At 65.8% G+C, this 57671-nt stretch carries 50 protein-coding genes, 2 tRNA genes and 1 pseudogene (2 of these 53 running past the window's edge); 18 read left to right on the top strand and 35 right to left on the bottom strand.

Translation table 11 applies throughout. The features are described from left to right. The 4 genes from OSB52_RS08725 to OSB52_RS08710 all read left to right on the top strand — a co-directional run. A protein-coding gene (locus tag OSB52_RS08725) for a hypothetical protein (RefSeq protein ID WP_266061296.1) crosses the window boundary here: on the top strand, positions 1-1248 show its 3' portion. 18 nt of this gene lie to the left of the window's left edge; the window shows 1248 of its 1266 coding nt (coding positions 19-1266); the start codon falls outside the window, past its left edge; it ends in the stop codon at positions 1246-1248. A 552-nt stretch (positions 1249-1800) separates the two neighbouring features. Beyond that, entirely contained in the window at positions 1801-4494 is a 2694-nt protein-coding gene (locus OSB52_RS08720) for a DNA methyltransferase (protein WP_266061295.1), read from the top strand. Next, complete coding sequence (locus OSB52_RS08715; protein WP_266061293.1) at positions 4491-6464, top strand: DEAD/DEAH box helicase; 1974 nt, start codon at positions 4491-4493, stop codon at positions 6462-6464. The genes OSB52_RS08720 and OSB52_RS08715 overlap by 4 nt, the downstream gene beginning before the upstream one ends. Further along, positions 6461-7663 (top strand): GIY-YIG nuclease family protein, encoded by a 1203-nt coding sequence (locus OSB52_RS08710; protein ID WP_266061292.1) that lies wholly within the window; start codon positions 6461-6463, stop codon positions 7661-7663. The genes OSB52_RS08715 and OSB52_RS08710 overlap by 4 nt, the downstream gene beginning before the upstream one ends. Before the next feature lie 58 nt (positions 7664-7721). Here OSB52_RS08710 and mutM read toward each other — a convergent pair whose 3' ends face one another. The 7 genes from mutM to rsmD all read right to left on the bottom strand — a co-directional run bounded on the left by mutM (position 7722) and on the right by rsmD (position 13261). Beyond that, complete coding sequence (mutM, locus tag OSB52_RS08705; protein ID WP_266061291.1) at positions 7722-8594, bottom strand: bifunctional DNA-formamidopyrimidine glycosylase/DNA-(apurinic or apyrimidinic site) lyase; 873 nt, start codon at positions 8592-8594, stop codon at positions 7722-7724. Between the two features lie 12 nt (positions 8595-8606). Then, positions 8607-9290, bottom strand: coding sequence for a ribonuclease III (gene rnc / locus OSB52_RS08700; RefSeq protein WP_235722389.1), 684 nt, complete (start codon positions 9288-9290; stop codon positions 8607-8609). A gap of 85 nt (positions 9291-9375) precedes the next feature. Next, positions 9376-10002, bottom strand: a complete 627-nt coding sequence (locus OSB52_RS08695; protein ID WP_235722390.1) for a YceD family protein — start codon at positions 10000-10002, stop codon at positions 9376-9378. Between the two features lie 68 nt (positions 10003-10070). Then, on the bottom strand, positions 10071-10895 hold the full coding sequence (locus tag OSB52_RS08690; RefSeq protein WP_235722304.1) for a DivIVA domain-containing protein: 825 nt from the start codon (positions 10893-10895) through the stop codon (positions 10071-10073). 116 nt (positions 10896-11011) lie between these two features. Further along, positions 11012-11500: a pantetheine-phosphate adenylyltransferase gene (gene coaD / locus OSB52_RS08685; protein ID WP_266061289.1), complete on the bottom strand. Its 489-nt coding sequence runs from the start codon at positions 11498-11500 to the stop codon at positions 11012-11014. A 44-nt stretch (positions 11501-11544) separates the two neighbouring features. Next, positions 11545-12654, bottom strand: a complete 1110-nt coding sequence (locus OSB52_RS08680; RefSeq protein WP_266061287.1) for an NAD(P)H-dependent flavin oxidoreductase — start codon at positions 12652-12654, stop codon at positions 11545-11547. Further along, positions 12635-13261, bottom strand: a complete 627-nt coding sequence (gene rsmD / locus OSB52_RS08675; protein WP_266061284.1) for a 16S rRNA (guanine(966)-N(2))-methyltransferase RsmD — start codon at positions 13259-13261, stop codon at positions 12635-12637. The genes OSB52_RS08680 and rsmD overlap by 20 nt, the downstream gene beginning before the upstream one ends. Positions 13262-13448: 187 nt before the next feature. Between rsmD and ectA the strand changes: the two genes are divergently transcribed. From ectA to OSB52_RS08655, 4 genes are all read left to right on the top strand, one after another. Beyond that, positions 13449-13976 (top strand): diaminobutyrate acetyltransferase, encoded by a 528-nt coding sequence (gene ectA, locus OSB52_RS08670; RefSeq protein WP_235722308.1) that lies wholly within the window; start codon positions 13449-13451, stop codon positions 13974-13976. 159 nt (positions 13977-14135) lie between these two features. Continuing rightward, positions 14136-15407, top strand: coding sequence for a diaminobutyrate--2-oxoglutarate transaminase (gene ectB, locus OSB52_RS08665; protein WP_235722309.1), 1272 nt, complete (start codon positions 14136-14138; stop codon positions 15405-15407). Next, entirely contained in the window at positions 15404-15841 is a 438-nt protein-coding gene (locus OSB52_RS08660; RefSeq protein ID WP_235722310.1) for an ectoine synthase, read from the top strand. The genes ectB and OSB52_RS08660 overlap by 4 nt, the downstream gene beginning before the upstream one ends. A gap of 90 nt (positions 15842-15931) precedes the next feature. Beyond that, positions 15932-16807 (top strand): Sir2 family NAD-dependent protein deacetylase, encoded by an 876-nt coding sequence (locus OSB52_RS08655; protein ID WP_235722311.1) that lies wholly within the window; start codon positions 15932-15934, stop codon positions 16805-16807. A gap of 13 nt (positions 16808-16820) precedes the next feature. On the opposite strand, the gene proB is transcribed toward OSB52_RS08655, so the two are convergent. The 11 genes from proB to mobA form a co-directional block, all read right to left on the bottom strand. Beyond that, positions 16821-17936, bottom strand: a complete 1116-nt coding sequence (gene proB, locus OSB52_RS08650; protein ID WP_235722312.1) for a glutamate 5-kinase — start codon at positions 17934-17936, stop codon at positions 16821-16823. After that, positions 17933-19405: a GTPase ObgE gene (gene obgE / locus OSB52_RS08645; RefSeq protein ID WP_235722313.1), complete on the bottom strand. Its 1473-nt coding sequence runs from the start codon at positions 19403-19405 to the stop codon at positions 17933-17935. The genes proB and obgE overlap by 4 nt, the downstream gene beginning before the upstream one ends. A 102-nt stretch (positions 19406-19507) precedes the next feature. Continuing rightward, positions 19508-19771: a 50S ribosomal protein L27 gene (gene rpmA, locus OSB52_RS08640; RefSeq protein WP_235722314.1), complete on the bottom strand. Its 264-nt coding sequence runs from the start codon at positions 19769-19771 to the stop codon at positions 19508-19510. A 36-nt stretch (positions 19772-19807) separates the two neighbouring features. Then, positions 19808-20119 (bottom strand): 50S ribosomal protein L21, encoded by a 312-nt coding sequence (gene rplU, locus OSB52_RS08635; protein ID WP_235722315.1) that lies wholly within the window; start codon positions 20117-20119, stop codon positions 19808-19810. Between the two features lie 307 nt (positions 20120-20426). Continuing rightward, on the bottom strand, positions 20427-23849 hold the full coding sequence (locus OSB52_RS08630) for a translation initiation factor IF-2 N-terminal domain-containing protein (protein ID WP_266061280.1): 3423 nt from the start codon (positions 23847-23849) through the stop codon (positions 20427-20429). A gap of 379 nt (positions 23850-24228) precedes the next feature. Next, positions 24229-24645, bottom strand: a complete 417-nt coding sequence (gene ndk / locus OSB52_RS08625) for a nucleoside-diphosphate kinase (protein WP_235722317.1) — start codon at positions 24643-24645, stop codon at positions 24229-24231. A gap of 48 nt (positions 24646-24693) precedes the next feature. Then, the gene (locus OSB52_RS08620) at positions 24694-25110 is read right to left on the bottom strand and encodes a hypothetical protein (RefSeq protein WP_308191656.1); all 417 of its coding nucleotides are present in this window, start codon (positions 25108-25110) and stop codon (positions 24694-24696) included. A gap of 181 nt (positions 25111-25291) precedes the next feature. Next, positions 25292-25693: a DUF4233 domain-containing protein gene (locus OSB52_RS08615; RefSeq protein WP_235722318.1), complete on the bottom strand. Its 402-nt coding sequence runs from the start codon at positions 25691-25693 to the stop codon at positions 25292-25294. Beyond that, positions 25690-27084 (bottom strand): bifunctional tetrahydrofolate synthase/dihydrofolate synthase, encoded by a 1395-nt coding sequence (folC, locus tag OSB52_RS08610; RefSeq protein ID WP_235722392.1) that lies wholly within the window; start codon positions 27082-27084, stop codon positions 25690-25692. The genes OSB52_RS08615 and folC overlap by 4 nt, the downstream gene beginning before the upstream one ends. Before the next feature lie 272 nt (positions 27085-27356). After that, the gene (locus tag OSB52_RS08605) at positions 27357-30005 is read right to left on the bottom strand and encodes a valine--tRNA ligase (protein ID WP_266061277.1); all 2649 of its coding nucleotides are present in this window, start codon (positions 30003-30005) and stop codon (positions 27357-27359) included. A gap of 26 nt (positions 30006-30031) precedes the next feature. Next, positions 30032-30637, bottom strand: a complete 606-nt coding sequence (gene mobA, locus OSB52_RS08600; protein ID WP_266061275.1) for a molybdenum cofactor guanylyltransferase — start codon at positions 30635-30637, stop codon at positions 30032-30034. Positions 30638-30684: 47 nt separating this feature from the next. Between mobA and OSB52_RS08595 the strand changes: the two genes are divergently transcribed. Further along, on the top strand, positions 30685-33006 hold the full coding sequence (locus tag OSB52_RS08595) for an FdhF/YdeP family oxidoreductase (protein WP_235722321.1): 2322 nt from the start codon (positions 30685-30687) through the stop codon (positions 33004-33006). A 78-nt stretch (positions 33007-33084) separates the two neighbouring features. On the opposite strand, the gene clpX is transcribed toward OSB52_RS08595, so the two are convergent. From clpX to OSB52_RS08570, 5 genes are all read right to left on the bottom strand, one after another. Next, a complete protein-coding gene (gene clpX / locus OSB52_RS08590; protein ID WP_235722322.1) occupies positions 33085-34365 on the bottom strand; it encodes an ATP-dependent Clp protease ATP-binding subunit ClpX in 1281 nt (426 codons plus the stop codon). Between the two features lie 339 nt (positions 34366-34704). Then, entirely contained in the window at positions 34705-35403 is a 699-nt protein-coding gene (locus OSB52_RS08585; protein WP_235722323.1) for an ATP-dependent Clp protease proteolytic subunit, read from the bottom strand. 53 nt (positions 35404-35456) lie between these two features. Then, entirely contained in the window at positions 35457-36068 is a 612-nt protein-coding gene (locus tag OSB52_RS08580) for an ATP-dependent Clp protease proteolytic subunit (RefSeq protein WP_235722324.1), read from the bottom strand. 265 nt (positions 36069-36333) lie between these two features. Then, the gene (gene tig / locus OSB52_RS08575) at positions 36334-37731 is read right to left on the bottom strand and encodes a trigger factor (RefSeq protein ID WP_235722325.1); all 1398 of its coding nucleotides are present in this window, start codon (positions 37729-37731) and stop codon (positions 36334-36336) included. An 81-nt stretch (positions 37732-37812) separates the two neighbouring features. Further along, positions 37813-37886 (bottom strand) — tRNA-Pro (locus OSB52_RS08570). 227 nt (positions 37887-38113) lie between these two features. Between OSB52_RS08570 and OSB52_RS08565 the strand changes: the two genes are divergently transcribed. The 4 genes from OSB52_RS08565 to OSB52_RS08550 all read left to right on the top strand — a co-directional run bounded on the left by OSB52_RS08565 (position 38114) and on the right by OSB52_RS08550 (position 40867). Further along, positions 38114-38187, top strand: a tRNA-Gly gene (locus tag OSB52_RS08565). 103 nt (positions 38188-38290) lie between these two features. Then, positions 38291-38476, top strand: coding sequence for a hypothetical protein (locus OSB52_RS08560; RefSeq protein ID WP_235722326.1), 186 nt, complete (start codon positions 38291-38293; stop codon positions 38474-38476). A gap of 169 nt (positions 38477-38645) precedes the next feature. Then, positions 38646-39914, top strand: coding sequence for a lipase family protein (locus OSB52_RS08555; protein ID WP_266061271.1), 1269 nt, complete (start codon positions 38646-38648; stop codon positions 39912-39914). A gap of 245 nt (positions 39915-40159) precedes the next feature. Beyond that, entirely contained in the window at positions 40160-40867 is a 708-nt protein-coding gene (locus OSB52_RS08550; RefSeq protein ID WP_266061269.1) for a L,D-transpeptidase, read from the top strand. An 83-nt stretch (positions 40868-40950) separates the two neighbouring features. Here the strand turns inward: OSB52_RS08550 and sthA are convergent, their stop codons facing one another. Beyond that, positions 40951-42402, bottom strand: coding sequence for a Si-specific NAD(P)(+) transhydrogenase (gene sthA / locus OSB52_RS08545; RefSeq protein ID WP_235722393.1), 1452 nt, complete (start codon positions 42400-42402; stop codon positions 40951-40953). A gap of 173 nt (positions 42403-42575) precedes the next feature. Then, positions 42576-43511: a PE-PPE domain-containing protein gene (locus OSB52_RS08540; protein WP_235722328.1), complete on the bottom strand. Its 936-nt coding sequence runs from the start codon at positions 43509-43511 to the stop codon at positions 42576-42578. Between the two features lie 168 nt (positions 43512-43679). Between OSB52_RS08540 and OSB52_RS08535 the strand changes: the two genes are divergently transcribed. Further along, a complete protein-coding gene (locus OSB52_RS08535) occupies positions 43680-43814 on the top strand; it encodes a hypothetical protein (protein ID WP_266061267.1) in 135 nt (44 codons plus the stop codon). A gap of 30 nt (positions 43815-43844) precedes the next feature. On the opposite strand, the gene OSB52_RS08530 is transcribed toward OSB52_RS08535, so the two are convergent. Beyond that, entirely contained in the window at positions 43845-44663 is an 819-nt protein-coding gene (locus OSB52_RS08530; protein ID WP_235722329.1) for an Fpg/Nei family DNA glycosylase, read from the bottom strand. A gap of 27 nt (positions 44664-44690) precedes the next feature. Continuing rightward, a complete protein-coding gene (locus OSB52_RS08525) occupies positions 44691-45167 on the bottom strand; it encodes a ribose-5-phosphate isomerase (protein ID WP_235722330.1) in 477 nt (158 codons plus the stop codon). 22 nt (positions 45168-45189) lie between these two features. On the opposite strand from OSB52_RS08525, the gene OSB52_RS08520 reads away from it, so the two are divergent. Continuing rightward, on the top strand, positions 45190-46233 hold the full coding sequence (locus OSB52_RS08520; RefSeq protein ID WP_372474961.1) for a M48 family metallopeptidase: 1044 nt from the start codon (positions 45190-45192) through the stop codon (positions 46231-46233). A gap of 22 nt (positions 46234-46255) precedes the next feature. On the opposite strand, the pseudogene OSB52_RS08515 reads toward OSB52_RS08520, so the two are convergent. Beyond that, positions 46256-46887, bottom strand: a pseudogene (locus OSB52_RS08515) (mycothiol-dependent nitroreductase Rv2466c family protein). 120 nt (positions 46888-47007) lie between these two features. Between OSB52_RS08515 and pepN the strand changes: the two are divergent. Then, positions 47008-49617 (top strand): aminopeptidase N, encoded by a 2610-nt coding sequence (gene pepN, locus OSB52_RS08510; protein WP_266061265.1) that lies wholly within the window; start codon positions 47008-47010, stop codon positions 49615-49617. Positions 49618-49763: 146 nt separating this feature from the next. On the opposite strand, the gene OSB52_RS08505 is transcribed toward pepN, so the two are convergent. From OSB52_RS08505 to OSB52_RS08495, 3 genes are all read right to left on the bottom strand, one after another. Then, the gene (locus tag OSB52_RS08505; RefSeq protein ID WP_266061264.1) at positions 49764-50261 is read right to left on the bottom strand and encodes a DUF5130 family protein; all 498 of its coding nucleotides are present in this window, start codon (positions 50259-50261) and stop codon (positions 49764-49766) included. Further along, on the bottom strand, positions 50248-50496 hold the full coding sequence (gene ctaJ / locus OSB52_RS08500) for an aa3-type cytochrome oxidase subunit CtaJ (RefSeq protein ID WP_235722334.1): 249 nt from the start codon (positions 50494-50496) through the stop codon (positions 50248-50250). The genes OSB52_RS08505 and ctaJ overlap by 14 nt, the downstream gene beginning before the upstream one ends. Positions 50497-50635: 139 nt before the next feature. After that, entirely contained in the window at positions 50636-51301 is a 666-nt protein-coding gene (locus OSB52_RS08495; RefSeq protein ID WP_266061263.1) for an HNH endonuclease, read from the bottom strand. Between the two features lie 160 nt (positions 51302-51461). On the opposite strand from OSB52_RS08495, the gene OSB52_RS08490 reads away from it, so the two are divergent. Together OSB52_RS08490 and OSB52_RS08485 are read left to right on the top strand one after the other, a co-directional pair. Further along, positions 51462-51902 carry a globin gene (locus tag OSB52_RS08490; RefSeq protein ID WP_266061262.1) on the top strand — a complete coding sequence of 147 codons (441 nt, stop codon included), beginning with the start codon at positions 51462-51464 and terminating at the stop codon, positions 51900-51902. A 68-nt stretch (positions 51903-51970) separates the two neighbouring features. Beyond that, positions 51971-54037 (top strand): glycoside hydrolase family 13 protein, encoded by a 2067-nt coding sequence (locus OSB52_RS08485; protein ID WP_266061261.1) that lies wholly within the window; start codon positions 51971-51973, stop codon positions 54035-54037. A gap of 9 nt (positions 54038-54046) precedes the next feature. Here OSB52_RS08485 and OSB52_RS08480 read toward each other — a convergent pair whose 3' ends face one another. The 4 genes from OSB52_RS08480 to OSB52_RS08465 all read right to left on the bottom strand — a co-directional run. Then, complete coding sequence (locus OSB52_RS08480; protein WP_266061260.1) at positions 54047-54742, bottom strand: DUF8010 domain-containing protein; 696 nt, start codon at positions 54740-54742, stop codon at positions 54047-54049. Continuing rightward, complete coding sequence (locus tag OSB52_RS08475; protein WP_235722339.1) at positions 54739-55200, bottom strand: acyl-CoA thioesterase; 462 nt, start codon at positions 55198-55200, stop codon at positions 54739-54741. Before OSB52_RS08475 ends, OSB52_RS08480 begins: the two co-directional genes overlap by 4 nt. Positions 55201-55331: 131 nt before the next feature. Then, on the bottom strand, positions 55332-57560 hold the full coding sequence (locus OSB52_RS08470; protein ID WP_266061259.1) for a molybdopterin-dependent oxidoreductase: 2229 nt from the start codon (positions 57558-57560) through the stop codon (positions 55332-55334). Positions 57561-57627: 67 nt separating this feature from the next. After that, positions 57628-57671, bottom strand: partial view of an NAD-glutamate dehydrogenase gene (locus OSB52_RS08465; RefSeq protein WP_266061257.1) — the end only. The gene runs 4786 nt beyond the window's last position; only the last 44 of its 4830 coding nucleotides appear in the window; its start codon lies beyond the right edge, outside the window; it ends in the stop codon at positions 57628-57630.

The raw sequence follows: 57671 nt of genomic DNA, 5'->3' as shown, positions 1-57671 counted from the left end.
CACTGGAGGTTGAGGCGTACGGTCAATGACCGGCTTGCGAACACCGCCCAGTGGCACACGGGGCGCACGATGCCAAGCCATAGAATTTCGTCGGTGACCACGAACCTCGCCTGGCTCCCCGACCACCACCTTCCCGTTGCTGCGACGCTCGCGCACGCCGACGACCTCATCGGGCAGGTCGGTGAACTGCTGTTCGCGTGCCAGTCCGAGTCCGACGGCCTGTTCGAACTGCGCGAGGAGTCCGACGGAGTCGTCAATAGGGCCGTCGTGGCGTCGCTGACGCCGATCCCGAGGAAGCTGCCAATGCTGGTGGCCGACGCGCTGGTGGCTCTGCGCGGTGCCCTGGAGCACACCTTGTTCGCCGAGATCGTGCACCGCGACGGCGCGTTGGGCGAACGCGTGGCCAAGCTCGTGGAGATGCCAGCCAGATCCACTCGCGCAGACTTCGACGAGTGGAAGGAGAGGCGGGACCGCAAGGGGCCGCCGTCGCTGTCGGCCAGTGGCGACCTGATGTGCTCGATCGAGTCGCTGCAGCCGTTCCAGCGGGTGAAGTCGCCCGCCGACCACCCGCTGGCGCGGCTGGCGTCGTACACCAACCACGCCAAGCACCGCACGCCCGCGGTCGCCGCGGTCATGCTGCCCGTGGTCTACCGAGAGGACCAGTTGCCGAAGTCGTTCGCCGACCTGCCGCAGCGCGACGAGCGGCCGCTGCACATCGGCGAGGTGGTCTTCGAGTCGCCGGTCGGCGATATCGTGCCACTGACGCTGCACCCAACGGTCGGACTCAACCGGCCGGGCACCGATCTGTGGCCAGTCCTGATGCACGAGCTGCGCGACATCGCCGAATGGGTGCGCATGCAGGCGGTCCCGCGCCTGATCACCGGCGGCGACCCACCCACCGACGCGCTGCCAGCGAGCTTCGACATATCGGTGGGCCACGACGACGAGCGCCGCGCTATCGCAGAGGGCTCGCACACCACGGGGTTCGATCGCCAGTTGACCCACCTGACAGCGGCGAAGACAGCGCGCCCGGGCCTCATTGAGATCGTCGGAATGACCCCCGGGGCACCGAGTCTGGATCTGGTCCGACGCTGGGCCGATCATCTGACGGACGAGCAGGCCGTCGAGAAGGCCGAGCGGCTGGAGGCGTTCAGGAACATTGCGACGGCCGCGGACCAGGCGCGCGCAATGGGCGTGGTGGACGGACTGCTGAGAGAGGCCCAGGAGTTCGTCGATGAGGAGGCGTAGAAGAGAAAGGACCCCGGCACCGGATCTCGGTGCAGGGGGTGCTCGTCGCGGTGCTGCCCGGTTACGGAGGATCGGTGTCGTCGTCGAGATGGGGTGCGATCGTGTTCGCCAGGTCGGTGAGCCTGTCTGCGACGTCCCACACCGACATGTCATCACTCGGCCGGGTAGGAGTCCATTGTGGAGTACTCCAGCAGCTTCGCTGCTGTCGCTGACCGTTCGCGCTCGCCGGAGAAGCTACTGAGTCACGGGCGGCGGCGAGGGAGCGGGATGACACTTCGGGCAGTAATACGAACTGCGGCTCATGAACACCACCCACTGATTGGCATACCGCACTGCTTGCACGGCAGACCTTCCGGCCCATATGAATACTCCGAAGCCTCAGCCCGAACCGCGACGCTTCGGCCGCAGCGCTTCCGCGTGCAGATTTATGACCTCCGGCGTAGATCACCGACCCACAGGGCTTGCTGCATCACCACGTCGCGCAGATGAAATGATCAGGAGACCGTCGGCAGCTGACAGCCGAACCTATGTGACCTGCGAGAGGTAGCGTTCGTGGCCAGATTGAACCTAAAGGCAGTCGAGGAGCGCGTCACTCCCCTAGCCCGGCGTGAGACGTACGACCGTGAGTTCATCTTCGACCTGCTGCTGGCCTACGGGAAGCCGAAGGGCAACGTCACCCGGTTGCGCAACGGCTCATTGAACGTCGCAGCCGAACCTGATCGCGAAGTCGCGCAGAAGAATGTTGTCTATTTCCGGGAGACCGACCGACAGCCGTTGGCAGGTGTCGAGGAGCTGCGTACCTCCCCGGACGTGGTTCGTTACAACCCTCGGTTCGTGATTGCCACTGACTATGACGAGCTGGTCGCTGTCGATATGAAAACCGGGGAGAACAAGGTCTTCCCGATCCGTGACATCGACAAGCACTTTACGTTCTTCCTTCCCTGGGCCGGGATGGAGAAAGCGCAGTACACGTCTGAGGCGCATGCGGACGTCAAAGCCGCCGAGCGCATGGGCAAGCTGTTCGACGAACTGCTCCAGGCAAATCCGGAACTCATCGACGAGCAGCACGGCCGACATGCGTTGAACGTGTTCTTCACGCGGCTGCTGTTCTGCTTTTTCGCCGAGGACACCGGGATCTTCGACGATGGCCAGTTCACCACCGCGGTAGGTTCGCACACGCAGTCCGACGGTTCCGACGTGCAGGAGTTCCTGACCGACCTATTCGACGCTCTAGACGCCGAGAAGCCAGAAGACAAGGCAAGCTATCTGTCGGCGTTCCCGTACGTCAACGGTCGACTGTTCGAGGTCACCAGCCAGCACTTGGTGCCGGCGTTCACCAAGAGCGCCCGTGGGCTGCTGCTCGACCTCGGAGCGCTGGACTGGAGCGAGATCAACCCTGACATCTTCGGGTCGATGTTCCAAGCGATCGTCACCCCCGGAAACCGATCGGACCTCGGGCAGCACTACACATCGGTGCCGAACATCCTCAAGACGATCGAGCCACTGTTCCTCGACGAGCTGAAGGAGCAGTTCGACGCCGGATTCAACAGCGTCGGCAGGCTGGAGAAGCTGCTGGAGCGGATAGGAGCGATCAAGGTCTTCGACCCGGCGTGTGGGTCGGGGAACTTCCTGGTCATCGCCTATAAGGAGTTGCGGCGCCTGGAGCATGCGATTCTCGAACGACTCGCCGATTTGAGCCCTAAGCACCAGGTGCTGTATGCAGTATCGAAGATCGATGTCGAAAACTTCTATGGCTTAGAAATTGATGATTTCGCGGTCGAGGTAGCGGTTTTATCCCTGTGGCTAGCAAAGCATCAGATGAATGCTGAGTACAAAGAAAAATTCAAAGTTTCCATCCCCCTCATCCCACTACGCGAGTCTGGTCAGATAAATCAAGGAAATTCTTTAATGGCCGACTGGGCTGAAACCTGCCCAAATGGCGGCAATGAGGAGATTTACGTACTTGGAAATCCCCCGTACCTTGGCAGCAGAAATCAGACGGCAAAACACAAACGAGACCTGGCTTCAATTACGGCCAACTATAAGAGTCTCGACTATGTGTCAGGTTGGGTCATAAAGGGTGCCGACTACATACGTGGAACAATAGCTAGGCTCGCATTTGTTACAACCAATTCTATTACACAGGGAGAGCAGGTGGCCCTCCTCTGGCCGAGAGTGTTGGGGGCTGAACTAGAAATTTCATATGCCTACACATCATTCCCGTGGTCGAACAAGGCTCGCAATTCGGCGGGAGTGACATGCGTCGTGGTATCGCTGAGAAATAAGTCTTCGGAAGTAAGATACTTGTACACGAATGAGTTTCGCCTTCAGGTTAATAGTATAAATGCATACCTCGCCGCCGGCCCAATGGTATGGCTGGTGCGGCGACGAAACCCTCTGAGCCCCCAGATGCCGCGTCTCGGGTACGGTTCGATGCCCAACGATGGCGGAAACCTGATCCTCACGGACAGTGAAAAGGACCAGTTGGTGGAGCGCCGCCCTCAGGTCAGACAATACATCAAGGGATACTGCGGGTCCGATGAGTTCGTGAAAGGTAAAACTAGATGGTGTCTCCTTATAGCGGATGAGCAACTAGAGCAAGCTTACAAGATCCCGGAGCTCGCAGATCGCCTCGATCGAGTAAAGGAACACCGGCTAAAGAGTACAGAAAAGTCGACGAATGCGCTGGCATCAACTCCGAATAGATTCTACTACTTTGCCCATGCCGATTCGGATTCGTTGATTGTACCCAGTATTTCCTCAGAGCGGCGAGTGTACATTCCCATCGGTTACGTTGGGTCAGATGTGATCGGATCCAATAAAGCCTTAGTTATGACCGAGACGAACTTCTGGGCTTTTGCATTAACGACTTCGTTGATGCATATGGTATGGATGCGATCGGTCTCTGGTCGCCTCGAGAGTCGGTACCAATACTCGAACACTATTGTTTATAACAATTTTCCCGTCCCAGAACTTTCTGGACCAACAATGGAGCAATTGACTGTGGCGGCACTGCGGGTGCTGGATGTGCGTGAGTATCACTGCGAGAAGACTCTTGCAGAGCTCTACGATCCGGACAAGATGCCTGACGATCTACGGGCCGCACATTCTGATGTTGACGCGTTGGTGGATTCGATCTACTCCAAGCGTGGGTATGAGACCGATGAGGAGCGTCTGTCGGACCTTTTCGCTATGTATGAGGAGATGACTGCAGCGGAGCGGGCGGCAAAGAGGAGCAAGAAGTGAGTAGCACGGTGAACGTCGTTGACGTGACGTACGCGCAGACGGGCGAATCGGTGAACACCGACGCATTGGGGATGCGGGAGATGCAGCAGCGGGTGTTCGCCAAGCGGGACGCACAGCATCTGTTGATCAAAGCTCCACCGGCTTCCGGGAAGTCGCGGGCGTTGATGTTCGTGGGTCTGGACAAGTTGTACAACCAGGGCCGCAAGAAGGTGATCGTCGCGGTGCCGGAGCGTTCGATCGGGGCATCATTCTCGACCACGCGGCTGACCTCGCACGGTTTCTTCGCCGACTGGGAAGTCACGCCGGAACGGAATCTGTGCACGCCCGGTTCGTCAGCGGGCAAGGTCGACGCATTCATCGACTTCCTCCGCAGCAGTGATCCGATTCTGGTGTGCACGCATGCGACGTTGCGGTTCGCGTTTGAGCGGCTGGCACCGGACGAATTCACTGGCACGGTGCTGGCTATCGACGAGTTTCACCACGTGTCAGCTGACACTGAGAACTCCCGCCTGGGTGCACTGTTGAAGGAGGTGATGGCCGGTTCGGACGTCCACATCGTGGCGATGACCGGATCGTACTTCCGCGGCGACTCGGTGCCGGTGCTGTCGTCTGAGGACGAGGCGCAGTTCACCCCGGTGACGTTCAACTACTACGACCAGCTCAACGGCTACCAGTACCTGAAGTCGCTGGGGATCGGGCACCACTTCTATCAGGGCCGGTACACCGAGGCGATCGGTGAGGTGCTGGATCTAGACAAGAAGACGATCGTCCACATCCCGAACGTGAACTCGGGAGAGTCGACGAAGGACAAGATCGAAGAGGTCGGGTTCATCATCGACACGATCGGCGACGTGATCGACACCGAGCCGGACACCGGAATCATCCGCATTCGACGCTCCGACACCGGCGAGGTGCTGCGGGTGGCCGATCTGGTCGACGACGCCGATCAGAAGAAGCGCGCCGACACGCTGCATTACCTGTCGACAGTTGCGGCGAAGGACCGCGACGGCGTGGACATCATCCTCGCGCTGGGGATGGCGAAGGAAGGCTTCGACTGGCCGTTCGCCGAGCATGCCCTGACAGTTGGGTACAGGGCGTCACTGACCGAGATCATCCAGATCATCGGCCGCGTCACCCGCGACAGCCCCGGTAAGCCGCACGCGCAGTTCACAAACCTGCTGGCTGAGCCGGACGCTGAGCGGGGCGAGGTGACGGTGTCGGTGAACAACATGCTCAAGGCCATCACGGCGTCGCTACTGATGGAGCAGGTGCTGGCGCCGAACTTCAACTTCAAGGCGAAACACGGCAACGACGACGCACCCGAGCCGGGAACGATCAAGATCAAGGGGTTCAAGGAGCCGTCGAGCGAACGGGTCAAGCAGATCGTAGAGACGGACCTGAACGACCTGAAGGCCAACATCTTGCAGGACGAGACGTTCGCGAAGGCTGCGGCCGGCAGCGTGGATCCCGAGACCACGAACAAGGTTCTGATCCCGAAGATCATCCGGGATCGCTACCCGGACTTGACCGATGAGCAGGTCGAGGAGGTGCGCCAGCAGGTCGTGGTGGACTCTGTGATCAAGAACGGCGAGGTCCGCGAGGTCGGTGACAAGCGGTTCATCAAGATGGCCGACACGTTTGTGAACATCGACGAGGTCAGCATCAACCTGATCGACACGATCAACCCGTTCCAACGGGCGTTCGAGGTGATGTCGAAGTCGGTGACCCCGTCGGTGCTCAAGATCATCTCCGACGCGATTACCAGCACGCGCGTGGAGATCAGCGAGGACGAGGCGCTCGCCCTGTTCCCGAAGATTCAGAATTGGGTCAAGGTCAACGGGCGACACCCTGACGTGCGCTCGGACGACCCCACGGAGAAGCGCTATGCCGAGGCGCTGCTGTTCTTGCGGCGGCTCAAGCAGCAGCGCGAGGCGCAGAAGCAAGCGAGCGAGATCGGGACGGATCAATGACGACCGCGGACTCTTCAACCTCGGAGAGCGGTAACGCCGCTGGAGCAGACGCGTTTCAGCAGTTGCTCGATTCAGATGTCGACGGTCTCCTGGACATGCCGGAGAAGCCGAAGAAGGTCACGTCCAGTGACCGGCTGGAGCGAGCATTCCTGGAGATCGTGGAGTTTCGCCGGACGCACGGCCGACTCCCGAGCCCGACCACGAGGGAGATCTCCGAACGTAAACTCGGCGCACGCCTGGACGGCATACTCGCCGATGACAGCAAGATCGAAGCACTCAAACACCTCGACGAGTTCGGTCTCCTTAACGTACCTGAAGCCCCTGGCTCGATCGACGAGCTGCTGGAGCATGACCCGCTCGACCTGTTGGGAGACGACACCGGCATCCTGGACGTCTCAAGCCTTCCGATCCGCAAGCAGCGCTTCGAAACTGAGGAGGTAGCGCGCCGTCGGCCTGCTCAAGACTTCGCCGAGTTCGCTCCGCTGTTCGAGCAGAAGCATGCCGAGTTGCGCGACGGCGCGAGCCAGTTGATGCCGTACTCGGGGATGCAGCACATAGTTCCGGGTGCGTTCTTTGTGCTCAACGGTGTGATGCTCTTTATCGCTGAAGTCGGCGAGACCGAGTACAAGAAATCGACTGTGCGCGAGAACAAACGTGAACGTCTGCGCTGCGTCTTTGAGAACGGCACGGAATCGCGGATGTACAGGCAGTCCCTCGGGATCAGGCTGGCAGATGAAGACGGTCAGATCGTCGTAGCTCGACAGCAACCGGAGATCCTCACCGACGACGAGGTCAGCGGCTACATCTATGTCTTGCGTTCTCGGAGCAACGATCCACAGATCGCCGGCATCGCTGATCTGCATAAGATCGGCTTCTCACGCGGACCGGTCGAGGCCAGGATCAAGAATGCGGACAAGTCGCCCACCTACTTGATGGCGCCGGTCGAGGTGGTTGCCACCTACCGGATATACAACACGCGTGTCTCAGTGTTGGAGAACCTGCTCCATCGAGTCTTCGCCGAGGTGCGTTTGGATCTGACACAGGTCGACAAGACGGGTCGCGACTACGATCCGTCCGAATGGTTCGTCGTTCCACGTGACGTGATCGATCAGACGATCGAGTTGATTATGTCCGGCGGCATCGTCGACTACCGGTATGACGCAAAGTCTCAAAGCCTCGTCGCAGTTGGCGACTCCTGAACGACCCACCTGATCGGTCCGGTGGTGGAGCAACTCACCGAAGCCCGGCCCCGTCGCGTCAACGACGTGGGCTGCGCTGACAACGAGGACAATAGAACGAGCTCCGGTTCATGAAGGCCTCCCGCCTGATCGGTGTGCCGCACCGGTGGCACGGCAAGCCTTCCCGGCCATATGAATGTAGTTCTCTGCTGAAATAGCCCGACTCCCCGTTGACGTTCACATACAGCGAGTCGAATGAGGTTCCGCCGACGACGAGCGCGTCACCCATGACATCGCTGACCGACGCGAGCAGGTCGATCACCTTCGCCCGGCTGAGCCCGTCGGTCAGCCGGGTGCCGTGGACCCGGCTGCGCCACAACGCCTCGTCGGCGTAGATGTTGCCGACGCCGGAGATCACCGTCTGGTCCAGCAGGGCCCGTTTGATCTCGGTGTGCCGCGACCGGATGACGGCGGTCACTCGGGCGGCATCGAAGGTCGGATCGAATGGGTCCGGGGCGATGTGCGCGATCGATTCCGGCAGCCGCCGACCGAGTTCGTCGGGGGTGTCGACGTATTCGTCGACGTGCCAGCCGCCGAAGGTGCGTTGGTCGACGAACCGCAGCTCGTTGCCGTCGTCGAGTGTCGCCCGGATGCGCAGGTGAATGTGGTCCTCGGCACCGGCTGGGCTGATGAGCATCTGACCGCTCATGCCGAGGTGAACGACGAGCGGAAAGCTGTCGGCCGAATCGGCCATGTCGAGCCACAGATACTTTCCGCGGCGATGCACGCCGGCCACCCGCGTACCGGTCAACCGCCCGACCAGGTCCGCACCGCCGCCGACGTGACGTCGGGCCGACCGCGGGTGTAGCACGTCGACCGACGTGATGATTCGGCGCTCGACGTGATCGGCCAGACCGCGCCGCACGGTCTCCACTTCGGGAAGTTCGGGCACGTCCGGATCCGGTCAGTTCGCGGCGGCGCGGTCGGTGAGCGCCTGCCAGGCCAAGGCGGCGGCCTTCTGCTCGGCCTCCTTCTTGGTACGCCCACTCCCCTCACCCAGACTCTCGCCGGCCACCACCGCGACTGCGGTGAACTCTTTGTTGTGGTCGGGACCGGTCGAGGTGATCTGATAGTGCGGCGGACCGTAGCCACCCTCCGCCGAGAGCTCCTGCAGCGATGTCTTCCAGTCCAGACCGGCGCCGAGATGCCCTGCGTGGCCGATGATCTCGTCGAACAATCCGAGAATGATGTCCTTGCACACGGCGAGACCGTGTTCCAGGTACAACGCACCGAAGACCGACTCGAGACCGTCGGCGAGGATGCTGTCTTTGTTGCGGCCACCGGTGAGTTCCTCACCACGCCCGAGGTAGAGGTGACGTCCGAGGCCCCCGTCGCCGAGCCCACGGGCCACTTCGGCGAGCGCGTGCATGTTGACCACGCTGGCCCGGATCTTGGCCAGTTCGCCCTCGGATCGATCCGGGTACCGCAGGTAGAGCCGTTCGGTGATGATCACCCCCAACACCGAGTCACCGAGGAATTCCAAGCGCTCGTTGGTGGGTAGCCCGCCGTTCTCGTAGGCATAGGAACGGTGAGTCAGCGCCAACACCAACAATTCGGTGGACAGTTGCGCGTGCAGCGCCCGGAGCAGATCGGCAAATCGTTCCTGCGCCGGATCATCAGGTGGTGACGCGGGCGTCTGGTCGGTCACGTCGTTGTCGCCGGCCACGTCTGGGTCAGTCACCACCTTGGTCCTTCGGTGTCTCCCGGCCCTGCGGTGAGGCGTCGCCGGGCGCGCCGAACTTGTCGCGCAACGCCGCCCATCGGGGATCGATCTGTTCGTGCGCGTGTCCCGGTTCGGCGACGGCGAGTCGGACGCCGCATTCGGGGCAGAGGCCCTCGCAATCCTCCGAACACAACGGCGACATGGGCAATTCGAGGGCGACGGCGTCGATGATCGACTGCTCGAGGTCGAGCCGGTCATCGACGAGTCGGTGCACGTCGTCGGCGTCGGTGGTCTGTTCGGTCTCGCTGTCGGGGTAGGCGAACAATTCGGTGAGGAACACCGTGACGGTGCCGTCGACCGGCTCCAGACACCGTGAGCACTGACCTTCGGTCTCACCGCTCACCGTGCCGGTGACCAGCACGCCCTCGGTGACCGCCTCCAGCCGCAGATCGAGGTCGACCTCGGAACCGGCGGGAATCGCGATCATGTCCAGTCCGATGCGTTCCGGCGCGACGACGGTCCGATGCACCTCCGACATAGACCCCGCTCGACGTCCCAGCGAACGGACGTCGAGCACGAACGGGTCGGCCTGTTTGCCGCCGGAGTTCGCCCCGTCAGACGCGACACTCCGGCTCATTGCTCGATCTGCCACAGTTGCACGATACGCCCGACCTGCGGACTCTTCGAACGGTCCCGGCCCTACGCTCAGACGGCCAGCGGTGAGCCCTGATTGTCGACGCGATCGTGGGTCTGCGATGCACCGCGCGGCGCAGGCGGTTCGTCGACGCTGCGCGGGTATTCGACGTAGTCGTGCATCCCCGCGCCGGTCCGCAACTGGTGCCGTCCCCGATTGACCGACCGCAAGGTGCCGGTGAGGATCTCCTCGAACTGGGCCAGCTTCTCGTCGACGTAGACGTCGCAGTCCCCGCGGAGCCGGTCGGCCTCAGCATGGGCGGCGTCGATGATCCGCTCGGCCTCCGACTTCGCGGCGGCCACCACTTCCGCCTCGGACACCAGACGCTGCTGCTCGGCGATGCCGTCGGCCACGGACTTGTCGTAGGTGTTGTTCGCGGAGTCGATGGTGCGCTGGGCCTCTGCCCGGGCGCGACCGGTGACCGCTTCGAATTCACGTGCCGCACTCGTCGACAGCCGATGCGCGTCGGCGGTGGCCTCTTCGACCATCTGACGGCCGTGCGCGCCGGCCTCGTCGACCATCCGGTCGGCCTGGGCCTTCGCTTCGGACAGGATGCGGTCTGCCTCCGCGCGTGCATGTGCGATCACCGCCTCGGACTCCGAGTCGGCCTTGCCGATCACGGTCTCGGCGTGCTCGCGGGCGTTGCCGACCAGCGAGTCGCGCTGATCGAGCACATCCTGGGCGTCGTCGAGTTCACCCGGGATCGAATCCTTGATGTCGTCGATGAGCTCGAGGACGTCCCCTCGTGGCACGACGCAACCCGCGGTCATCGGGACGCTTCGCGCTTCCTCGACGATGGCGGCGAGTTCGTCGAGCGCTTCAAAAACCCGGTACACAGCTACCCCAATCCGGCTGGTCGCCTTCGGTTGGCATGAAACAACTGTGACTATTGTGCCGAATGGTGCGTCTGTGATTAGTGAGGCGGGCGGGGCGTGTCGCGCGGGACACTAGGTCAGATCCGCTGCTCCCCCGCCAACCGCGCCTGCAGTCGCTGGTGGATCGCCGGTGACAAGAAGGGCGTGATGTCCCCGCCGAGCTTGGCCACCTCCTTGACCAGCGAGCTCGACACATGCGCGTAGCGCGGATCGGTGAGCAGGAACATGGACTCGACGTCGGCGAGCTCGCGGTTCATCTGCGCCATCGGCACCTCGTAGTCGAAGTCGGTGCCCGAGCGCAGCCCCTTCACTATCGTGTCGATGTTTTCCTGACGCAGGTAGTCGACCAGCAGGCCGGTCCAGCGGTCGACACGCACGTTGGTCAGATCGGCGCAGTCCTCGCGGATCAGGGCGATGCGTTCGTCGACGTCGAACATGCCCTTCTTGTTCGGGTTGACCACCACGGTGACGACCAGCGAGTCGAAGCGGCCGGCGGCACGCTCGACGATGTAGCGGTGACCGACGGTGAACGGGTCGAAGGAGCCGGGGAAGACAGCTGAGGTCATGACCGAAATCTACGCGAGGGTCGACCGGCCGAACTCCTCGACGGTCAGGGGGCGTCGAGGAACTCGGCGGCCAGCCGCGCCATCAGTTCGGCCGCAGGGCCGGCCACCACCGAGCGCCAGCCGGTACCGGCCCACAGGTTGATGTCGTCGGCCGCCCCGGACGCGGCCGCCGCGGCCCGAATCGGCTTGGTCATGTGGTGGACCTGTGGATACACCGCCGGAGCGTTCGGATGCCTATCGGCGAAGCCATTACGTAGCGACCGCGCCGATCGGCCGGAGAAGGCGCGCGTCACGACCGTGTCGAGGTAGGTCTGTTCCAGCAGAGCCCGCCGATGCGCCGAACCCGTACCCGCCTCGTCGGCGCACAGGAAGGCGGTGCCCAACTGCGCCCCGACCGCACCCAGGGCGAGCATCGACCGGACTCCGGCGCCATCGGAAACTCCTCCGGCCGCGACGACCGGCACCTGCGCGGACATGACCGTCATGTCGGCACAGATCGCCCGGACGAGTTCGGCGGTGGGTGTCGCCGGGCCGCCGGCCGGCAGCGCCGGATCGTCGAACCACAGACCACGATGGCCGCCGGCCTCGATGCCCTGCGCGATGAGCGCGTCGGCACCCGAGAGCACCGCTGCGCGAGCCTCGGCCACCGAGGTGACCGTGACCGCGACCGGCGCGCCGATGTCGGTGTGGACCCGCTCGACGAGCGCCGCTTCCGGGTCGCCGAAGGTGACACTCACCAGAGCCGGATGGTGTCGGGACAACACCTCGAGCTTCTCCTCGACCGCCTCGTCGGTGAAACGGGGTTCGCCCACGTCGACACCGTGCCGGCTCGCCTCGACCGCCAATGTCCGGCGATACGCCTCTACCGCCCCTCGCTGCCGGGCACCGTCCGGACCGGCGCAGCGGTCAACCCCGGAGAGGAAGAGATTGACGCCGTAGAGCAACGGGCCACGCGACTCGACATCGGCCACCAGATCCTCGAGGGCCTCGGCGGTGAGGTAGCCCGCCGCGAGCATGCCGAGTCCGCCCGCTCGCCCGACTGCGGCGACAAGAGCGGGCGTGGTGGGGCCACCCGCCATGGGTGCACAGATGATGGGCAGCGCGGTCTCCAGCGCACCGATGCGCATCGCCGGGTCAGCGCTCGCCGGTCTCATCTCGGCACTCCTCGCAGCCACCCCCGGCGTCGTCACACTCTTCTCGTCCGGATCGGTCAAGAACCGCCACCTCCACACGTGTGTCGCCATAGCTCTTGTGCACCAGCACTGTGAACTCGTCGGGCCAGTGTGTCTGGGGCGCACGGACGGCACGTTCGATGACCACGATGCCGCCCACCACCATCCAGTGTGCGCTCAGCGCGGCGAGGTCACCGGACATGGCCTCGTTGTCGAGGTCGTACGGCGGGTCGAGGAACGCCACATCCACGTCGCCGCCGCCGCCCGCCGCCAGGTGGGCAGAGACGGATCGGGTGATGACCGACACACGCTCGGCCACGCCACACGTGCGGACGTTTGCCGCGATCACCGTGGTGGCCCGGCGGCGCGAATCCACGAAGGTGGCGCGCGCCGCGCCGCGCGACAACGCCTCCAGCCCCAGCGCACCGGAGCCGGCGTAGAGGTCCACCACAGATGCGTCGTCCAGTTCGGTCCGCGCAAGCAGGATGTTGAAGATCGCCTCGCGGACCCGATCCGAGGTCGGCCGGGTGCCGCTGTCGGGTACCGCCAGTCTGCGTCCGCGCAGTTCACCCGCAATTATTCTGGTCATCGTCCACCATTGTGCGGTACGGCTGGTGCGGAGTAGCCACCCCTTGTCCCATCTAAGTCCAGGTCGTGCAATAGTTTGTGATGCACTTCACAAACAGTGGCTGAGCAGGGGATTATGCGGGCTTTCGGTGTCCGATTTCTGAGGACGGGTGACTTCAGGTAACCGCGTTGTTAACGTCGAAGGCGTCATGAGCCCGCTCCAAACAAGTACGGCCCCAACCACTGCCCTTGCTGTCGATTACCGGCAGCCCACCGCCGACGACGGCGAACGATTGTGGGAAATCGCCTCGGACTCAAAGGTTCTCGACGTCAACTCGAGTTACTCCTACGTCCTGTGGTGCCATGATTTCTCCTCGACATCGATCGTCGCCGAGGTCGATGGGCGCCCGGTCGGATTCGTCACCGGCTATCGACGCCAGACCGACCCGTCCACCCTCATGGTGTGGCAGGTCGCCGTCGACGACTCCTGCCGCGGCCACGGTATCGCCGGCACCATGCTGCATCGCCTGTTCGACCGCTGTCAGCGGTCGGGTGTGGTCGCGATGCACACCACGATCAGTCCGGACAATGTCGCATCGCAGCGATTGTTCGAATCAGTCGCGAACGCTCGCGGCCTGCGCTTCGAGCGTCGTGATCTGTTCGCCGCCGATCAGTTTCCGGACGCGCACGAGCCCGAGGATCTCTACCTCCTCGAGCCCGAGCTCGTTGAACCCTGATCATTCCTGTCCACACGTCTCAATTCACAACTGAGTCTTTTCACAACTGAGCACTTGACCATCTCACCGGCAGTTGCGCCGACATCAGCGATGTCGGCGCACTCCGTGTGCGACCAGGTCGCAATTTCAATCGTCAATAAGTAAAGGGGGAAGTTACCCATGCAACTTCTCGATCAGTCAATCGACGATTCCGTCTTCACCAAGCACGAGTCCGAAGTCCGCAGCTACTGCCGTAGCTGGCCGACGGTGTTCACCCGCGCAAGCGGTTCTCACATCACCGATCAGACCGGTCGTCAGTACCTCGACTTCTTCGCCGGCGCAGGTTCGCTGAACTACGGCCACAACAACCCGGTGATGAAATCGGCTCTGCTGGACTACATCTCGGATGACGGGATCACCCACGGACTCGACATGGCCACCGTCGCGAAGGGTGCGTTCATCGAGGCCTTCCACGGGAAGATCCTGCAGCCGCGCGGACTGGACTACAAGATCCAGTTCCCCGGGCCCACCGGCACCAACGCAGTCGAGGCAGCACTGAAGCTCGCCCGCAAGGTGACCGGACGCGAGTCGATCATCAGCTTCACCAACGCGTTCCACGGCATGACCCTGGGATCGCTGTCGGTGACCGGCAACTCGATGAAGCGCGCCGGCGCCGGTATCCCGCTCGTGCATGCCACCCCCATGCCCTTCGACAACTACTTCGGTGGTGTCGTCGAGGACTTCCAGTGGTTCGAGCGGGTGCTCGATGACTCCGGCAGTGGGCTCAATCGTCCGGCGGCCGTGATCGTCGAGACCGTCCAGGGCGAGGGTGGCATCAACGTCGCCCGCGCCGAGTGGCTACAGGCCCTGTCGGAGCTGTGCCAGCGCCGCGACATCCTGCTCATCGTCGACGATGTGCAGATGGGTTGCGGACGCACCGGCGAGTTCTTCTCATTCGAGGCCGCCGGCATCAAGCCCGACATCGTCACGCTGTCGAAGTCCATCAGCGGTTACGGCTTGCCGCTGGCACTGACCCTGTTCCGGTCCGACCTCGACGTCTGGACCCCGGGTGAGCACAACGGCACCTTCCGCGGCAACAACCCCGCATTCGTGACCGGCGCCAAGACGCTCGAGCACTACTGGAGCGACGACGCGCTCACCCGCGACGTGCACGCCAAGGGTGACCGCATCCACACGCGCTTCAACGAACTGTGCGACAAGTTCAGTGGCATCTCCACCCGCGGCCGCGGCATGGCGCAGGGTCTCGTGTTCGAAGAAGCCGCCGCCGCCGGCAAGGTCAGCGCGTCGGCCTTCGAGGCAGGGCTGTTGGTCGAGACCTCCGGACCGTCCGATGAGGTCGTCAAACTTCTTCCCGCGCTGACCATTTCGAACGAGGACCTGGACCGTGGCCTCGACATCATTGCTGATTCCGTCAAGGAGGTGATCGGATGATCGTCCGTACCACAGAAGAAATCACGGGCACTGACCGCGACGTCAAGGATCCGCTGGGCAACTGGGTGTCCAAGCGCATCGTCCTCGGCGGTGACCGCGTCGGGTTCTCCTTCCACGAGACCACCATCAACGCCGGATCGGTGAACAACTTCCACTACGCCAACCACATCGAGGCCGTGTGGCTGGTCGAGGGCACCGGAACGTTGCTCGACAAGGAGACCGGCGAGACCTATCCGCTGGCCCCCGGCACGATGTACCTGCTCAACGGTCACGAGCGTCATCAGGTGACCGCTGACACGCAGATGCGGATGCTCTGCGTCTTCAATCCTCCCGTTGTCGGCACCGAGGTGCACGACGAGAACGGCGTCTACCCGCTGGTCGCCGTTCCCGAATCGACCGGGAAACATTCCCCAGAGGCGGTGGCCGCCGACTGACCGGCCCTCGTCGATGGTGAAACACCGGCCCGGCAGAACCTCGTGTTCTGTCGGGCCGGTGGCGTCGTCGAGCCCGCTATCCTGGGCAGGGTGCGTACGCGACTGCAGATCGGCTGGTCCCCGGCCGAACCGACACCGCTCGACGAGGGTGTCGACGAACAGATCGACCGTGCACGCGCGTTGCTCGACGGCCGGCGGATCGTGGCGCTGACCGGCGCGGGGATCTCCACCGACTCCGGTATCCCCGACTACCGCAGCCCGGGAGCGCCGCAACGCACGCCGATGACGCTGGAGATGTTCCTGTCGTCGCCGGAGTTCCGACGCCACTACTGGGCGCGCAACCATCTCGGCTGGCGACACATGGACGCCGCGCAACCCAACACCGCACACCATGCGCTCACCGATCTGCAACGGCAGGGTCGACTGTCCGGGGTGATCACCCAGAACGTCGACATGCTGCACACGAAGGCCGGCACCCGACGTGTGGTGGAGTTGCACGGTTGCTATGGCCGCGTGCGATGCCTGGAGTGCGGCTGGCAGATCTCCCGCCATCAGCTCGCCCACGACCTGGAACAGATCAACCGCGGATTCACCGAGCGCATCCGTGGTCGCGGGGCGATCGAGGTCGCACCGGATGCCGACGCAGCCATCGACGACACCAGCGACTTCACCATGATCGATTGCCCGCGGTGCGACGGCATCGTGAAACCCGACATCGTCTACTTTGGCGAGAGCGTTCCGAAACCGACTGTGCAGCAAGCATTCTCGATGGTGGACGACAGCGATGCACTGCTGGTCGTCGGGTCGTCGCTGACGGTGATGAGCGGCCTGCGGTTCGCTCGCCACGCACGTCGCACCGGCAAGACCCTCGTCATCGTGAACCGCGGCGCGACCCGCGCCGACGAACTCGCCGACCTGAAGATCGATCACCTGGCGTCGGTGGTGCTGCCGGCCCTGGCAGCGTGAGCCAACGGTGCGCTCAGACCGCGACGAGGTCGTCGGCGTGTACCACCGGCCGACGAAGCTCTGCCGGTAGGTCGGCGGTGGAACGACCGACCATCAGCGCCACGTCGTCGGAGGCGTAGGCGGCAACCCCGCGGGCCCGCACCACACCGCTGGTGTCGAGCAACTCCACCACGTCGCCGTCGGAGAACCGTCCGTTGACGCCCACGACGCCGGCTGCCAGCAGTGATCGGCGTCGGCGCGCCACCGCGGCCACCGCACCGTCATCGAGCACGAGCTGTCCCCGCGCGTCGGCGGCATGGCGCACCCAGAACCGCCGCGCCGACAGCCGCTCGTCGCGAGCGGCGAAGACCGTTCCCACCGACGCGTCGGCCAGCGCCTGCGCAGCCTGATCGGCGGCCGCCAGCAGAACAGGCACCCCGGCGTCGGCCGACAGTCGCGCAGCCGCGAGCTTGGAGGCCATACCGCCGGTGCCCAGCGCACCGCCCGACCCGGCGATGACCCCGTCGAGATCCTCCGGTCCGTTGACCTCCGCGATCAGCCGAGCACGGCTACCGTCGGCACCGACCTTGCGCGGATCCCCGTCGTAGAGGCCGTCGACGTCGGACAGCAACACCAGCGCGTCGGCACCCGCGAGATGAGCCACCAACGCGGCGAGGCGGTCGTTGTCGCCGAACCGGATCTCGGTGGTCGCCACGGTGTCGTTCTCGTTGACCACCGCGACGGCACCGAGCGACCGCAGTCGGTCCAGCGTGCGCTGAGCGTTGGCGTGATGCGAGCGGTTGGAGACATCGTCGGCGGTCAACAGCACCTGGCCGACGGTGCGGCCGTACCGGTGGAAGGAAGTGCCCCACGCGTGGGCCAGCGCCAATTGCCCGACGCTGGCAGCGGCCTGTTTGGTCGCGAGATCGGTGGGCCGCTTCTTGAGCCCGAGTGGGGCGATGCCGGCGCCGATGGCACCCGAGGACACCACGATCACATCCGACCCGGCACGCATCCGCGCCTCCAGCGCGTCGGCGAGACGGTCAAGACGGGTGCGGTCGAGTCCGTCATGCAGGTCAGTGAGCGCCGACGACCCGATCTTCACCACAATGCTGCGCGCACGGGCGATGTGCTCGCGGACGTCGCTCACTGGTGGTCCCGTTCGGGACCCTCGTCGCCGTCGGGCAGACCGCGCCGAAGTCGCCGCGCCTGCTTGCGTTCTGCGGCCCCGATCCGTTCGTTGCGGTCGAGGCGGATGTCGGTCCCACGGCCGGTGATGGGGACCTCGTCACCCATCGGGGTCGTCGGTTCCCAGTCGAAGGTCATGTCACCGATGGTGACCGGCGCCCCGGGCTGCGCACCCTGGCGCACCAGCTCGTCTTCGACACCGAGCCGGTTGAGACGGTCGGCCAGATAACCCACCGCCTCGTCGTTGCCGAACTGGGTCTGGGCGATCCAACGTTCGGGGCGGGTACCCCGCACGATGAATCCGCCATCGACCTCGGGATCGGGGACGACGCTGAACTCCGCCTCGTCGATCGCCTTGGGCCGGATGATCTGTCGACGCGGTTTGGGTGCGGGCTGGCTCGCCCGGTACTCCCCGACCATCCGTCCCAGCGCGAATGTCAGCTCTTTGAGACCCTCGTGGCTGACTGCGGAGATTCGGAAAATGGGCCACCCCCGGGTGGCCAGTTCGGGTTCCACCAGATCGGCCAGGTCCGCGGCGTCGGGGATGTCGATCTTGTTCAGGATGATCACCCGCGGCCGCGACGCCAGGTCCCCGAGACCGTGGTCGGCATCCAGAGCGGGCCGGTAGGCCGCGAGCTCGGCCTCCAAGGCGTCGATGTCAGAAACCGGGTCGCGTCCGGGTTCCAGGGTGGCGCAGTCCACGACGTGGGCCAGCACCGCACACCGCTCCAGGTGACGCAGGAAATCCAGTCCCAACCCACGCCCGGTGGACGCACCGGGGATCAACCCCGGCACATCGGCGACGGTGAACACGTCACCGGCCACCTGAACCACCCCGAGGTTCGGTGCCAGCGTGGTGAACGGGTAGTCGGCGATCTTCGGCTTGGCCGCCGACAACACCGAAACCAGCGAGGATTTGCCTGCCGACGGAAATCCCACCAGCCCGACGTCGGCGACGGATTTCAACTCCAGGACGAGGTCACGGTGCTGCCCTTCTTCACCCAGCAGTGCGAAGCCGGGGGCCTTGCGCGCCTTGGAGGCCAGCGCTGCATTGCCCAATCCGCCGCGGCCGCCCTGGGCGGCTTCGAAGGTGGTGCCCTCGCCGACGAGATCGGCAAGGATGGAGCCGTCCGCATCCAGGACCACCGTGCCGTCGGGAACCTTCAGGACCAGGTCGTCGCCGGTGGCACCGTCACGGTTGTCGCCCATCCCGGGTTTACCGTTGGACCCCTTCGCGTGCGGACGGAAGTGGAAGTCGAGAAGCGTGTGCACCTGGGGATCGACCACCAGTCGCACCGACCCGCCGTTGCCGCCGTTGCCGCCGTCGGGACCACCGAGCGGTTTGAACTTCTCGCGGTGCACCGACGAGCAGCCGTGACCGCCGTTACCCGCCGCGACGTGGATGGTCACGCGGTCGACGAACCGGGACATCGGGCCACTCCCTTTCTCCGAAGCCTCTCGGCCTCAAAACAAACAGGACGGGCGGGTACGCGATGACCCTGCCCGCCCTGTGTAGAGCTGTTATTCGACCGGTCAGACCGCTGCGGTCTCCGGGACGATGTTGACCGTCTTGCGGCCGCGCTTGGTGCCGAACTCGACCGAGCCGGTCTCCAGGGCGAACAGGGTGTCGTCGCCACCGCGGCCGACATTGACGCCCGGGTGGAACTTGGTGCCGCGCTGGCGGACCAGGATCTCGCCGGCGCTGACCTGCTGGCCACCGAAACGCTTCACGCCGAGGCGCTTGGCGTTGGAATCACGACCGTTGCGCGAGCTGGACGCGCCCTTCTTGTGTGCCATCTCTGCAGTCCTCCTGAGGTAGGTGCGGGAATCGAGTTACTTGATACCGGTGACCTTGAGGACCGTCAGGTTCTGACGGTGACCCTGGCGCTTGTGGTAGCCGGTCTTGTTCTTGAACTTGTGGATGCGGATCTTGGGACCCTTGACGTGCTCGACGACCTCGCCGGTCACCGAGATCTTCGCCAGCTTGTCCGCATCGGTGGTGAGGGTCGAGCCGTCGACGACCAGTGCCACCGGCAGGCTCACGCTGCTACCGGGCACGCTGTCGATCTTCTCGACCTTGACAATGTCGCCCTCTGCGACCTTGTACTGCTTACCGCCGGTCTTGACGATCGCGTACGTTGCCATCGAAGCTGTCCTCTTTAACTCGTCTGTCGGACCCTGGGCGCTGGTTCGCGCACCGGGGTGGGTGGGTGGTGCGTCATCCTGGTGCGGTCCGCGGGCGAACCCGCGGATGCAACCGGGGTCACTGTGGATCACTCCAGAGGGCCTGTCGGCGGTTCCGCGCGGCTGATCGGTGCGATTCAGGTGGTCCTGATCGTTCCGGGCACAGCGCAGACCCTCCGCCGAAGGCGACCAATCAAGATTACGGGAACGCCGTGTGCCGGGTCAAACTCGACCACCGGCGCCCCGACCTGCTGGTCGCCCTTCGACGTTACTGCTCGGACGGCGGCGGGCCCGCCGGTCGTCCGGCCGTGCGGCGACGAGGCCGCCGGCGTACCGCGACCGCGGCCTCCGCCGTACCACTCGAATCCGTCGGGCCGAAGGTCGTCGTCGGTGTCGGTGTCGAGCCGACCTCGTTGTCGGCGGAGATCACGATCGGCTCGGACGCCTTCGGTGGCGCCGCGGCCTGCCGCACCACCCGCCGGCGACGCCGCGGCCGCCCGGACGCAGCGGCGTCGGAGGCACCGGCATGGGACTCGTTGGGCTCGGACGCCGCGCCGGCAGGTTCTGCCGGGGACGACGCGGTCGTCTCATCCGGCGCTCCGTCGGTGGGGGTCGCCTCGGTCGCGGGTGCGCTGGCGACGGCAGCATGCTCGTCGGCCGCCGTCGCACTCCCCGACTGCGCGGTCGCGCTCGCGTCGCTCGTCGCAGCGACCACACCGTCGTCTGCGTGGGTCTCGTCTGCGTGGGTGTCGTCTGCGCGGGTGTCCGCTGACCGGGTGTCGTCACGTCGACCGGCGTCGGGGGACGCCACCTGCTCGGCGGCGCCCCGCGCACCGTCGGCACCCTCGACGTCGTGGTCGTGGTCGTGGTCGTGGTCGTGGTCGTGGGCATGGGCGGCCATCGCGCGGAACATCGGGTGCTCGGCCGGGTTCTGCGCCGGCTTGTGCTGCTCAGGCGCCGGTTCGGACTTGCGCCGATTCCGCCGTGAACGTTTGGAGCCACCGCCGTCGTTGGCGCTCGACTCGTCGGGACGCGCCTCCACCGGGTTGGCGTGTACCACGATGCCCCGGCCACCGCAGTGGGTGCATGGGGTCGAGAACGCCTCGAGCAGCCCGGTGCCCAAGCGTTTGCGGGTCATCTGCACCAGGCCCAGCGAGGTCACCTCGGATACCTGGTGACGTGTCCGGTCGCGTGCGAGCGCCTCGGTCAGCCGCCGCAACACCAGATCCCGGTTGGATTCGAGGACCATGTCGATGAAGTCGACGATGATCATGCCGCCGATGTCGCGCAGCCGCATCTGACGCACGATCTCCTCGGCCGCCTCGAGGTTGTTGCGGGTGACCGTCTCCTCCAGGTTGCCCCCGGAGCCGGTGAACTTGCCGGTGTTGACGTCGACGACGGTCATCGCCTCGGTGTGCTCGATGATCAACGTGCCGCCCGACGGCAGCCACACCTTACGGTCGAGCGCCTTGGCGAGTTGTTCGTCGATCCGGTGCACCACAAACGAGTCGGGCGCATCGGCATGCGGCTTCTCGAAGCGCTCGACGCGCTGCATCAGGTCCGGTGCCACCGCCGTGATGTACCGCTCGACGAGGTCCCACGCCTTGCCGCCCTCGACGACGAGTTTCTTGAAGTCCTCGTTGAACAGGTCGCGCACCACGCGGACCAGCAGATCGGGTTCCTCGTAGAGGGCTTGTGGCGCGCTGGCCCCCGAACCCTTCTTCGCCTTGCCGACCGCGGAATCGATGTCCTTCCACTGCTTTTCCAGACGCGCGATGTCGGCGGCGAGTTCGTCGGCGCTGACACCTTCCGACGCGGTCCGGATGATCACGCCGGCGTCGTCGGGAACCAGTTTGCCCAGGATGCTCTTGAGGCGCTTGCGCTCCACATCGGGCAGCTTGCGGCTGATGCCGGTGGACGACCCGCCGGGCACGTAGACCAGGAAGCGACCCGCCAGCGAGATCTGGGTGGTGAGCCGGGCTCCCTTGTGCCCGACCGGGTCCTTGCTCACCTGGACCAGCACGTTGTCGCCGGGCTTGAGCGCCTGCTCGATCTTGCGCGATCCGCCGTCGAGCCCGGCGGCATCCCAGTTCACCTCACCGGCGTAGAGCACGCCGTTGCGACCGCGCCCGATGTCCACGAAGGCCGCCTCCATACCGGGCAACACGTTCTGCACACGCCCGAGATAGATGTTGCCGACCATCGATGACGATGTCTCGGTGGTGACGAAGTGTTCGACGAGGACACCGTCCTCGAGCACGGCCACCTGGGTGTAGTCCTCGATCGGCACGGCCTGACCGGTTTCGCCGGAACCGTTGGCCCCGGTGATCGCACTGTTGGCGCTACGTTCGCGGACCACCATCACCCGGTCGACCGCCTCGCGGCGCGCCAGGAACTCCGATTCACTGAGGATGGGCGGACGGCGACGGCCGGCGTCCCGGCCGTCGCGGCGACGCTGACGCTTGGCCTCGAGACGGGTCGAACCGGAAATGCCCTGGACCTCGTCGCGTGCCTTCTTGCTGCGGGGTTCACGCTCGTGCACGACGGTGTTCGGCGGATCGTCCGGTGAGCTGTCCTCGGCGTCGGCCCCGCCCTTGCGACGGCGGCGGCGACGACGACGCTTCGACGACCCCGCCTCGGTGTCGTCGACGCCCGACGAGTCCGAATCCGACGAATCTTCCTCGGATACCGAACCCTCGTCGGTTCCGGTGGACTCCTCGGAGCGCTTCTTTCCCGTGGAGTCCTTGTCGGCGTCGGCCTTGTCGTCTTCGTGCTTGCCGGATTCGCCCTTGTCGGCGCCATCCTTGCCGGACTTGCCGCCGTCGGACCGGTCGCCCTTCTTGCCCTTCTTGCCCTTCTTGCCGGAGGGCCGTGCGGAGTCGTTGTCCCCATCGGACCGGTCCGTCGCGTCGGACGTGTCGTCGCTCGCCTGCTGCGGCTCGTCTGCACCGTTGTCGGACTGATCACCGCGGCCCCGGCCGCGCCCTCGGCGGCCTCGGCGACGACGGCGCGAGCCACGCTCACCGTCTGCCGATGTGTCGCTGTCGCCGGTCGAATCGTCGGTGCTGCCGGACTCGTCGGATTCGACCCGCTCGTCCTCGCCGGACCGGGTCGGACGCCGGGTCGGCTCCGCAGCCTGTGGCGACAGGAACAGCGGCTGTGCCATGACGTCCTCGGCCGTCTGCCGCACCGGGTGGTGCTGAGTCTGATCGACCGCCGAGAACAGGGTCGGCGACTCCTCGTGGGTGGCAGCCTGCTCGGATTCGCGAGGCAGCGCGGGCTCGTCGTCCCCGGTTACCGCCTGTGCCGGGGTCGCCTGATCGGCAGCCGGCTGCAGCGTGGTGGCCTGTTCGGCAGCCTCGACCGACGAGCCGGCGCTCTCGGCGGACGCGGCCTCCTCGGCGGGTACCGCGGCCTCCTCGGGCGGTGTCACCTGCGTCTCGGCCTGCTCCGGCGCGTCGACCCGCTCGGCCGCGCCACGCACACGCGCGGCGACCGTCTGGGCGGTCTCCCGGTCGATGCTTGATTGGGGGCTGCGTGTCTCGATGCCGATCTCGGCGAGGTGCGCCAAGACCTCTCGACTCGTCATGCCCAGCGCTCTGGCGAGCGCATGCACACGAAGCCTGCTGGGGAACTCCTCCACCGGTTCCGACGCTGCGTTCGCGTCAGCCGGCGACCCGTTGTCGGTCACTCAAATCTCCTAGAGCCCCCGGGCGCGTCGGGCTGACGCGGCCACGCGAGGGCTTCACTGTCTGTCCCGGTCGGCTGTGGACCGGTGTTGTGTGGTCTTCGCGCGTTCTCTGCGCACCGGAAGACCCGGTCCGCGAGGCGGCGCCTTGCGTTGTCGATGACCTCAACCGGCCGTCGTCTTCCACGCCATCGTCAGCACCGATGGGGAAGACGCGCGAATCGGGGTGTCCGATGCCGGATGCGTCATCCGGTTGTCGACGGCAAAGTGTGTCGCCCACAACTGTGCAAGTATCCCACACGACGAGTCGTTCCCCGCACACTACGCACGTTTGGCATCTCCAACGGCGTGTGTGGCGGGGAACGAGAAGGCGAAGGTCGGCTCAGACTCCCAGGTCAGGAAACCACAGGGCGATCTCCCGCTCGGCGGACTCGGGCGAGTCCGAGCCGTGCACCAGATTGTTCTGCGTGCTCAGCGCAAAGTCTCCACGGATTGTTCCCGGGACGGCCTTCTCGACCGGATCGGTGCCGCCCGCGATCTGCCGGAAGGCGGCAACCGCGCGCGGCCCCTCGAGGACCGCGGCGACCAACGGTCCCGACGTGATGAATTCGAGCAGCGAGGGATAGAAGGGTTTGCCCTCATGTTCGGCGTAGTGTCCGCGCGCCACCTCGTCGCTGACCGTCTTGAGTTCCAGGGCGACCAGCGAGAGGCCCTTGCGCTCGATCCGGCTGATGATGTCGCCGACCAGCGACCGCTCCACGCCGTCGGGCTTGATGAGTACCAGAGTCCGTTCAGTCACGAGCACACCATAGCGAGAAGCCGAAAGACCGGTCGGCGATGGCCACCGTCACGAGCAGTATTCGCCCGCCACCGGGAAGAATCCGTAGTTGAACAGGCTCCCGGACCGAGCACGCGGATCGACCACGACCTGCACGCAGCCGCCGGGGGACGCCAGCGCACTCGTGAGAGCGATGTCGAACTGTGCGGCCAGCCCGAGATTGGCCGGACGGTACTGCTGCGGGACGGGCAGTGCCGCGATCGCCTCGGACACCTGCATCGACGATGCCCGCGAGGTGACCTCGTGGGTGGCGAGGTAGCTGTACTCCCCTTCGCCGACCGTCATCGGTGCTCCGGCGACCGGAAGATCCTCGGTCGGCACAGCCGGCTCGGCGGCGGCGATTCCCGCGCCCAGCGACGTTCCGATCACGGTCAATGCCATCGCGGCGGCGGCCCGGGGGCGGCGAAGGCTGGAGATCACAGACAAGCTATTCCTCACGTCATGAACGGTCACCTGATGGTCCGGGGCCGCGGCGCGAGCCGCTCTTCCCCGGCAGCGACATTCTCACAGCATCGACCACCTCAGGGCGAGAGCCGACAGGTCACAGTCGGGCAACAGGAGTTGCAGGAGCCGAATCGCAGGTCCGGGGTGCAGAAATCCCGGCAGATCACTCGTCGATCGGTTGCTGCCCCGGCAGCATCCCCTTGGCCATCCGAACCTCGACGTCGTGCTTCACGTAGGCGATGTAAACCCAGACACACAGGAAGATCACGCCCACCACGGCCACCGACCACTGCAGGAACCCTCCTGCGATCACCAGGATCTGCAACCCGATATCGAGACGCAGCGCATACGATCGGCCCTGCAGACCGGCTGCGACGATGTGCGCCACCACCACCGCCCCGAGGTATCCGCCGGACAACCAGGTGATGCCCGGCCCGAGATTGGCGACGATCGGGAACGCCAGGCCCAGGACGATCACCTCGAGGATCAAGGTGCCCGCCATCACCCCGCGCAACCCCTTCCACGGGTCCGTCGTCGGCGGCGTGAAGCGTACCGGGTCGGTCATGAGGGCTCCTTGCCGAACAACGTCCGGGCCGCCCCGGCGGTGACCACCGAACCGGTGACCACGACGCCGGCACCGGCGACCGGTTCGCCGTCGGACTCTTCGGCAAGTCCGATGGCGGTCTCCACGGCGTCGGGCAGGAACGGCTTCACCACCACCCGCTCCTCACCGAAGATCGGCAGCGCGATCTCGGCCAGCATCTCGGTGTCCAGTGCGCGCGGCGAACCGTTGTTGGTGAGCACCACGCTGTCCAGAACGGGCTCCATGGCCTCCAGAAATCCTTCCGCATCCTTGTCACCGAGCATGCCGATCACCCCGACGAGTCGTCGAAAGTCGAATTCCTCGGTCAACGCCCGCGCCAGCGCCTCGCCGCCGTGTGGGTTGTGCGCGGCGTCGATGAACACCGTCGGGGCCGATCGCACACGTTCCAGCCGGCCCGGGCTCGCCACCGCCGCGAAACCGGCCCGTACCGCGTCGATGTCGAGTTGGCGATCCGGGCCCGCCCCGAAGAAGGCCTCGACCGCAGCAAGTGCGAGTGCGGCGTTGGCCGCCTGGTGAGCACCGTGCAACGGTAGGAACACTTCGTCGTACGCTCCACCGAGGCCCTGCAGACGCAGCAACTGGCCGCCGACAGCGGTGATCGACTCGAGCACGGCGAACTCGGAATCCTGCCGGGCGACGATGGTCCCGGTCTCGACCGTCTGACGCAGCAGGACGTCCATCACCTCGGGCTCCTGCGGCGCGATCACGGTGACAGGGTCCGTGGGCACCAGATCGTCCGCTGCCTTCTTGATGATCCCGGCCTTCTCCCCGGCGATCGCGCTGAGCGTGTCACCAAGGTAATCGGCATGATCCATCGCTATCGGAGTGATGACGGCCACAGTCGCGTCGACGACGTTCGTGGCGTCCCATCGACCGCCCATGCCCGTCTCCACCACCGCAACGTCCACCGGCGCCTCGGCGAAGACGGCATACGAGATCGCCGTCAACACCTCGAACTTGCTCATCCGCGGTCCGCCGGCAGCGGTGGACGAATCATCGACCATCGTGATGTACGGCTCGAGTTCCCGGTAGGTGTCGATGTAGGTGCGGGCGGAGATCGGCGCACCGTCGACGGAGATGCGTTCGGTGACGCGTTGCAGATGCGGACTGGTGATCCGCCCCGTGCGCCGGTGTAAGGCGATGAGCAGCGCGTCGATCATCCGGGCCACCGACGTCTTGCCGTTGGTTCCCGCGATGTGGATGGCCGGATAGCCGTGCTGCGGCGAACCCAGCAGATCCATCAGAGCCGCGATGCGGGTCAGCGAGGGCTCGATCTTGGTTTCGGGCCAGCGGGTGTCGAGTTCGGCCTCGACCTCCGCGAGTTCGGCGAGCGTCGCGGCGTCGTCGATCAAGCGTGCGGGACGCCGCGATCCTCCGGCCCCGTCCTCCTCGTCGTCGGCGGGGTCGATATCGGCGGGGTCGATATCGGCGGGGTCGACATCGGCAGGGTCGACATCGGCAGGGTCGATATCGGCAGGGTCGACGTCGGCATCCCGCGCGTCGATCTCGTCGAGCAGGGCGCCGAGATCCTGCGACACCGGGCCGTCGGGACCGAGGTGGTCGCGGTCCAGATCGTCGTCCCAGTCGTCGGCATCGGCGCCGTGGTCCTGATCGTCGCGGGAACTCACGCGCCACCCAAAGCGGCGAGCGCACCACCGAGGCGATCGACTTCCTCGGTCGCCACCTTCTGTCGTTCCCGGATCTTCGCCACGACCTGTTCAGGGGCCTTGGCCAGGAATTGTTCGTTGCCGAGTTTGCCAGTGGTGGAGGCGAGTTCCTTCTCCGCGGCGGCGAGGTCCTTGGTCAGCCGTTTACGTTCGGCCGCCACGTCGACGGTCCCGGACGTGTCGATCCGGACGGTCACCGTCGCCGACGACAACCGCACGTCGATCGTCGCGGTGGCCGCGAAACCGTCGTCGGCAGGCTCGAGCCGAGCCAGCGAATCCAGATATCCACGGGAGGAATCGAGTGCGGCCGCGTCGAGGCCGTCGATCTCGGCGGCCACCCGCTGTCCCGGGCGCAGCCCCTGGTCGCTGCGGAAGCGCCGAACCTCGGTGATGAGCCGTTGCAGGTCGTCGATGTGTTGGGCCGCCGGGGCGTCGGTCGGCACACCACTGGCCGCCGGCCACGACGCGATCACCACCGACTCCTGCCCCGTCAGCGACCTCCACAGCACCTCGGTGACGAATGGCATCACCGGGTGCAGCAGCCGCAACAGGTTGTCGAGCACAGTGCCGAGCACCACCGACGTCGACGCGGACCGTGCGTCGTCGTTCTGCGCATATTGGACCTTGGCCAACTCCAGATACCAGTCGCAGACCTCGTCCCACGCGAAGTGATACAGCGCCTCACAGGCTTTGGAGAACTCGTATGCCTCGAAACCGGCATCGGCCTCGGCCCGGACCTGCTCGAGTCGATCCAGAATCCACCGGTCGGCTTCGGTCAGCGTTGCGCGATCGGGTAGTTCAGCCACCGTGGCGCCGTTCATCAGCGCGAACTTGGTGGCGTTGAACAGTTTCGTCGCGAAGTTGCGCGAGGACTGTGCGTGGTCCTCGCCGACCGATATGTCGCTACCCGGGTTGGCGCCGCGAGCGAGCGTGAAGCGCAACGCGTCGGCGCCGAAGCGCTCCACCCAGTCGAGTGGATCGATGCCGTTGCCCTTCGACTTCGACATCTTGCGGCCGTGCTCGTCGCGCACCAGACCATGCAGGAACAGGTTGTGGAACGGCACTGCGTTGCCGTCGCCGAGCCGGTCACCGACGTAGGTACCGAACATCATCATCCGGGCCACCCAGAAGAACAGGATGTCGTAGCCGGTGACGAGAACCGAAGTGGGATAGAACTTCTCGAGGTCGGCGGTGTTGTCGGGCCAGCCCATGGTGGAGAACGGCCACAGGCCCGACGAGAACCAGGTGTCGAGGACGTCGGTCTCCTGGACATAGCCGTCGGGTGCCTGCTCGTCGGGCCCCACACAGACGACCTCCCCCTCGGGGCCGTAGAAGATCGGGATGCGGTGACCCCACCACAGCTGACGAGAGATACACCAGTCGTACATGTTGTCGACCCAGCCGAACCAGCGCGGCTCCATCGAGGTCGGGTGGATCACGGTGTTACCGTTGCGAACCGCGTCGCCTGCCGCCTTGGCCAAGGACTCGACGCGCACCCACCACTGCATGGACAACCGCGGTTCGATGGGCTCGCCGGTCCGTTCGGAATGTCCGACGCTGTGCAGGTACGGCCTGACCTCGGTGACGATGCGGCCCTGCTCGGCGAGAGCCTCCCGCACCTTGGCCCGCGCCTCGAACCGGTCCATCCCGTCGAACACGGTTCCGGTGTCGGCGATGCGCGCCTCGTCGTCCATGATGGTCGGCATCGGGAGGTCGTGGCGTTGCCCGATCGCGAAGTCGTTGGGGTCGTGTGCGGGAGTGATCTTGACCGCGCCACTGCCGAACTCGGGATCGACGTAGTCGTCGGCAATCACCGGGATGCGCCGGTCGACGAACGGGTGGTCGAGTTCGGTGCCGATCAGATGGGCGTAGCGCTCGTCGTCGGGGTGCACCGCGATCGCGGTGTCGCCGAGCATCGTCTCGAGTCGGGTGGTGGCGACCACGATGTGTGGCGCGTCGTCGTCGAGGCTGCCGTAGCGGAAGCTGACCAGTTCGCCCTCGACGTCGGCGTAGCTCACCTCGATGTCGCTGATGGCGGTCTTGAGCACCGGCGACCAGTTCACGAGCCGCTCGGCGCGGTAGATCAGCCCGTCGTCGTACATCTGCTTGAACACTGTCTGCACGGCGCGTGACAGACCGTCGTCCATGGTGAAGCGTTCGCGGCTCCAGTCGACGCCGTCACCGAGACGCCGCATCTGCGTGCCGATGTTTCCGCCGATCTCGGCCTTCTCTGTCCAGACGCGATCGATGAATGCCTCGCGACCGAGGTCGTCGCGCGTCAATCCGTCCTCCGCGGCGATCTTGCGCTCCACCATCGTCTGCATCGCGATGGCCGCATGATCCATTCCGGGCAGCCACAACACCTCGTAGCCCTGCATGCGGCGCCGACGCGCCAACGCGTCCATCAGCACATGCTCGTAGGCGTGGCCCATGTGCAGCGACCCGTTGACGTTCGGCGGCGGGATGACGATCGAGAACGCCGGCCGGTCGCTGGTCGCGTCTGCGGTGAAGTAACCGGCATCCACCCAGCCCTGATACAGCTGCGCCTCGTGTTCGACGGGGTCCCAGGACTTCGGTAGCTCGCGGCTCGGATCGGGTGTGCTCACCCCACAATCTTAGGAAACGTCACAGGCTAGACATGGAGCCGGTGCAGGTCTTCGGGAGCGTTGACATTGGTGAGCCATTCCGGATTGCCCACGGCAACGCGATGAGTGGTCAACGCTTCGAGCGCGGCGAGCATCCGTCGCTCACCTCCCGCGGTCAGCTCCGCGATCACCGGCGCGACGTCGGTGCGATAGAGCCCGGCCATGGGGTGGTCACGCTGCGCATCGGTGGCGATGACCGCCTGGGTCGACACGGTGACCCCCCGCAACAGCTCGTCGATCAACTCCGAGGAGATCAGCGGCATGTCCGTCGCACACACGAACGCCCATGCCGCGCCGGCATCGGCCGCCCGGGACAACCCCACCGCAAGACCGGCGAGCGGCCCGCCGCCCGGCGTTTCGTCGGTGACCCACTGCGCCTCGGGGCCGCCGGTGCCGTGGAGCCCCTGATAGGCCGCGGATTCCTCCGGGGCCACCACGAACACCGGATCGCAGCGCTGCCCCACCGTCCGGACCACGCGCGCCAGCATCGGCTCACCTGCCCAGTCCATGGCCGCCTTGTCGCGACCCATCCGTCGGGAACGGCCGCCTGCCAGCACGATTCCCGCCACCCGCTGCCCATCGGTTTGCGCCATGGGACCAGTGTGCCGACAGTCCGGCCCACTCGGGGCAAGATGGGGATATGAGCCGTCAAAGCCAGTCCACCGACATCGCCGTCACCGAACCCGTCGACACCGACACCGGAGTGATCAAGGATCATGCGGCCGGGGTCCCAGCGGTCGCGGTGGCTCTGGCGCGGGGGCTCGAGCAGATGGGTCCGGTCCGCACGGCGCGCACGCTGGCGAAACTCAATCAGCGCAACGGGTTCGACTGTCCCGGGTGCGCCTGGCCGGAGACGCCCGGCCACCGCAAGCATGCGGAGTTCTGCGAGAACGGTGCCAAGGCGGTCGCCGAGGAGGCCACCCGGCGACGGGTGACCCCGGAGTTCTTCGCCGCTCACTCGGTGGACGACCTGCGGGAGCGGTCGGGCTACTGGCTGTCCCAGCAGGGGCGGTTGACCCACCCGATGTACCTCGCTCCGGGTGACTCACACTACCGGCCGGTGTCCTGGGAACAGGCCAACCAGCTCATCGCCGACGAACTCTCGGCGATGTCATCGCCGCACGAGGCGGTCTTCTACACCTCCGGCCGGACCAGCAATGAGGCGGCGTTCGTCTATCAACTCTTCGCGCGCAGTCTGGGCACCAACAACCTGCCGGATTGTTCGAACATGTGCCACGAGTCCTCGGGCTCTGCGCTCGGCGCATCGATCGGCATCGGCAAGGGATCGGTCACCGTGCCCGACATCGAATCGGCCGATCTCATCATCATCGCCGGTCAGAATCCCGGCACCAACCATCCGCGCATGCTGTCGACATTGGAGAAGGCCAAACACAACGGCGCCCGGATCGTCGCCATCAATCCGCTGCCCGAGGCCGGTCTGATGCGGTTCAAGGATCCGCAGAAGATCGGTGGCGTCGTGGGGCACGGCGTGAAACTCGCAGACGACTTCCTGCAGATCCGTCTCGGCGGCGACATGGCCCTGTTCCGCGGTGTCGCGCGACTGTTGCTCGACGCCGAGCGGGCCGCCCCGGGCACCGTCTTCGACCAGGACTTCCTCGACGCCCACTGCACAGGGGTCGACGACTACCTTCGGTCGCTCGACGATGTCGATGTCGACGAGATCCTTGCGGCGACCGGACTGACGTACGCACAGATCCGCGACCTGGCCGAGGCGGTGGCCTCGGCGGACCGGGTCGTCCTGTGCTGGGCGATGGGCCTGACCCAGCACCGGCATTCGGTGGCCACCATCGGCGAGGGCACCAATGTGCTGCTGCTACGCGGGATGATCGGTAAGCCGGGCGCCGGCCTGTGCCCGGTCCGCGGGCACTCCAACGTGCAGGGCGATCGCACGATGGGCATATTCGAGAAGATGCCCGAGTCTTTCCTCGCGGCCCAGGACGCCGAGTTCGGCATCGACTCTCCACGCGAGCACGGGTATGACACGGTGGCGGCCATCGGCGCGATGGCGCGCGGCGAGGTCCGCGTGTTCTTCGCGATGGGCGGCAATTTCGTGTCCGCGGCACCGGACACCGACCTCACCCGCGCCGCCCTGGCCCGCTGTGCACTCACGGTGCAGGTGAGCACCAAACTCAACGAATCCCACCTGGCCACCGGTCGCGCCGCGCTCATCCTGCCGACCCTTGGACGCACCGACAAGGATCTTGTCGACGGTGTGGCACAGCAGGTGTCGGTCGAGGACTCGATGTCGGTGGTACACCTGTCGCGCGGTTCGTTGCCACCGGCGTCGGCGCACCTGCGCAGCGAGGTCGGCATCGTCTGCGATCTCGCCACCGCCGCCCTGGGCCCCGATCACCCGGTGCCATGGCAACAGTTGCGCCGCGACTACAACCTGATCCGTGACCACATCTCTCGGGTCATCCCGGGTTTCGAGGACTTCAACATCCGCGTCCGACTCTCCGACGGATTCGTGCTACCCCATCCCCCGCGCGATCGCCGCGAATTCGACACCCCGGACGGCCGCGCGCACTTCGCGCTGCATCCCCTCGACTGGGTACGGGTACCGGAGGGAAAACTGATCCTGCAGACCCTGCGCAGTCACGATCAGTACAACACCACGATCTACGGCCACGACGATCGCTATCGCGGCATCAAAGGCAACCGCCGGGTCATCATGTGTCACCCTGATGACATCGCGGCCGCAGGTCTGCACGCGGGCGATCGCGTCGACATCATCTCCGAGTACGAGGGCGAGGCCGGCATCGAGGAACGTCGCGTCGACGATTTCGAACTCATCGCGTACTCCACCCCGCGGGGTAACGCCGCGGCCTATTATCCCGAGACCAATCCCCTGGTCCCGCTTGGATCGGTCGCGCGGGAATCGAACACCCCGGTCTCCAAAGCGGTGGTGATCCGGCTCGAACCCAGCAGGACGGCAACCTGACCCGGCGCGTCCGCCCGCGACACGCCGCAACCCCCGGGGCATCGGAACTCCCGGGGGTTGCGGTGATGAGAAGGCGGGTCAGGCGCTCTTGTCTCGGCGCTCGTCGCGGCTGTTCTTGCGCGGGACAATCGTCGGGAGCACATTGTCGCGGACTGTCTCACCGGTCACGACGACCTTCTCCACGTCGTCTCGACTGGGAATGTCGTACATCACCGGAAGCAGCACCTCTTCCATGATGGCGCGCAGCCCGCGCGCGCCGGTACCGCGGTGGATGGCCTGATCGGCGACGGCTTCGAGCGCATCCTTGCTGAACTCGAGTTCCACGTTGTCCATCTCGAACAGCTTGGTGTACTGCTTGACCAGGGCGTTCTTCGGCTCGGACAGAATGCTGACGAGGGAGTCCTTGTCCAGGTTGGTGACCGAGGCGACGATCGGCAGACGACCGATGAACTCCGGGATCAGACCGAACTTGATGAGATCCTCCGGCATCACCTCGGCGAAGTGATCGGTGGTGTCGATCTCGTCGCGGCTGGTCACCTCGTTACCGAAGCCGAGCCCGCGCTTGCCGATTCGTTCGGACACGATCTTCTCGAGACCGGCAAAGGCACCCGCCACGATGAACAACACGTTGGTGGTGTCGATCTGGATGAACTCCTGATGCGGATGCTTACGCCCGCCCTGCGGCGGCACCGAGGCCTGCGTCCCCTCCAGGATCTTCAGCAACGCCTGCTGCACACCCTCACCCGAGACGTCTCGGGTGATCGACGGGTTCTCACTCTTGCGCGCGACCTTGTCCACCTCGTCGATGTAGATGATTCCGGTCTCGGCGCGCTTCACATCGTAATCGGCCGCTTGGATCAACTTGAGCAGGATGTTCTCGACATCCTCGCCGACATACCCTGCCTCGGTGAGCGCCGTCGCGTCGGCGATGGCGAACGGAACGTTCAGCATCTTCGCCAAGGTCTGCGCCAGGTAGGTCTTCCCGCAGCCCGTCGGACCGAGCATCAGGATGTTGGACTTGGCGATCTCCACCGACTCACCGGTGCGGGAGTCCTTCTTCTCACCGGCCTGGATTCGCTTGTAGTGGTTGTAGACCGCCACGGCCAACGTCCGCTTGGCGGTGTCCTGACCGATGACGTAGTTCTCGAGGAAGTCACGGATCTCGGCCGGCTTGGGCAGCTCGTCGAGTTTCACATCGCCGTTCTCGGCGAGCTCCTCTTCGATGATCTCGTTGCAGAGATCGATGCACTCGTCACAGATGTACACGCCGGGGCCGGCGATCAGCTTCTTGACCTGCTTCTGACTCTTTCCGCAGAACGAGCACTTCAGCAGGTCGCCACCGTCTCCGATTCGTGCCATCTCGTGTACGTACCTTCCTCTTGCTCCGGTCGATTCGACGGACCTTCACCGTGCGCAGCCGGGCATGGGTGACCGTGCGGCATGCGGATCGCCCAACAACCCGACGGTACCCGCGCGCCGCTCGAACTTCGACCGATAACGCCAAATGTCGTGTCGGAAGTTTCGGTCGTCGTCCGCTATCTGGTTGTGCTGGGCGTCATGGCCGCCGCCATCTGGCTTCCCGCTTCTGCACGGCGATCGAACTCCCGCGCAGACGTCCAGGATGACTGCCGACGACCATGTTGGGCACGCACCTCGACCCGGCGTGTCGAGACGAGGTGCGTGCGGGCCGGATCCGACTCAGGCCTTCTTCATCGACTTCTTGCGATACTCGAAGACCTCGTCGACGATGCCGTATTCCTTGGCCTGATCCGCCGACAGGATGTTGTCGCGGTCGGTGTCCTTGCGAATCTTGTCCTTGTCCTGCCCGGTGTGGCGGGACAAGATCTCGTCGAGCCGGTTGCGAATGCGCTCGATCTCTGCGGCCTGGATCTCCAGGTCTGACACCTGACCCTGGTAGGCACCGCCGGTCCGTGGCTGGTGGATCAGCACGGTGGCATTGGGCAGCGCCGCGCGCTTGCCGGGTGTACCGCCGGCGAGCAGAATGGCCGCCGCCGAGGCGGCCTCACCCAGGCAGACCGTCACGATGTCGCAGTGGACGTACTGCATGGTGTCGTAGATCGCCAACATGTCCGGAACGCTGCCGCCCGGCGAGTTGATGTACATCGTGATGTCGCGGTCAGGGTCCTGGGACTCGAGCACCAGCAGTTGCGCCATCACGTCGTTGGCGACGGTCTGGTCGATCGGGGTGCCGACGAACACGATGCGCTCTTCGAACAGCTTCGCGTACGGGTCGTACTGGCGCTGTCCGTTGGGGGTGTGCTCGATGAACTGCGGGAGGATGTAGCGCGCCTCGATGCTCTTGATCGCCAGCGCCGACGACGGGATGCCGGCGGCGACGTCGGCGGGCAAGTGGTCGAGCGAGAAGGAGTTGGTCATCTGCTGCTCCGTTGGTGAGATGTGGCCTCGTGTTTGCGGTGCGTGGTCGGCGCTCAGGACGGGGTCACCGAGCCCGCGCGGGTGACCACGTGGTCGACGAGTCCGTACTCGAGCGCTTCGTGCGCGGTGAACCACTTGTCACGGTCCGAGTCGGCCTCGATCTTCTCCAGCGGCTGACCGGTGAACTCGGCGTTGAGCCGGTTCATCTCCTTCTTGGTGGCCGCGAACTGCTCGGCCTGGATGGCGATATCGGCCGCGGTGCCGCCGATACCGGCCGACGGCTGGTGCATCATGATCCGCGAATGGGGCAGGGCATGCCGTTTGCCCGGGGTGCCGGCGGCCAGCAGGAACTGGCCCATCGACGCAGCCATACCCATCGCGTAGGTGGCGACATCGCATTCGGCGAGCTGCATGGTGTCGAAGATGGCCATACCCGCGGTCACCGACCCGCCCGGCGAGTTGATGTAGAGGTTGATGTCGCGGGTCGGATCCTCGGCCGAGAGCAGCAGGATCTGCGCGCACAGCCGGTTGGCGATGTCGTCGTCGACCTGGGTGCCGAGGAAGATGATGCGCTCACGCAGCAGTCGTTCGAACACCGAATCGGTCAGATTCAGCCCGGACACTCCCGAACTCAGGGTCGGCGTGTGGATCGTCGGCTCACTCACTGTTCCTACCTTTGCCTGTCGTGGTGACGTGCGGTCACAAACCGCGTCCACCGGTTTCCTCGGTCCAGCTTGTCTGCGATGACTTGTTCTGCCGTGGCGACCCTAGGGGTCTCACGAAAGCATCATCGCGAGGTCCTCACCGACACTAACCAATGCCGCCGGAGGGACAGTCCCGACAAGCCCCCTATTCGCTGAGAGCAGAACAGCCGGCCACCGGGTATGGGGACCCGGGTCCGGCTGTTGTGCCCACTACTCGTGCGATGAATCAGTTCTCGTCGTTCTTGTTCTCGTCGTTCTCGTTCTCGTCGCCAGCGGTCGCGTCTGCAGCGACATCGTCCTCATCGGCCGCACCGAAGAACTCGTCGGTGTCCACGGTGGCGCCGCTGGTGTCGGTGACCGTCACCTCGGAGACAATTCCGGCGAGCGCCTTGCCGCGGCGCACGTCGGCATAGACCGCGCCGACCTGGCCGGCACTCTGCAGTTGCTGGATGAACTCCTGCGGCTGCATGCCGTAGCGCTGGGCCTGGAACAGGATCTGCTGGGTGAGCTCGTCCTGATCGACCTCGGTCTCCTGCTGATCGGCGATCGCGTCGAGCAGCAGCTGGGTCTTCACCGACTTCTCGGCCTCCTCGCGGGCCTCGGCGTCCCACTCCTCGCGAGTCTTGCCCTGCGCCTCGAGGAACTTTGCCACCTGCTCGTCGTCGTGCCCGAGTGCGTGCACGATCTGATGCTGCTGACCCTCGACCTCTTCTGCGACGACCTTCTCCGGCAGCGGGACCTCGACCTTGGCGAGCAGCTCCTCGAGGACCTTGTCGCGGATCGCGTTCGCCTGCTCCATCTTCTTGGACTGCTTGACCCGGTCGACAAGGCTGTCGCGCAGCTCGGCGACGGTGTCGAACTCGCTGGCCATCTGGGCGAACTCGTCGTCGAGTTCGGGCAGTTCACGTTCCTTGACCGAGTTCACGGTGACCGTCACCTGCGCCTGCTCGCCCGAGTGGTCTCCGGCGACCAGCGTGGTGGTGAACTCCTTCGATTCGCCGGCCTTGACACCGACCAGGGCCTCGTCGAGGCCCTCGATGAGCTGACCGGAACCGACCTCATGCGACAGACCCTCGGTGGAAGCTTCCTCGACGACCTCGCCGTCGACGGTTGCCGCCAGGTCGATGGAGACGAAGTCGCCCTCTTGCGCGCCGCGGTCGACACCCTTGAGTGTGCCGAAGCGCGCACGCAGCCCCTCGACCTGCTCATCGACCTCGGCGTCATCGATCTCGATGGTGTCGACCTCGACCGCGAGGGTCGAGTATTCCGGCAACTCGATCTCCGGGCGGACGTCGACCTCGGCGGTGAACGTGATGGGACTGCCGTAGACGAGCTCGGCGAGATCGATCTCGGGCTGGCCGATCGCCTTGGTCTCGGTCTCTGCCACGGCCTGCGAGTACTTGCCCGGCAACGCGTCGTTGACCACCTGGGCGAGGATCGAGTCGCGACCGACGCGAGCCTCGATCAGCTTGGCGGGCGCCTTGCCCGGACGAAAGCCCGGGATACGGATCTGCTGGGCCAGCGAACGGTAGGTCCGGTCGAACTCGCCGGACAGCTCCTCGAACGGGACTTCGACATTGAGCTTCACCCGGGTCGGGCCGAGCTGCTCGACGGTGCTCTTCACGCCTGCTCCTTACATCTGCATTTCTGCGTCGGTGTCATTGGTCTGTGCGTATCTGTCGCGGGCGTGCCGCCACCACATCGGTCGGGATGACAGGATTTGAACCTGCGACCCTCCGCTCCCAAAGCGGATGCGCTACCAAGCTGCGCCACATCCCGGTGGCCTGATGTCCCACGCCCGATCGATGACCGACGAAACGCAGAGCAGGGCCAACAGAAGATAGTACGTGCCGGGTTGTCGACCACCTAAACGGGTGGGCACCGGCAACGCGCCGATACCCGGCAAAACGCGACTCGCCGAGTGCGATTTCTGGTTGGGACATCGCATTGGGTACAGTCTTGGACGCACGCGACGCCGATGGCGATCCCACCAGGTGACGCGGCACGCGGGTGTAGCTCAATGGTAGAGCCCTAGTCTTCCAAACTAGCTACGCGGGTTCGATTCCCGTCACCCGCTCCACCTGACCGGAGGTCCCTCGGGCCTCCGGTCTTTCGCTTCCATCGGGCGAGTTGGCTACGCAAGACGACTGTGATGGACGTCACTGTGGGCGTAGGCTTGGGACATGTCTTCCAGCCACGCCAAGAGTCAGCGCAAGTGTCCGAGCTGCGGAGCCAATCTGTATGTCCGCAAGGATGTGGTGCACTCGGCTTCCGGTCCTGGACGAGTGGATGTGATGCTCGTCTGCCGTGACGAATCATGCTCGGAACCGGTCCGTCACCTGCGCACCGAACACCCGCAGCCCGCCTGACCGCTCGGTGGCCGGCACACGCGCGCAACGTGCACGTGCGGTTCGCCTTTGACGAGTTCGCACCCGGCGTTGTGGTTTTTCGGGCCGATGGCCGATAATGGACTGACGATGGGACTCAGGGGGTCGGTGTCCGTCGAGAACCGACACTGCATTTTCCCTGGGGGGATCCATGACCGAATCACGTGGTGGGCACCGACGTGCCACCAACCGCTCCGGGCCGTCCGCATTGCGTGGCCCTCTGATCCTGGCCGCCATCGTCGCCACCGTCATCGGACTGCTGGCGGGCGCCCCGAACGCCACCGCCGACAACGTCGCCCTACCGACGCCGCTGCGTGACCGGTTCTACGACGCACCGCCGAACCTGGCTTCCCTCGCACCAGGCGAGATCATCGCCACCCGGGATCGCCCGAACCCGCCGGGCTTCTTCGATGTGCGCACCTACCAGTTGGCGTTCCGCTCGTCGGACAGTCAGGGTGAGCCCATCGCGGCCGTGACGACGGTCCTGGTCCCCACCCGCAAGACGGCCGACGGGCCGCTGCTGTCGTTTCAGCACATCATCAACGCGACCGGCCTGGAGTGCGCACCGTCGCAGGCGCTCTGGACCCAGGACCCCAACCTGGCTATCCGGGAGGCCCCCGGCCTCAACGTCGCGCTGCAACAGGGGTGGGCGGTGGCGATCCCCGATCACCTCGGACCACGCAGCGCCTACGGGGCCGCGAAGCTCGGTGGTCAGATCACGCTGGACAACATCCGTGCGGTGAAAGACTTCGGTCCCGCGAAGTCCGCCGACAGCCCCATCGGTCTGGCCGGCTATTCCGGCGGCGGGATGGCCACCGCGTGGGCGGCCGCGCTGGCACCCACTTACGCGCCCGACCTCGACATCGCGGGCGCCGCGTATGGCGGGGTGCCGATGAATCTGCTCAAGATGGCCGAGGGCCTGGGGTACAGCACGCCGCATCCCGCGTTCGGGCTGGCCTTCGCCGCCGCCATCGGAGTCTCCCGCGAGTATCCGAAGCAGATCCCGATGTGGCAGCACCTGTCACCACTGGGCAAACAGATGTACCTGGGTATGCGCAATGCCTGCACGAACGACATCTTGCGACTCGGCGCCGGTCACGACGCCCAGCAGGTCACCGTCGGCGGGCGGGCGATCTTCGATGACCCTGTGGCCCGCCGCGTGGTCGAACAGAACAGCCTGTCGCTCTACCGCGGCATCCCACGCACCCCGATCTTCGAGTGGCACAGTCCCACCGACGCCCTGATCCCGGTGTCCTCCATCGACCACACCCTTGACCGCTATTGCCGCGCCGGACTCCCGGTCGAACGGATGTCGACGCCGTCACCTGATCACCTGTCCGCCGCGCTCATCGGCTTGCTTCCGGCGTTCCGGTATCTGCAGGATCGGTTCCAGGGCGTACCGGCACCGAGCTCCTGCTGAGCTGCCGACTCTGCGCTGGTTCGGTTGCCGCGTGCGCGCGACCCGGCCGAGGAGGCGTGATGGTGATCACACAGAGCGGGTCGTCCGACCCGCCCACCACGCTCTTCACCCTCAGACCCAGCGCAACGTCCATCGTTCGACGACTGTTACGCTGCTCGGCTTTGGCCCTAAGGCAACGTTTGTGTAACGATGGTTGCGCGCTCCGGGGGATGCGCTTCAGTAACTCAAACTGCAAAGGTCTCTCAGTGTTCACATCGAAGACTTCTCGTCGCGCCCGTCGCGGCACGACCCGACGTGCGGTTGCCGCCGTGATCGGCGCCGCTGCCGTGATGCTCATGCTGCCGATGACGGCGGGTGCTGCACCGGTCACCGTGATCCCGGGCCTGCCCCCGGTGGAGATCCCGAACATCCCCGGTGTGCCGCAGATGCCCGGCACCCCATCGACGCCGCAGACCACCACCCCGACTCCGGAACCGACGCCGTCGACACCGGAGACGCCCAAGGGTCCGGCGATCCCGAATGTGAAGACCTCGACCGGTTGGATCGCGCTGGCCGACGACGCCACCCACCAGATCACCTGGTGGCACAACGGCAATCAAGTCAAGACGATGCCGATCTCGATGGGCTCCGACAAGCATCCGACTCCCAACGGTGTCTACTACACCAAGGAGAGCTACCGCGACATGTACATGGATTCGTCCACGTACGGCGTTCCGGTCGACTCGGCCGAGGGCTACCGGACCTACGTCGAGTACGCCACCCGCATGTCGTGGGACGGCATCTTCATCCACGCCGCCCCGTGGTCGGTGGAGCAGCAGGGCCGCAGCAATGTGAGCCACGGATGCATCAACGTGAGCACCGCCAACGGCAAGTGGGTGTTCGACACCATCCCGCGTGACACCCCGATAGTGGTCCGCGGAACCATCGGCCCGGACTACATCCCCGGGAGCTGAAACAAACGCACTCAACACAGGTCAGGCCCGGACAGTCGTCCGGGCCTGAGCTGTGTTGTGGGCTGTCGTCGGGCCGGCCATCGTCAGTCCGGTAGCGGCGACCCGGCGTCCAGATCGAGCCGGTGGCCCTCCGAGCGCACCCGCGCGATCGCACGCATCTTGTTCACCGCGTCCAGGGCGGCCACTTTGTATCCCTCGGCCAGGGTCGGATAGTTGAACACCGCATCGACCAGGTAGTCGACCGTACCGGCCAGGCCCATCACGGTCTGACCGATGTGCACCAGTTCGGCCGCGTTGCTGCCGAAGGCGTGGACTCCCAACAGTGTCCGGTCCTCGGCGTGCACCAGCAGCTTGAGCAGGCCATACGAATCGCCCATGATCGCACCGCGGGCCAGTTCCCGATACCTCGCCACCCCCACCTCGAACGGGATGTTCTGGGTGGTCAGTTGGTCTTCGGTACGACCGACGAAGCTGATCTCCGGGATCGCATAGATGCCGATGGGCTGCAGGTCGGCATCGGTCGCACCGACGGGTTCGTCGAAGGCATGGTAGGCGGCCCGCCGCCCCTGCTCCATCGACGTCGCCGCCAGGGCCGGAAAACCGATGATGTCGCCGACCGCATAGATGTGATCGACGGTGGTGCGGAAGTGTTCGTCCACCTTCAACCGCCCCCGCGCATCGGCGGTGAGGCCGGCCGCCTCTACTCGCAGCTCGTCGGACACCCCTTGCCGACCGGCCGAGTAGAGGACCGTATCCGCCGGGATCTTTTTGCCCGACTCCAGAATCGTGAGGGTGCCCGAGGGGTGGTTCTCCACCGTCTGCACCTGCTCGCCGAACCGAAATGTCACGCCCCGCTCGCGCAACTGATACTGCAACGCCTCGACGATCTCGCGGTCACAGAAGTCCAGCATCGTCGGTCGTCGCTCGATGACGGTCACCTTGGTGCCGAGCGCGGCGAACATCGACGCGTACTCGATCCCGATGACCCCGGCGCCCACCACGACCATCGATCCGGGGACGCGGTCGATGGCCAGGATCTGGTCGGAGTCCACGACGGTGACCCCGTCGAACTCCACCGTGGACGGACGTGCCGGACGCGTGCCGACGGCGATGACGAAGTGGTCGGCGGTGACCCGCTTGAGATCACCCGTCGCATCCTCGATCGCTATCTCGTGCGCGTCGACGAAGTACGCGTTACCGATGAGCATGGCGACCGAGTTGCGGGCCAACTGGTTCTGGATGACATCGATTTCTTTACCCACCACATGCATCGTCCGGGCCGAGAGATCCGCGACGGTGATGTCGGACTTCAACCGGTACGACTCGCCGTAGAGTTCTCGCTGGTTGAGTCCGGACAGGTACAGCACCGCTTCCCGCAGGGTCTTGGACGGGATCGTGCCGGTGTTGATGCACACCCCACCCACCATGTGGCGTCGTTCGACGATCGCGGCGCGCTTGCCGAGTTTCGCGGCCGCGATCGCCGCCTTCTGGCCTGCCGGACCCGAGCCGATGACGACGACGTCGAAGTGGTCCACAATTGATCTCCAGTCGGTGAGTGCTCGACGCACCGGAACACCTGGCCCTCGACGCTGCTGATCACCGATCAGTCTCGCGCAGCGACGCTCAGGTCACGACCCGAAAACCACTCGTTCGGCGGGATTTAACACCACCGAAGCAATGGCGCCCGGCGCAGGTTTCCCGTCTGCCCTCACGCGACCAGATCGCGGAGACCGGCCTCGTGGGCCTCACCGACCTCGGAGAAGGTGGCGCAGACCTGCAACCACGCGGCGAGCGCCTCGCATCCGGTGGTGTACGGATCGGTCAGCGAGTGCCGACGATAGGGTTCGCGTGCATACGAGGTGTGTCGCCCACCTCGTCGGTTGCGCACCTCGATCGTGCCCCAGCGCAGGGTGTTCGGCAGGTAACCGAGCACCTCGCGTGCCGCCGCAACCAACCGCGCCCCGTCCCGGACCATCTGCCGAAGCCCCAGGGAGGTGCGGCCGGCGTTCTGGAATGTGTTGTGTCGCAGTACTGTCCACACGTGCGACAACCATTCACCCCAGTACCCCACCGCGAGGGACGGCGTGATGTCAGCGATGTCGCGAACGAAAGAGTCCGAGGATGCGTTACAGATCATGTCCTCGACGGCGCCGACCCAGAAGTAGTCGATCCCGCTCGGAAGTTCCGGCCCACCGCCGGCCACTCCCCACCCCGCACAACCGGGAACCGCACCCGGCGGCTGGTGGGGGTCGGCCACGAAGCCCACCGCGATCACACGTGCGATCGCCGGGTGGTCAGCATCGGCGAGTTGCCGCAGTGCGTGTCGAATGACCACTGCCCCTTGCGAATACCCGATGAGGGCAACGGGGCCCTCCGTGCGGATGAGGGCCGTGCGCAGATTGTCGACGCCGATCTCGACACTGCGCAGATAGCTGATGCCGGCGAGATCGGGGGCCGGACCGTAGCTGGCCGGGTAACCAACCCAGCGACACCGGAACCGCGCATCGAGCCCGAGAGTGACGCCGGCCAGCAGGCCGCCCACCTCCGTACGGGTGTCACCCGCGAACGACTCGCCCGTTCCGCCGACCACCAACAGGGTCACATGTCGATCGGCCTGGTCGATCGATGCGGTCAACCCATTCATGATCCCATCATGGCGCGCATCGATGTGAAAGTGCATGAGCGACACTGAGGAGCCCCTGTGAGCTCGGGACACCGTAAGGCACATCACGCCTGGTCAGGTTGATTAACCTATTCGTAATACGGAGAATGGATACAAGAGAGCACAGTCAATTCAGGAAGTTGTACCGGCATGTCCATCGCACGTCTTCGTGCCCGTTTCGTTCACACCAGCAATCGCAAGCTGTATGACCGCATCCACGCCGTCGGCAGCAGCACCCAGCGCGATGAGCTGCTGATCATGGCCCAACGCGCCGAGCTACGCTGACCCACAACACTTCTCCCGCTCGGGAAGACCTCAGATCTGACAGGTCGGACACCAGTAGAGGTTGCGGCCATCCAACTCCGCGGTCCGCACGGTCGTCGCGCAGATCCGACACGGTTCGCCCGCGCGCCGATACACGTAGGTTCGCGGCCGGTCCGGTGCATACGACCCGGGTCCGCGATCGTCCTCACGTCGGACCACATGGATGCGGCCGCGTCGCACCCCAATTCGCATGAGTCCCACCAGATCGTCCCAGACCGCTGCGACATCGGCGGCCGGTACCGACCGGCCCTCGCGGTAGGGATCTATCCGGGCCCGGAACAGCACCTCCGCGCGGTAGACGTTGCCGATTCCGGCGACCACCTTCTGGTCCATCAGCAGCGCTCCGATAGGCCGGCGTGATCGTGCGATGGCGGCGAGCATCGGTGTCGGATCGGCGTTTCGGCGGAGCGGATCGGGCCCCAACCGGGCGATCAACTCGTCGAGGTCGGTCGGCGTGAACAACTCACACGCCGTCGGGCCACGCAGATCGGTGCCGACCTGCGGACCCTCGATGCGCAGCCGCACCTGCCCCACCGGAGCAGCCAGAGGTGCCGGCGCTTCGGTGAAACTTCCATACAGCCCCAGGTGCACGTGGATCATCCGCCGGCCCGCCCGCCCAGTGGTACCGAGCGGGCGATAGTGCTGGATCAGATGCTTACCCCACGCCTCGGCCTTTGCGAAGACCATGCCGTCGACGACAGCGGCGCCGTCGGCGAATCGGCCTTGAGGACTGGACACCCGCACCGGCTCACCGCCGAAAACTCGTTGCTGACGACGCGCCAGACGATGCAGGGTATGACCCTCGGGCATGTCGGCTGCTCCGCTGCGGCCGGTGAATCAGTTGGCGCCGGGCACCGCAGGCGCCTCGCCGGTGCGCTCGTACTCGGCGAGGATGTCGATGCGGCGCTGGTGGCGAGGTTCTTCCGACCAGGCCGTCGCGACGAACGCGTCCACGATCGCGAACGCCTCGTCGGTGCTGTGCATCCGCCCACCGATGCCGATGAGCTGGGCGTTGTTGTGCTGTCGGGCCAGTTGCGCGGTTTCCACGCTCCAGGCCAGCGCGCAACGCGCCCCCGGCACCTTGTTCGCCGCGATCTGCTCGCCGTTACCGCTGCCGCCCAACACGATTCCCAGGCTGCCGGGATCGGCGACGGTCCGGCGGGCCGCATCGATGCAGAAGGCCGGATAGTCGTCGAGCGCGTCATAGACGTGCGCCCCGCAGTCCACGACCTCGTGGCCGGCCGACCGGAGGTGGTCGGCGATGAGGTTCTTCAGTTCGAATCCGGCATGGTCGGCACCGAGGTAGACACGCATGGCGTCACTATAGATTGGTCGCGTGGACGCACAATCGCCGATACCCAATGTTCCCGGCGTCGCCGATCCCTCCGCCGGCCAGATCAACAGGTCCGGCGGCGACCAGCGGCCGATCCAGGCGGGCGAGACGCCTCGTGACGGATTCTGGCTGCCGCCGGCCCACTACGCGGGACGTCCGCGGCTGCATCCGTGGGAGATCCCGATGCTGATCGCCGTCATCACCGTGACCCTGGTGGGATATCTCGCCATCGTCTGGCTGGTGCTCCTCGGCACGTTCAGTGACTATTTCCTGTTCCTGCTGGCGCTTCCGTTGGTCCTGCTGCTCATCCGCGGTCTGACCTACGCACAGCCACGGGTCAACGGCGTGCAGATGACACCCACCCAGTTCGCCGACGGCCACCGGATGGTGGTCGAGGCGGCCGCGCGCTACGGCCTGGAGTATGTACCCGACGCGTATGTGGTGCTGGGCAACGGCATGATCAACGCCTTCGCCTCCGGCCACGGCTTCCGCCGGTTCGTGGTGGTGTACTCCGACCTGTTCGAGGTGGGTGGGCGCGCCCGCGACCCGCAAGCCCTCGAGTTCATCATCGGCCACGAGGTGGGCCACATCGCCGCCGGACACACGTCGTATTGGCGCCAACTCGCCACCAGCGTCGGCATGAACATCCCGTTGGTCGGCTCGGCCCTGTCCCGGGCGCAGGAGTACACCGCCGACAACTACGGCTACTACACCCGACCGGCCGGTGTGCCCGGCGTCATCGGTGTCCTCTCCGCAGGCAAGTACATGCTGTCAGCGGTGGATTTCGACCAGTTCGCCGATCGCGCCACACAGGAACGCGGCTTCTTCACCTGGGCGACCAATGCGTTGGCGACCCACCCGGTGCTCACCTGGCGTGCGGCCGCACTGCGTGACCGTACCCGGGCGGGTGCGATGCTGTTCCGCCCGCGCACCATCGTGCGCGGGGTGGGCAGCGGCAATGTCGTCGCCGTCGTGCCGCCGCCCCACCCGGCCGCGGTCGCCGCGGGATCGCTGCCGAACGGTCTACAGATGCCGCCCAAGCTCTGACCTCCCCGGGCGGAAGCCTCGATCAGTCGAACTGCGGCGACTCGTCGCGGGAGCGCTTGAGTTCGAAGAAGTGCGGGTACGAGGCGAGCGCAACCGCGCCGTCCCACACCGTGCCCGCGGTCTCGCCACGCGGAATCCGCGAGAGCACCGGCCCGAAGAAGGCGGTGCCGTTGACGTGGATGGTGGGCGTGCCGACATCGTCGCCGACCTTGTCCATGCCCTCGTGATGGCTCGTGCGGATGTAATCGTCGAACTCCTCGGACTCCACCGCCGAGGCCAGCGCCGGGTCCAGCCCCACCTCGGCCAGCGATTCGGCGATCACCTGATCGAGATCGTCGATGCCCTTGTTGTGGATGCGGGTCCCCATCGCGGTGTAGATCGGGGCGAGGACCTCCTCCCCCGCTGCGCGACCGCTGCCGCGATCACCCGAACCGGGCGCCACGCCGACTGCAGTTTCTCTCGGTACTCGTCCGGGATGTCCTTGTTCTCGTTGAGGACCGCGAGGCTCATGAGATGGAAGTTCACATCAATAGGCCGCACCTGCTCGGCCTCCAGAATCCACCGAGACGTGATCCAGCACCATGGGCACAACGGGTCGAACCAGAAGTCCACCCGATCCCGCTTATCTCCTGCTGTGTGCGTCGCTGCCGTCATGGAGCTCCCCTCCTGGTATCCGAGGTCAAACCACTTCCCCGACTGCAACCACGTGACTCGCGGATCATTCCCGTTAAGCTGGCCAGCGGACCGCGATTCGAGAGGTGGATGAACCCGACTGTGACTGCTCCGAACCTGACCAGAGACCAAGCACGCGATCGTGCCGCGACGGTCGACGTCGGCAATTACGCGATCGAACTCGACCTGACCGATGGTCAGGGCAAACCCGGTGTGACGACCTTCCGATCGGTGACGACGGTGACGTTCACCGCGACCGCCGGGTCCGACAGCTTCATCGATCTCGTCGCCCCGAAGCTGGTCTCGGCAACCCTCAACGGCACCGATCTCGACGTCTCCGACTTCGATGAATCCGAGGGCATCAGGCTGCCGTCGCTGGCGGCCGAGAACACCCTGACCGTGGTGGCCGAATGCGCGTACTCGAACACCGGCGAGGGCCTGCACCGGTTCGTCGATCCCACCGACGAATCGGTCTACTTGTACTCACAGTTCGAAACAGCCGACGCCAAACGCATGTTCGCCTGCTTCGACCAGCCGGACCTGAAGGCCACCTACACCATCACCGTCACCGCGCCGGCGGACTGGAAGGTGATTTCCAATGCGGCACTGGTGAACACGCTGCAGGTCGAAACCGGGCCGAACGGCGAGCGCATCCATCGGTTCCGTGAGACACCGTTGATGAGCACCTATCTGGTCGCATTGATCGCCGGTCCGTACGCGGAATGGACCGACACCTACAGCGACGACCACGGCACCATCCCGCTGGGCATCTACTGCCGCGCCTCGCTCGCCGAGCACATGGACGCCGACCGTCTGTTCACCGAGACCAAACAGGGATTCGGCTTCTACCACAAGAACTTCGGCATCCCGTACGCGTTCGGCAAGTACGATCAGCTGTTCGTGCCGGAGTTCAACGCGGGCGCCATGGAGAACGCGGGCGCGGTGACCTTCCTCGAGGACTACGTCTTCCGTTCCCGGGTGACCAAGTATCTCTACGAGCGCCGCGCCGAGACCGTTCTGCACGAGATGGCGCACATGTGGTTCGGTGATCTGGTCACCATGGACTGGTGGGACGACCTCTGGCTCAACGAGTCCTTCGCCACCTTCGCGTCGGTGTTATGCCAGTCGGAGGCCACCGAGTACACCAACGCCTGGACCACCTTCGCCAACGTCGAGAAGTCGTGGGCCTACCGGCAGGACCAGCTGCCCTCGACACATCCCGTGGCCGCCGACATCCCCGACATCGCGGCCGTCGAGGTGAACTTCGACGGGATCACCTACGCCAAGGGCGCGTCGGTGCTCAAGCAGCTCGTCGCCTATGTGGGACTGGAGGACTTCCTCGCCGGTCTACGTGACTACTTCTCCGCGCACCAGTTCGGTAACGCCACCTTCGCAGATCTGCTGTCCGCGCTGGAGAAGTCGTCCGGGCGCGACCTGTCCGATTGGGGCACCCAGTGGCTCAAGACGACCGGCATCAACGTGATGCGACCGGACTTCGAGGTCGACAGCGACGGGAAGTTCACCCGCTTCACCATCGTCCAGGACGGGGCCGCACCCGGGGCCGGCGAAACCCGCGTACATCGTCTGCGGGTGGGCGTCTACGACGACGACGACGGCTCGGGGACCCTCACCCGCACCGCCAGCGCGGAGCTCGACGTCGAGGGTGAACGTACCGACGTCGCCGATCTCATCGGGGTCGGTCGTGGGGCTTTGGTTTTGCTCAACGACGACGACCTCACCTACGCATCGGTCCGTCTCGACCCCGAATCGTTGGCCACGGCCACCGCGCGGATCGGTGACATCGCCGACCCCATGCCGCGGACGCTGGTCTGGTCGGCCACCTGGGAGATGACCCGTCAGGCCGAGATGGCCGCGCGCGATTTCATCGAACTGGTCTCGCGCGGCATCGCCGCCGAGTCCGAGATCGGTGTGGTGCAGCGCGTGCTCATGCAGGCGACCAGCGCCCTGGAGGCCTACGCCGACCCGGGCTGGGTCGCGCAGGAGGGTCGACCCGCGTTCAGCGCCCGCCTGCTGGAACTGGCGCGCGGCGCCGGCGATGGCTCCGATCATCAGCTCGCGTTCGTCAACACCCTGCTCGCGGGCCGGTTGAACGACGATCAGGTCCCTGTCGTGCGCGCCCTGCTCGACGGGACCGATCCCGCCGACCACGGCCTGGCCGGTCTGGTGGTGGACACCGACATGCGGTGGAAGTTGGTGCGCGCATTGGCGACCGTCGGTGCGATCGACACCGACGCGGCGTCATCCCCGGTGATCGACGCCGAGGCAGCCCGCGACAACACCGCCACCGGGCAACGGCAGGCGGCCGCCGCCCGTTCGTCGCGCCCGCTCGCCGAGGCCAAGGCGCAGGCATGGCGTCAGGCCACCGAGGACGACTCGTTGTCGAACATCTACACGCGCACCATGATCGAGGGCTTCGCTCGGCCTGGGCAGGGTGAGCTGCTCACCGATTACGTGGCCAAGTACTTCGCCGCCGTCCCCGACATCTGGGCGCGTCGGTCCAGCGAGGTCGCGCAGACCGCGGTCATCGGGCTTTATCCGCACTGGGCCATCGACGAGGCCGCGCTGTCGGCAGCCGACGAGTTCCTGGCCGCCGATCATCCTCCCGCCCTCAAGCGGCTGATCTCCGAAGGCCGCGACACCGTCGCACGATCGCTTCGGGCGCGCCGATTCGACGCCGAATCGGCGTCCTGACGTCCGATCCCGAGGATTCTGGCCGCAGTTTCCGGTTCCGGCTTGGACACGAAACTGCGGCCAGAGCCTGCAGGTGCGGCCAGCACCGTCTCATAGCAACGGCGGCCCGCTCACCGAGGTGAGCGGGCCGCCGTTGACGGGATGGGTCAGGAGGCCGCGGCTGCGGTGGACATCACGCGCAGCGCTGCGATCAGACCGTCGATCAGGTCTCCCTGTCGGAAGCTGGTGACCGCCGCGGTCACGCCCAGCTGGGCGACGCGGTCGTTGACGCGGTCGGCAACGTCGACGCCCGACACGACCACCACATCATGGCTGTTGGGCGAGACCGCGATCAAGGCTCCGTTGGCCGGTTCCGGCGCGCGCAGCAGGACGGCGCGGGCGTCGGCAACCGCGTCGGTGCCCAGCTCGCCGATGAACACCGAGAACCGCACGTAGGCCTTCTCGCTCGCCGCCTTCAGGGCCTCGTCGAGCCCGATGAGTTCCTCGCGGGTGAACGGCGGCGTCGTGGGAGCCTGTCCCGGGTATCGGGTGCCCGATACCCGTCCGCCGTTGGTGACGACCGTGCCGATCGGCAGCGCACTCGCCGCTGCCGAGGCGACGGCGACGTCACCATGCTGTCCGGATACCACCTCACCACTTGCCACTGGCCGAACCTCCGTCCGCGTCGGTCGCTTCTGCATGATGCGCCAACGTCATCGGCTCGATGTCGGTGGCACTGAACAGCAGCGGCTCGTGCTCCCACTGCTGGTCGAGGGTGTAGTTCTGCACCTTCGGATACTTCACGTCGTTCGGGACGGCCATCGCGACGACGCAGCCGATCACGAACAGAACACAGATGACCGTGACGGGCACTCCGATGGCGACGATCAGGTTGTCCATGCCACCCTTTCGATCAGTTGATGCTGAGGGCTGTTGCCGGTGCCTGCAGCCACTGCGGCGCAGGTCGTGTGATCAATCTAGCCCACCACGTGACGCCGCGGGCATCGACCCCTACAGCGCGTCGTAGATGGTGAGCCGATCAGGCGGCGCCGGCGTCGATGTACTGCGTCCACACCGGGTCGATGTCCTTGATCGTGGCGAGCAGCCGCCAGTGACGTCCCTTCGGGGCCGATGGCGTCGTGCGCAGCTTCCAGCCCAATTCGCTGAGCAAATGGTCGGCCTTGCGGTGGTTGCAGCTCGCACAACAGGCCACACAGTTGTCCCACGAATGTGCTCCACCCCGGCTGCGCGGCACCACGTGGTCGATGGTCGTCGCCTTCGCTGCGCAGTAGCCGCACCGGAACCGGTCCCGATGCATCAGTGCGGCGCGGGTCATCGGGATGACGGCCCGGTAGGGAACCTTGACGAACGAGCGCAGCCGGATCACCGAGGGCACCGGCACCGACAGGTCGGCCGAATGGACCAGCAGGCCGTTGTCGTCGGCGTGCACCACGTCGGCACGTTCCCGAAGCACCAGCACGATCGCCCGACGCAAGGAGACCGCCGTGAGCGGCTCGTAGGTGGCATTGAGCAGCAGCACACGGCGCCGACCCCACAGCGAAGCGCCCGCCGAGGACGAGGCGATCGGCGAGCCCACCTGCGTCACGGAATCCAGATCGCGACCGCCTGGCACAGTCGCGAGAGCGCGGACACGCGGCCGGGCGCCTTCTACCGAGGTCACCGACGTTGCGTTCCTGGACTTCATACGCGTCTCCCACCTGAACACCGACGAGGTCAAGTTGACCACGGAACAGACCCGTTTGCACGACAATTCTGCGTGTCCATGCAGGTCGGCAACGTGAACAACCGATGACGCACCTCCCCGACCCGCATCGGTGTTGATGAGTGCGCGGGTGGTCAGGACAATGGGGATCGTGAGCAGTCAGGTCCCCGGTGGCATCCAGCCCAGCACCCCCGCGACGCAACGCACCTTCTATGAGGAGGTGGGAGGCGCGGAGACGTTCCGAAAGCTCACCGCCAGGTTCTACGAAGAGGTCGCCGCCGACGAGGTGTTGCGGCCGCTCTACCCCGAGGAGGACCTCGGTCCCGCCGAACGACGCCTGCGCATGTTCCTCGAACAGTACTGGGGTGGCCCGCGCACCTACTCCGACGAGCGCGGGCACCCGCGCCTGCGTATGCGTCACCACCCGTTCCGGGTCGGGCCGATCGAGCGGGATGCGTGGTTGCGTTGTATGCACATCGCAATCGCGTCGATCGATGCCGAGACACTCGACGACGCGCACCGGCGGGCGCTGGTCGATTACATGGAGATGGCGGCGAATTCCATGATGAACTCGCCTGTGTGACACGCCGGGTGCGGGCACGACGCGCCGACGCCACCTGGGGGACTCACCGAAAACACAGGTAAGGCACAATGACGACGGTGAGCGACGAGACATCCAAGGATGGCCCCGCCGCACCGGAATCAGACGGTGCGGACCAGGCATCGCAGGGCGAGACCGACGCCGCCGCCGCGACTCCGACAGATCCCGAAGCCCCGGACCCCGAGCTTTCGGATTCCGATGGCCCCGATCTCGATGCCTCAGCAGCAGACGACACCGCAGCGGCCGAATCCGAAGCTGCAGAGACCGGCCATGCCACCGTGGAGTCGAGCGCGGTGGCCGACACCGACGAGCCGCCAACAGACGAGGACCACACCGACTCGACCGTCGGCGCGGCGGAGTCAGACGCCGTCGACGACGCCGCGACCGACGACGAGCCTGTGTCCCTGGACACCGAAGCTCCCGAGGCGCCGGACACCGAAGCCGTTGTCGCGCCACCCGCGTCCGCGGCCACGCAGCTCGATCCCGCCGACACGACCTGGTGGAAGTCGGCGATCTTCTACCAGATCTACCCGCGGTCGTTCTCAGATCTGAACGGCGACGGCGTCGGCGATCTCGCCGGAGTCATCGACAAACTCGGCTACCTCGAACTTCTCGGCATCGATGCGATCTGGCTGAGTCCCATCATGCGCTCCCCCATGGCCGACCACGGCTACGACGTGTCCGATCCCCGAGACATCGATCCGCTCTTCGGCGACATCGCGCTCTTCGACGAGTTGATCACCGAAGCGCACGACCGCGACATCCGCGTGACGATGGACCTCGTCCCCAATCACACCAGCGATCAGCACGAGTGGTTTGTCGAGGCGTTGGCCGCCGAGCGCGGCAGCGCTGCCCGCGCCCGCTACATCTTCCGCGATGGGCGGGGAGACGACGGCGAGGAACCACCGAACAATTGGCACAGCGTGTTCGGCGGTCCGGCCTGGACCCGGGTGCCAGATCCCGACGGCAGTCCGGGCCAGTGGTACCTGCACATCTTCGCCGCCGAGCAGCCTGACCTGAACTGGGAGAACCCGGAAGTCTTCGCCGACCTGGAGAAGACGTTGCGGTTCTGGCTGGATCGGGGCGTGGACGGATTCCGCATCGACGTCGCCCACGGCATGGCCAAGCCCGCCGATCTGCCGGACATGGATGTCGAGTCGGCCGGCCTGCTGCAGAATTCCGACGACGACCCGCGCTTCAACAACTATGCGGTACACGACATCCACCGCAAGATCCGGACCGTTCTCGACGACTACCCCGGTGCGGCCAATGTCGGCGAGATCTGGGTGGACGACAACGAGCGTTTCGCCGAGTATCTACGACCGGACGAGCTGCATCTGGGATTCAACTTCCGTCTCGCCAAGGCGACGTTCGATCCGACCTCGATCCGCGATGCGATCGAGAACTCGCTGGAATCGGTGCTGTCGGTGGACGGAACACCCACCTGGACCCTGTCCAATCACGATGTGGACCGCGAGGTCACCCGCTACGGACGGCTCTCCCCCGTCGGCTCCGACACCGATCCCGACGGTGCGAGCGACACAGACTCGCCCACGGTGGATGTCGATCTGGGCATCCTCCGCGCGCGGGCGATGCTGCTGGTGGAACTGGCACTGCCGGGCACGGTGTTCATCTACAACGGGGCCGAGTTGGGATTGCCGAACGCCGACCTGCCCGACGACGCGCTGCAGGACCCGGTGTGGGAGCGGTCCGGACACACCGAACGGGGCCGCGACGCATGTCGGGTTCCGTTGCCGTGGGAGGGCTTCGAGCCGCCCTATGGCTTCAGCAGCAACCCGGACACCTGGCTGCCGATCCCCGACTCGTGGACGCGATTCACCGTCGAAGCGCAGTTGGAGGACGTCGGCTCGACCCTGTCGCTGTACCGGCAGGCCATCGAGATGCGGTATCAGCGACCGGAATTCGACGGCGACACGGTCGAATGGTATGGCGCACCCGAGGGTTGTCTGGCCTTCCGGCGTTCGGTGGGTCACCTGGTGTGTGCACTCAACACCTCCGACGTGCCGGTCGGGCTGCCCCCGGGCGAGGTCCTGTTGACCAGCTACCCGCTCATCGACGGGCAGCTGGCCCCGAACTCGGCGGCCTGGCTGGTCTGAATCGACGCCTCACCGGGGCGTCATGGACAGACGTTCGCGACGCTGGAAGACCGACCCGTATCGCGCATCGATCCGAATCCATGCGCCCGACAGGCGAATTCGTACTGGTTCAGCTGGATCGATGAGCTCGATCGGTGACGTCTCGGTCACCTCGCGGCCCTCGGCGTCCCGGACGAAGCCCATTGCGGTCAGCGCGAACAGCGAGCGCATCGAGACCGCGGCGCGACCCTCGGTGCCCGACCCGGAGACCTCGAGGACGTCCTGGTCCAGCAGACCGGTGGCCGGCCCGTGGGCGCTGCCTTCGTTGCGGGCCAGATGCGCACCACCGCGCGACAACTCGACGACGGTTCGGGCGGGGACATCGTCGAGTTGGGCGAACCCGCCGGCCGCCGGCAACGACCCACGCCACGCGCTCTCCATCCCGAAACCGGGGTCTATATGCTCGCCGGGCGCGGCAGTGGTCAGCGAGGCACGCAGAGCCGCTGCGTCGCAGACGAGGTCGTCGGGTCGTTGCCGACCGAACACCGATCTGCCCGCGAGTACGTCGAAACCCGTGGTGACCCAGAGACCGATCAGCCCGTCTGGCCGGGCGGCGATCCGAACCACGGCGGCGTCGTCGAGCCGCAGCGCGCGCCCCAGAAACGCAATGGCGTCGGCCCGGTCGTCGGCGCCGGTGAGCGTGATGTGACGCTCGGGGTCCGTCATCGGTTCGCCTGCTGATCACGTCGGAACGACGCCAAGTAGTCCTTCTCCGGTGCGGTCAGGCGACGCAGTCGTTGTGCATCGACGTCGAAGGCGACCAATTGGGTGGTGGCGGTGACCGCGGGCTTGGCGCCGGGCGGATCGGTAGCGCGGCGGACTTCGTAGCCGACGGTGAAGTCGACGGCCCGCAGTTGCTCGACGAACATCGTGACCACGATCGGCCCCTCGTCGTGGCGCACCTGCTCGCGGTAGCGAACATGCAGATCGGACACGACACATCCGTGGCGAAGGGCCGCGGTCGGCCGCTCGTCGTAAAACAACCACGGGATGCGCGCCTCCTCGATCAGCGTCACCATCCGTGCGTGGTTGATGTGTGCGAAGACATCCATGTCCGACCAGCGGACGGGCACCCGCACCACGTAGCCGGCCTCGGTTGTGGTTCCTTCGTCTTCGTAGCGCACTCGACTCCTCCCTGACGGTGATCCGACCGCGTTCCGACGACCTCGACAGTCCCTGGTCGGTTGCGTCCCAACCCTACGCACCCGGCATCCTCGCCCCCGACAGCGCTCGTGCGAGGTCCCAGCGAGAGCGTTCAGACCGGGGCGATCTCCACGGGCAGCCCGTTCAGGGTCACCGTCCCCGACAACGGGTCCATCCGACTGCCGTCGTTGAGTTGGTTCACGTTGGCCCCGGGTGCGGCGGCGGCCACCGACAAACGGGTACCGGCGAGGTCGTGGCCCCAGCCGTGCGGCAGGGACACGACTCCCGGCAGGATGTCGGCGCTCAGTTCCACGGGCACCGTCACTTCGCCGCCCGGGCCGCGGACGACGGCGATGTCGTCGAGGCCGAGCCGGTTCGCGTCGTCGGGATGTACGTGCAGGGTGCAGCGATTGCTGCCGCCGGACAGCGCGGTCAGGTTGTGCATCCAGCTGTTGTTGGATCGCAGGTTGCGGCGGCCGATCAGCACCAGACCCTGCGGCGCGCGGTCGAGCGCGGTGCGCAGCCGTTCGACATCGGCGACGAGGTCGTCGGCGGCGAGCTCGACGGTCCCCGATTCGGTGCGCAACACCCCGGGCAGTCGCGGGCGCATCGGGCCCAGGTCGATCCCGTGCGGCGCGGCCAGCACGTCGGCGAGGGTGATGCCATCGTCGCGGGCACCGAACGCGTCCCCGTAGGCACCCAGCCGCAACATCATGTCCAAGCGGCGTTCGTGGCCGGGAGCGTCCGGCAGCATGGCGACCAACTCGGCGACGTCACGGCCCGCGACCGGTGAGTGCGGATCGGTCACCTCTTTGCCAAGGGTGGCCGCGATGACCTGCTCGTCGACCATCGCCGGATCGGCGTCGGTCGATGCGCCGCTGAACCCGAGGATCAGCCGGCACAGGATCTCCGATTCCCCTGGCCGGCCGTCGTCGGTAGGCAAGACCGGCGGTGAGTACCGCGCGGTCGCATGCACCGCGAGGTTGTTCAGAAGGAAGTCGAAGTGCGGGCTGCGTGAGGGCGGTGGCGGCGGGAGGATCACGTCGGCGTGCCGAGTGGTCTCGTTGAGGTAGGGGTCGACACACACAACCAGGTCGGCGGCCTCGAGTGCTCGCGAGAGCCGATCACCGTCCGGCGCAGACAACACCGGGTTGCCGCCGATGGTGATCAGTGCTCGGATGCGACCGTCCCCCGGTGAGTCGAGTTCTTCGGCCAACGCCGCCGCGGGCAGTTCGCCGGCGACCTCGGGATGGCCCGACACCCGGCTGCGCCAACGCCCCGTCCGGAACGGGCGTCCCGGTCTGGGCGGGCGGGGGGCCGGGGCGGTAGGCGGGGTCGGGAACATCACGCCTCCCGGCCGGTCGAGGTTGCCGGTGAGAATGTTGACGGCGTCGATGAGCCAACTGGTGATGGTGCCGAACTCGACGGTGGTGGTGCCCATCCGCCCGTAGACGGCCGCCGAGGGAGCCGCGGCGATCCCGCGCGCAAGATCGCGGATCTCGGTCGCCGACACGCCGCAGTGGTCGGCGACCCGTTCCGGAGCGAAGTCACGCGCCTGCTCACCGAGCGTCTCCACACCGCTGACGTACGGGGCGATCCCGCCGAGGTCGACGGCGACGAGGTCCTCGTCGAACAGTGTGTGCACCACCGCGAACAGGAGCGCGGCGTCGGTGCCCGGCCGCGGCGCGATGTGGGTGTCGGCGAGTTTCGCCGTGCGGGTCCGCGCCGGGTCGATCACCGTCAGGTGCCCACCGCGTTTGCGCAGGGCGGTCAGTTTCCCGGGGAAATCAGCTGCGGTGGTGACACTTCCGTTGGAGACCACGGGATTGGCGCCGATGATGACGAGGTGATCGGTGCGGTCGAGATCGGGCACACAGAACGCGAACGGATTGCCGAACAGATATCCCAGCGCGATCTGTTTGGGCATCTGATCGAGCGTGCTGGCACTGAAGATGTTGGTGGTGCCCAACGTGCGCGCCAACATCGGCGCGTGCAATGCGCCGGCGACGGTGTGCGCGGTGGGGTTGCCCAGATACACACCCACCGCCGTCGCACCGTGGGCAGCGCGGATCGTGCCGACCCGGTCCACGACGGCCTGCAGGGCCTGCGCCCAGTCCGTCTCGACGAGTGCGCCGTCGCGGCGGATGAGTGGCCGGCTGAGACGGTCGGCGTCGTTGTCGAGTTCCGGCAGACTGGCGCCCTTCGGGCATATGTAGCCGTGGCTGAACACATCGTCGGCGTCACCTCGCGCCGAGCGCAGTCGGCCGTCGTCGTCGACGGTCACCGTGAGGCCACAGGTTGCCTCACACAACGGACAGATTCTCAGCGCGGTCCGACCCATGCCTCACGATAAACCGCCCGGCGGGTCGCGTGGCCTCGCCTGCGCGAGATGCACTCCGCAAACGCGCTCAGCGGATCACGCTGCGCAGCTGACGAGCGGCGACCGACAACG

Source organism: Gordonia aquimaris, from assembly GCF_026262595.1.
In the GTDB taxonomy this organism is placed as follows: domain Bacteria; phylum Actinomycetota; class Actinomycetes; order Mycobacteriales; family Mycobacteriaceae; genus Gordonia; species Gordonia tangerina.
The sequence above is the reverse complement of the archived record's forward strand: the minus strand, read 5'-3'. Positions and strand labels throughout refer to the sequence as shown.

Excerpts from the sequence above, each read along its gene's own strand:
- OSB52_RS08710 (WP_266061292.1), top strand. The coding sequence starts at position 6,461 with ATGACGACCGCGGACTCTTCAACCTCGGAGAGCGGTAACGCCGCTGGA.
- OSB52_RS08695 (WP_235722390.1), bottom strand. The coding sequence starts at position 10,002 with ATGAGCCGGAGTGTCGCGTCTGACGGGGCGAACTCCGGCGGCAAACAG.
- coaD (WP_266061289.1), bottom strand. The coding sequence starts at position 11,500 with ATGACCTCAGCTGTCTTCCCCGGCTCCTTCGACCCGTTCACCGTCGGT.
- OSB52_RS08680 (WP_266061287.1), bottom strand. The coding sequence starts at position 12,654 with ATGAGACCGGCGAGCGCTGACCCGGCGATGCGCATCGGTGCGCTGGAG.
- rsmD (WP_266061284.1), bottom strand. The coding sequence starts at position 13,261 with ATGACCAGAATAATTGCGGGTGAACTGCGCGGACGCAGACTGGCGGTA.
- ectA (WP_235722308.1), top strand. The coding sequence starts at position 13,449 with ATGAGCCCGCTCCAAACAAGTACGGCCCCAACCACTGCCCTTGCTGTC.
- ectB (WP_235722309.1), top strand. The coding sequence starts at position 14,136 with ATGCAACTTCTCGATCAGTCAATCGACGATTCCGTCTTCACCAAGCAC.
- OSB52_RS08660 (WP_235722310.1), top strand. The coding sequence starts at position 15,404 with ATGATCGTCCGTACCACAGAAGAAATCACGGGCACTGACCGCGACGTC.
- obgE (WP_235722313.1), bottom strand. The coding sequence starts at position 19,405 with ATGTCCCGGTTCGTCGACCGCGTGACCATCCACGTCGCGGCGGGTAAC.
- rpmA (WP_235722314.1), bottom strand. The coding sequence starts at position 19,771 with ATGGCACACAAGAAGGGCGCGTCCAGCTCGCGCAACGGTCGTGATTCC.
- rplU (WP_235722315.1), bottom strand. The coding sequence starts at position 20,119 with ATGGCAACGTACGCGATCGTCAAGACCGGCGGTAAGCAGTACAAGGTC.
- OSB52_RS08615 (WP_235722318.1), bottom strand. The coding sequence starts at position 25,693 with ATGACCGACCCGGTACGCTTCACGCCGCCGACGACGGACCCGTGGAAG.
- mobA (WP_266061275.1), bottom strand. The coding sequence starts at position 30,637 with ATGGCGCAAACCGATGGGCAGCGGGTGGCGGGAATCGTGCTGGCAGGC.
- OSB52_RS08595 (WP_235722321.1), top strand. The coding sequence starts at position 30,685 with ATGAGCCGTCAAAGCCAGTCCACCGACATCGCCGTCACCGAACCCGTC.
- clpX (WP_235722322.1), bottom strand. The coding sequence starts at position 34,365 with ATGGCACGAATCGGAGACGGTGGCGACCTGCTGAAGTGCTCGTTCTGC.
- OSB52_RS08585 (WP_235722323.1), bottom strand. The coding sequence starts at position 35,403 with ATGACCAACTCCTTCTCGCTCGACCACTTGCCCGCCGACGTCGCCGCC.
- OSB52_RS08560 (WP_235722326.1), top strand. The coding sequence starts at position 38,291 with ATGTCTTCCAGCCACGCCAAGAGTCAGCGCAAGTGTCCGAGCTGCGGA.
- OSB52_RS08555 (WP_266061271.1), top strand. The coding sequence starts at position 38,646 with ATGACCGAATCACGTGGTGGGCACCGACGTGCCACCAACCGCTCCGGG.
- OSB52_RS08540 (WP_235722328.1), bottom strand. The coding sequence starts at position 43,511 with ATGAATGGGTTGACCGCATCGATCGACCAGGCCGATCGACATGTGACC.
- OSB52_RS08535 (WP_266061267.1), top strand. The coding sequence starts at position 43,680 with ATGTCCATCGCACGTCTTCGTGCCCGTTTCGTTCACACCAGCAATCGC.
- OSB52_RS08530 (WP_235722329.1), bottom strand. The coding sequence starts at position 44,663 with ATGCCCGAGGGTCATACCCTGCATCGTCTGGCGCGTCGTCAGCAACGA.
- OSB52_RS08525 (WP_235722330.1), bottom strand. The coding sequence starts at position 45,167 with ATGCGTGTCTACCTCGGTGCCGACCATGCCGGATTCGAACTGAAGAAC.
- ctaJ (WP_235722334.1), bottom strand. The coding sequence starts at position 50,496 with ATGGACAACCTGATCGTCGCCATCGGAGTGCCCGTCACGGTCATCTGT.
- OSB52_RS08495 (WP_266061263.1), bottom strand. The coding sequence starts at position 51,301 with ATGAAGTCCAGGAACGCAACGTCGGTGACCTCGGTAGAAGGCGCCCGG.
- OSB52_RS08490 (WP_266061262.1), top strand. The coding sequence starts at position 51,462 with ATGGGGATCGTGAGCAGTCAGGTCCCCGGTGGCATCCAGCCCAGCACC.
- OSB52_RS08485 (WP_266061261.1), top strand. The coding sequence starts at position 51,971 with ATGACGACGGTGAGCGACGAGACATCCAAGGATGGCCCCGCCGCACCG.
- OSB52_RS08480 (WP_266061260.1), bottom strand. The coding sequence starts at position 54,742 with ATGACGGACCCCGAGCGTCACATCACGCTCACCGGCGCCGACGACCGG.
- OSB52_RS08470 (WP_266061259.1), bottom strand. The coding sequence starts at position 57,560 with ATGGGTCGGACCGCGCTGAGAATCTGTCCGTTGTGTGAGGCAACCTGT.